General features: G+C 41.8%; 56 protein-coding genes, 1 rRNA gene and 2 riboswitches (1 of these 59 running past the window's edge). Of the genes, 14 read left to right on the top strand and 43 right to left on the bottom strand.

Going from position 1 to position 57,671, the window contains the following annotated elements; all coding sequences use genetic code 11:
* The 10 genes from rlmD to ASC42_RS10255 all read right to left on the bottom strand — a co-directional run.
* A protein-coding gene (gene rlmD, locus ASC42_RS10300) for a 23S rRNA (uracil(1939)-C(5))-methyltransferase RlmD (RefSeq protein WP_055441677.1) crosses the window boundary here: on the bottom strand, positions 1–503 show its 5' end (the start). Its footprint begins 868 nt before the window's first position; only the first 503 of its 1,371 coding nucleotides appear in the window; the start codon lies at positions 501–503; the stop codon falls past the left edge of the window.
* A 64-nt stretch (positions 504–567) separates the two neighbouring features.
* Complete coding sequence (locus ASC42_RS10295) at positions 568–1,494, bottom strand: diacylglycerol kinase (RefSeq protein ID WP_055441676.1); 927 nt, start codon at positions 1,492–1,494, stop codon at positions 568–570.
* Positions 1,495–1,594: 100 nt separating this feature from the next.
* Positions 1,595–2,383, bottom strand: a complete 789-nt coding sequence (locus tag ASC42_RS10290; protein ID WP_032100993.1) for a sulfite exporter TauE/SafE family protein — start codon at positions 2,381–2,383, stop codon at positions 1,595–1,597.
* A gap of 15 nt (positions 2,384–2,398) precedes the next feature.
* The gene (locus ASC42_RS10285; protein ID WP_055441675.1) at positions 2,399–3,031 is read right to left on the bottom strand and encodes a response regulator; all 633 of its coding nucleotides are present in this window, start codon (positions 3,029–3,031) and stop codon (positions 2,399–2,401) included.
* Complete coding sequence (locus tag ASC42_RS10280; RefSeq protein WP_055441674.1) at positions 3,012–4,031, bottom strand: PAS domain-containing sensor histidine kinase; 1,020 nt, start codon at positions 4,029–4,031, stop codon at positions 3,012–3,014. Before ASC42_RS10280 ends, ASC42_RS10285 begins: the two co-directional genes overlap by 20 nt.
* Before the next feature lie 66 nt (positions 4,032–4,097).
* The gene (locus ASC42_RS10275; protein WP_055441673.1) at positions 4,098–5,507 is read right to left on the bottom strand and encodes an MBL fold metallo-hydrolase; all 1,410 of its coding nucleotides are present in this window, start codon (positions 5,505–5,507) and stop codon (positions 4,098–4,100) included.
* A 16-nt stretch (positions 5,508–5,523) separates the two neighbouring features.
* Positions 5,524–6,048, bottom strand: a complete 525-nt coding sequence (locus tag ASC42_RS10270; protein ID WP_055441672.1) for a hypothetical protein — start codon at positions 6,046–6,048, stop codon at positions 5,524–5,526.
* A gap of 12 nt (positions 6,049–6,060) precedes the next feature.
* Positions 6,061–7,260, bottom strand: coding sequence for an FAD/NAD(P)-binding oxidoreductase (locus ASC42_RS10265; protein WP_055441671.1), 1,200 nt, complete (start codon positions 7,258–7,260; stop codon positions 6,061–6,063).
* 139 nt (positions 7,261–7,399) lie between these two features.
* The gene (locus ASC42_RS10260) at positions 7,400–7,837 is read right to left on the bottom strand and encodes an OsmC family protein (RefSeq protein ID WP_055441670.1); all 438 of its coding nucleotides are present in this window, start codon (positions 7,835–7,837) and stop codon (positions 7,400–7,402) included.
* A gap of 17 nt (positions 7,838–7,854) precedes the next feature.
* Positions 7,855–8,817 carry an arsenic resistance protein gene (locus ASC42_RS10255; RefSeq protein ID WP_055441669.1) on the bottom strand — a complete coding sequence of 321 codons (963 nt, stop codon included), beginning with the start codon at positions 8,815–8,817 and terminating at the stop codon, positions 7,855–7,857.
* Between the two features lie 200 nt (positions 8,818–9,017).
* Here ASC42_RS10255 and ASC42_RS10250 point away from each other — a divergent pair, with 200 nt between their 5' ends.
* The 4 genes from ASC42_RS10250 (at position 9,018) to ASC42_RS10235 (ending at position 12,250) form a co-directional block, all read left to right on the top strand.
* On the top strand, positions 9,018–9,689 hold the full coding sequence (locus tag ASC42_RS10250; protein ID WP_055441668.1) for a response regulator transcription factor: 672 nt from the start codon (positions 9,018–9,020) through the stop codon (positions 9,687–9,689).
* Positions 9,679–11,040, top strand: a complete 1,362-nt coding sequence (locus ASC42_RS10245) for a sensor histidine kinase (protein ID WP_055441667.1) — start codon at positions 9,679–9,681, stop codon at positions 11,038–11,040. Before ASC42_RS10250 ends, ASC42_RS10245 begins: the two co-directional genes overlap by 11 nt.
* Before the next feature lie 85 nt (positions 11,041–11,125).
* A complete protein-coding gene (locus ASC42_RS10240; protein WP_245191187.1) occupies positions 11,126–11,617 on the top strand; it encodes a hypothetical protein in 492 nt (163 codons plus the stop codon).
* A complete protein-coding gene (locus tag ASC42_RS10235; protein ID WP_055441665.1) occupies positions 11,618–12,250 on the top strand; it encodes a PspA/IM30 family protein in 633 nt (210 codons plus the stop codon).
* A gap of 40 nt (positions 12,251–12,290) precedes the next feature.
* Here ASC42_RS10235 and ASC42_RS10230 read toward each other — a convergent pair whose 3' ends face one another.
* Together ASC42_RS10230 and ASC42_RS10225 are read right to left on the bottom strand one after the other, a co-directional pair.
* Positions 12,291–12,980, bottom strand: coding sequence for a hypothetical protein (locus tag ASC42_RS10230; protein WP_245191186.1), 690 nt, complete (start codon positions 12,978–12,980; stop codon positions 12,291–12,293).
* A 66-nt stretch (positions 12,981–13,046) separates the two neighbouring features.
* Positions 13,047–14,555 (bottom strand): HD domain-containing phosphohydrolase, encoded by a 1,509-nt coding sequence (locus ASC42_RS10225; RefSeq protein WP_055441664.1) that lies wholly within the window; start codon positions 14,553–14,555, stop codon positions 13,047–13,049.
* Positions 14,556–14,754: 199 nt separating this feature from the next.
* On the opposite strand from ASC42_RS10225, the gene ASC42_RS10220 reads away from it, so the two are divergent.
* From ASC42_RS10220 to pstA, 4 genes are all read left to right on the top strand, one after another.
* A complete protein-coding gene (locus ASC42_RS10220; protein WP_055441663.1) occupies positions 14,755–16,485 on the top strand; it encodes a stalk domain-containing protein in 1,731 nt (576 codons plus the stop codon).
* Positions 16,486–16,506: 21 nt separating this feature from the next.
* Positions 16,507–17,379 (top strand): phosphate ABC transporter substrate-binding protein, encoded by an 873-nt coding sequence (locus tag ASC42_RS10215; RefSeq protein WP_055441662.1) that lies wholly within the window; start codon positions 16,507–16,509, stop codon positions 17,377–17,379.
* Positions 17,380–17,440: 61 nt separating this feature from the next.
* A complete protein-coding gene (gene pstC, locus ASC42_RS10210) occupies positions 17,441–18,361 on the top strand; it encodes a phosphate ABC transporter permease subunit PstC (RefSeq protein WP_055441661.1) in 921 nt (306 codons plus the stop codon).
* A gap of 76 nt (positions 18,362–18,437) precedes the next feature.
* Complete coding sequence (pstA, locus tag ASC42_RS10205) at positions 18,438–19,277, top strand: phosphate ABC transporter permease PstA (protein WP_425339074.1); 840 nt, start codon at positions 18,438–18,440, stop codon at positions 19,275–19,277.
* A gap of 15 nt (positions 19,278–19,292) precedes the next feature.
* On the opposite strand, the gene qoxD is transcribed toward pstA, so the two are convergent.
* From qoxD to ASC42_RS10180, 5 genes are all read right to left on the bottom strand, one after another.
* Positions 19,293–19,592, bottom strand: a complete 300-nt coding sequence (gene qoxD / locus ASC42_RS10200; RefSeq protein ID WP_032100979.1) for a cytochrome aa3 quinol oxidase subunit IV — start codon at positions 19,590–19,592, stop codon at positions 19,293–19,295.
* A complete protein-coding gene (qoxC, locus tag ASC42_RS10195; RefSeq protein WP_032100978.1) occupies positions 19,593–20,198 on the bottom strand; it encodes a cytochrome aa3 quinol oxidase subunit III in 606 nt (201 codons plus the stop codon).
* A complete protein-coding gene (gene qoxB / locus ASC42_RS10190) occupies positions 20,188–22,164 on the bottom strand; it encodes a cytochrome aa3 quinol oxidase subunit I (protein ID WP_055441659.1) in 1,977 nt (658 codons plus the stop codon). The genes qoxC and qoxB overlap by 11 nt, the downstream gene beginning before the upstream one ends.
* On the bottom strand, positions 22,154–23,128 hold the full coding sequence (gene qoxA, locus ASC42_RS10185) for a cytochrome aa3 quinol oxidase subunit II (RefSeq protein WP_055441658.1): 975 nt from the start codon (positions 23,126–23,128) through the stop codon (positions 22,154–22,156). The genes qoxB and qoxA overlap by 11 nt, the downstream gene beginning before the upstream one ends.
* Before the next feature lie 368 nt (positions 23,129–23,496).
* Positions 23,497–24,846, bottom strand: coding sequence for an aldehyde dehydrogenase (locus ASC42_RS10180; RefSeq protein WP_055441657.1), 1,350 nt, complete (start codon positions 24,844–24,846; stop codon positions 23,497–23,499).
* 140 nt (positions 24,847–24,986) lie between these two features.
* Here ASC42_RS10180 and ASC42_RS10175 point away from each other — a divergent pair, with 140 nt between their 5' ends.
* Positions 24,987–25,526 (top strand): hypothetical protein, encoded by a 540-nt coding sequence (locus tag ASC42_RS10175; RefSeq protein WP_055441656.1) that lies wholly within the window; start codon positions 24,987–24,989, stop codon positions 25,524–25,526.
* Positions 25,527–25,566: 40 nt separating this feature from the next.
* Here the strand turns inward: ASC42_RS10175 and gatB are convergent, their stop codons facing one another.
* Genes gatB through gatC form a run of 3 tightly spaced genes read right to left on the bottom strand, consistent with a single transcriptional unit; the run spans position 25,567 to position 28,772 of the window.
* Positions 25,567–26,997, bottom strand: a complete 1,431-nt coding sequence (gatB, locus tag ASC42_RS10170; RefSeq protein ID WP_055441655.1) for an Asp-tRNA(Asn)/Glu-tRNA(Gln) amidotransferase subunit GatB — start codon at positions 26,995–26,997, stop codon at positions 25,567–25,569.
* 14 nt (positions 26,998–27,011) lie between these two features.
* A complete protein-coding gene (gene gatA, locus ASC42_RS10165) occupies positions 27,012–28,469 on the bottom strand; it encodes an Asp-tRNA(Asn)/Glu-tRNA(Gln) amidotransferase subunit GatA (RefSeq protein ID WP_055441654.1) in 1,458 nt (485 codons plus the stop codon).
* A 12-nt stretch (positions 28,470–28,481) separates the two neighbouring features.
* Positions 28,482–28,772 carry an Asp-tRNA(Asn)/Glu-tRNA(Gln) amidotransferase subunit GatC gene (gene gatC, locus ASC42_RS10160; protein WP_055441653.1) on the bottom strand — a complete coding sequence of 97 codons (291 nt, stop codon included), beginning with the start codon at positions 28,770–28,772 and terminating at the stop codon, positions 28,482–28,484.
* A gap of 143 nt (positions 28,773–28,915) precedes the next feature.
* A riboswitch (purine riboswitch) is annotated at positions 28,916–29,017 on the top strand.
* A 22-nt stretch (positions 29,018–29,039) separates the two neighbouring features.
* Here gatC and ade point away from each other — a divergent pair.
* Complete coding sequence (ade, locus tag ASC42_RS10155) at positions 29,040–30,752, top strand: adenine deaminase (RefSeq protein WP_055441652.1); 1,713 nt, start codon at positions 29,040–29,042, stop codon at positions 30,750–30,752.
* Positions 30,753–30,821: 69 nt separating this feature from the next.
* Positions 30,822–31,364: a hypothetical protein gene (locus tag ASC42_RS10150; RefSeq protein WP_055441651.1), complete on the top strand. Its 543-nt coding sequence runs from the start codon at positions 30,822–30,824 to the stop codon at positions 31,362–31,364.
* A gap of 123 nt (positions 31,365–31,487) precedes the next feature.
* Here ASC42_RS10150 and ASC42_RS10145 read toward each other — a convergent pair whose 3' ends face one another.
* The 10 genes from ASC42_RS10145 to ASC42_RS10100 form a co-directional block, all read right to left on the bottom strand.
* The gene (locus ASC42_RS10145) at positions 31,488–31,805 is read right to left on the bottom strand and encodes a hypothetical protein (RefSeq protein WP_055441650.1); all 318 of its coding nucleotides are present in this window, start codon (positions 31,803–31,805) and stop codon (positions 31,488–31,490) included.
* Between the two features lie 11 nt (positions 31,806–31,816).
* Positions 31,817–32,548, bottom strand: a complete 732-nt coding sequence (locus ASC42_RS10140; RefSeq protein ID WP_055441681.1) for an HI0074 family nucleotidyltransferase substrate-binding subunit — start codon at positions 32,546–32,548, stop codon at positions 31,817–31,819.
* A 131-nt stretch (positions 32,549–32,679) separates the two neighbouring features.
* Positions 32,680–34,227, bottom strand: coding sequence for an L-glutamate gamma-semialdehyde dehydrogenase (pruA, locus tag ASC42_RS10135; RefSeq protein WP_055441649.1), 1,548 nt, complete (start codon positions 34,225–34,227; stop codon positions 32,680–32,682).
* An 85-nt stretch (positions 34,228–34,312) separates the two neighbouring features.
* Positions 34,313–35,446 carry a CamS family sex pheromone protein gene (locus ASC42_RS10130; protein ID WP_055441648.1) on the bottom strand — a complete coding sequence of 378 codons (1,134 nt, stop codon included), beginning with the start codon at positions 35,444–35,446 and terminating at the stop codon, positions 34,313–34,315.
* Between the two features lie 3 nt (positions 35,447–35,449).
* Complete coding sequence (gene ligA, locus ASC42_RS10125; protein WP_209424243.1) at positions 35,450–37,468, bottom strand: NAD-dependent DNA ligase LigA; 2,019 nt, start codon at positions 37,466–37,468, stop codon at positions 35,450–35,452.
* Between the two features lie 5 nt (positions 37,469–37,473).
* Positions 37,474–39,639 (bottom strand): DNA helicase PcrA, encoded by a 2,166-nt coding sequence (gene pcrA / locus ASC42_RS10120; protein WP_055441679.1) that lies wholly within the window; start codon positions 39,637–39,639, stop codon positions 37,474–37,476.
* 42 nt (positions 39,640–39,681) lie between these two features.
* Positions 39,682–40,377, bottom strand: coding sequence for a heptaprenylglyceryl phosphate synthase (pcrB, locus tag ASC42_RS10115; RefSeq protein WP_055441647.1), 696 nt, complete (start codon positions 40,375–40,377; stop codon positions 39,682–39,684).
* A 61-nt stretch (positions 40,378–40,438) separates the two neighbouring features.
* Positions 40,439–40,756: a YerC/YecD family TrpR-related protein gene (locus ASC42_RS10110; RefSeq protein ID WP_006323616.1), complete on the bottom strand. Its 318-nt coding sequence runs from the start codon at positions 40,754–40,756 to the stop codon at positions 40,439–40,441.
* 10 nt (positions 40,757–40,766) lie between these two features.
* Positions 40,767–41,789 (bottom strand): DUF3048 domain-containing protein, encoded by a 1,023-nt coding sequence (locus ASC42_RS10105; RefSeq protein WP_055441646.1) that lies wholly within the window; start codon positions 41,787–41,789, stop codon positions 40,767–40,769.
* 35 nt (positions 41,790–41,824) lie between these two features.
* The gene (locus ASC42_RS10100) at positions 41,825–43,567 is read right to left on the bottom strand and encodes an adenine deaminase C-terminal domain-containing protein (protein ID WP_055441645.1); all 1,743 of its coding nucleotides are present in this window, start codon (positions 43,565–43,567) and stop codon (positions 41,825–41,827) included.
* An 85-nt stretch (positions 43,568–43,652) separates the two neighbouring features.
* Here ASC42_RS10100 and ASC42_RS10095 point away from each other — a divergent pair, with 85 nt between their 5' ends.
* Together ASC42_RS10095 and ASC42_RS14405 are read left to right on the top strand one after the other, a co-directional pair.
* Complete coding sequence (locus ASC42_RS10095; RefSeq protein ID WP_055441644.1) at positions 43,653–43,916, top strand: YgaP family membrane protein; 264 nt, start codon at positions 43,653–43,655, stop codon at positions 43,914–43,916.
* A 49-nt stretch (positions 43,917–43,965) separates the two neighbouring features.
* Positions 43,966–44,070 (top strand): EYxxD motif small membrane protein, encoded by a 105-nt coding sequence (locus tag ASC42_RS14405; protein WP_342413237.1) that lies wholly within the window; start codon positions 43,966–43,968, stop codon positions 44,068–44,070.
* Here the strand turns inward: ASC42_RS14405 and purD are convergent.
* The 12 genes from purD to purE all read right to left on the bottom strand — a co-directional run bounded on the left by purD (position 44,033) and on the right by purE (position 56,675).
* Positions 44,033–45,313 (bottom strand): phosphoribosylamine--glycine ligase, encoded by a 1,281-nt coding sequence (gene purD / locus ASC42_RS10090; RefSeq protein ID WP_055441643.1) that lies wholly within the window; start codon positions 45,311–45,313, stop codon positions 44,033–44,035. The two genes, ASC42_RS14405 and purD, sit on opposite strands and share 38 nt — an antisense overlap.
* A 15-nt stretch (positions 45,314–45,328) precedes the next feature.
* A complete protein-coding gene (gene purH, locus ASC42_RS10085) occupies positions 45,329–46,864 on the bottom strand; it encodes a bifunctional phosphoribosylaminoimidazolecarboxamide formyltransferase/IMP cyclohydrolase (RefSeq protein ID WP_055441642.1) in 1,536 nt (511 codons plus the stop codon).
* Positions 46,842–47,444, bottom strand: coding sequence for a phosphoribosylglycinamide formyltransferase (gene purN, locus ASC42_RS10080; protein ID WP_055441641.1), 603 nt, complete (start codon positions 47,442–47,444; stop codon positions 46,842–46,844). The genes purH and purN overlap by 23 nt, the downstream gene beginning before the upstream one ends.
* A complete protein-coding gene (gene purM / locus ASC42_RS10075; protein WP_055441678.1) occupies positions 47,441–48,478 on the bottom strand; it encodes a phosphoribosylformylglycinamidine cyclo-ligase in 1,038 nt (345 codons plus the stop codon). Before purM ends, purN begins: the two co-directional genes overlap by 4 nt.
* Positions 48,441–49,868, bottom strand: a complete 1,428-nt coding sequence (gene purF, locus ASC42_RS10070; protein WP_055441640.1) for an amidophosphoribosyltransferase — start codon at positions 49,866–49,868, stop codon at positions 48,441–48,443. Before purF ends, purM begins: the two co-directional genes overlap by 38 nt.
* Entirely contained in the window at positions 49,844–52,066 is a 2,223-nt protein-coding gene (gene purL, locus ASC42_RS10065; RefSeq protein ID WP_055441639.1) for a phosphoribosylformylglycinamidine synthase subunit PurL, read from the bottom strand. Before purL ends, purF begins: the two co-directional genes overlap by 25 nt.
* Entirely contained in the window at positions 52,050–52,736 is a 687-nt protein-coding gene (gene purQ / locus ASC42_RS10060; protein WP_055441638.1) for a phosphoribosylformylglycinamidine synthase subunit PurQ, read from the bottom strand. Before purQ ends, purL begins: the two co-directional genes overlap by 17 nt.
* Complete coding sequence (purS, locus tag ASC42_RS10055; RefSeq protein WP_055441637.1) at positions 52,733–52,987, bottom strand: phosphoribosylformylglycinamidine synthase subunit PurS; 255 nt, start codon at positions 52,985–52,987, stop codon at positions 52,733–52,735. The genes purQ and purS overlap by 4 nt, the downstream gene beginning before the upstream one ends.
* The gene (gene purC / locus ASC42_RS10050) at positions 52,975–53,697 is read right to left on the bottom strand and encodes a phosphoribosylaminoimidazolesuccinocarboxamide synthase (protein ID WP_055441636.1); all 723 of its coding nucleotides are present in this window, start codon (positions 53,695–53,697) and stop codon (positions 52,975–52,977) included. The genes purS and purC overlap by 13 nt, the downstream gene beginning before the upstream one ends.
* A 65-nt stretch (positions 53,698–53,762) precedes the next feature.
* On the bottom strand, positions 53,763–55,058 hold the full coding sequence (gene purB / locus ASC42_RS10045; protein WP_055441635.1) for an adenylosuccinate lyase: 1,296 nt from the start codon (positions 55,056–55,058) through the stop codon (positions 53,763–53,765).
* Positions 55,055–56,203, bottom strand: coding sequence for a 5-(carboxyamino)imidazole ribonucleotide synthase (gene purK / locus ASC42_RS10040; RefSeq protein WP_055441634.1), 1,149 nt, complete (start codon positions 56,201–56,203; stop codon positions 55,055–55,057). The genes purB and purK overlap by 4 nt, the downstream gene beginning before the upstream one ends.
* On the bottom strand, positions 56,187–56,675 hold the full coding sequence (purE, locus tag ASC42_RS10035; RefSeq protein ID WP_055441633.1) for a 5-(carboxyamino)imidazole ribonucleotide mutase: 489 nt from the start codon (positions 56,673–56,675) through the stop codon (positions 56,187–56,189). The genes purK and purE overlap by 17 nt, the downstream gene beginning before the upstream one ends.
* A 106-nt stretch (positions 56,676–56,781) precedes the next feature.
* Positions 56,782–56,883, bottom strand: a riboswitch (purine riboswitch).
* Between the two features lie 150 nt (positions 56,884–57,033).
* On the opposite strand from purE, the gene ASC42_RS10025 reads away from it, so the two are divergent.
* Positions 57,034–57,423 carry an Hsp20/alpha crystallin family protein gene (locus tag ASC42_RS10025; RefSeq protein ID WP_055441631.1) on the top strand — a complete coding sequence of 130 codons (390 nt, stop codon included), beginning with the start codon at positions 57,034–57,036 and terminating at the stop codon, positions 57,421–57,423.
* Positions 57,424–57,551: 128 nt separating this feature from the next.
* Here ASC42_RS10025 and rrf read toward each other — a convergent pair.
* Positions 57,552–57,668, bottom strand: a 5S ribosomal RNA gene (gene rrf, locus ASC42_RS10020).
* Between the last annotated feature and the right edge of the window lie 3 nt (positions 57,669–57,671).

Genomic DNA, 57,671 nt, shown 5'->3' with positions numbered 1-57,671 from the left:
ATTTCTTGCTGGATCAAGCAGGCGTCCATGTCGATAATGTCATGGCTTCGTTCTTTGTAAAAGCCTGCGACAAGCCCACCTTCACGCTCACCGACGGGCACTTGCGCTTTGTTTCGATATCGCCATGGGTCATTCATACCAAGGACGGGATGAACGATCGCGTGTTCCACTTTTCCGATGCGCGCTAATACTTCTTTCACCTGCTTATGTTTCGCCTTCAATTGCCCTTCATAGCTAAGATGTTGCAGCTGACAGCCCCCACACTGCTTATAAACGGTACACGGTGCCTCTACACGGGCCGCGCTTGGTTCGTATAATTCGATCAGACGGCCGTAGCCGTAGCCTTTTTTTACTTTAATGACTTTAATTTTCGCTTTTTCTCCCGGGAGCCCATTTGGAACAAAAATTGGAAAGCCATCAATTTTTGCCACACCTGCACCGTCGTGTGTTAAGTCTTCAAATACAACATCGTAATATTCGTTTTTTGCCACTGGTGCTTCCATGTTTCTTTCTCCTTCCGCAAAATGCTGTCAAGATTGTAGCATAGTCGAACAAAAAAGAACAGGATTACTCCCCTGTTCTCATTTGTTCAGCTTTTTCTTTCGGAACAAATACGTTGATATGACGATACAAATTGACAAACTCTCCCGGAAGCATGCCACCATACTCGCCATCTAAATTGAGTTGCATATTTTCTTCTGTATATACTTTAACTCGATTTGCTTTCGTATAAATGATATGCGGATCATGAATATGCTCACCGCGTAATGCGAGCGTCGCAATTTTAATAAACTCTGCTAAGCTCGCTTCTTTTAAAATAATTAAATCAAACATGCCATCATTTAATGATGAATCAGGTGCTAGTTTTTCAAAACCACCGACCGAGTTCGTAAGCGAAACGAGAAACAGCATGACGGCCCCTTCAAACATTTTCCCATCGTACTCGATTTTTACGTGAACAGGATGGAGGGAAGGAAGCATTTCAATTCCTTTTAAATAGTAGGCAAGTTGGCCAATCATCGTCTTTAACTTGCTTGGCACTTCGTACGTTAATTCTGTCAAACGTCCGCCACCTGCGATATTAATGAAATAATGTGTTTTTCCTTCGTTTGTTACCGCCCCAATATCAATTGGCACCGCTTCTCCGTTTACGATGACATCACATGCGCCTTCGATCGAGCGCGGTACACCGATCGCTCGGGCAAAATCGTTCGTCGTACCAACTGGAATAATGCCTAGGTTTGGTCGATACGTTGCATCAGCTAGCCCGTTGACAACTTCGTTAATCGTTCCGTCTCCACCCGCAGCAATAACGAGGTCAAATTCGCGTTCGACCGCTTTTCTCGCCGCCTCTGTCGCATCTCCTGCCCCTGTTGTTGCGTGACATGACGTTTCATAGCCGGCTTGCTCCAATCGAATGAGTACATCAGGTAAATGCTTTTTAAATATTTCCCTTCCTGACGTCGGGTTATAAATAATACGTGCTCGTTTCATCCTCATCATCCTATTTCTTTATTTTTCCACTATTTAACATCATACCAAATTTTCATTTATGTTGCAATGAACAAAAGAAAGCCGACTCAAACGAGCCAGCTTACGTCAACATTTCATACCAAATTTTTATCACAGTCGCTACAATTAATACAAGTAAAATATACTCGAGCACTTTCGTATTTATTTTTTGACTTAGTTTTGCTCCAATTGGAGCGGCTAGTAAACTAGCAATAACCATCACAATCGATGGAACGAGAAGCATATGTCCGCCCATTATTTTCCCGACCGTCGCTCCAATCGATGAAATAAACGTAATCGCCACAGATGAACCGATCGCAATGCGTGTCGGCACTTTTAAAATGACGAGCATAATCGGAACAATAATAAACGCTCCTGCCGCTCCAACAATGCCAGAAGCAACTCCGACAATAAACGATAGCACGACTGCATACAAGCGATTAAATGCGAGTTGTTCTGCTGATACTTCTTCGCTTCCTTTTGGTTTCGGAAAAAACATTAATATCGCTGCGATCGACGCCAAAATGGCATATACAAAGTTAATCGTCTCATCGGCTAAAAACTTCGAACCGTATCCCCCGATAAAGCTACCGATCACGATGGCTGTTCCCATATAGCCGACAAGTCGAAACGATACGTAGCCACCTTTTTTAAATACAACAAGTGCAGCTAACGTCGAGAAAAACACTTGTACCGCACTAATGGCCGCTACTTCTTGTGCCGTAAAAGCAACAAAACCGAGAAGCGGAGGAATGTATAAAAGCATCGGATATTTAATGACTGAACCACCGATGCCGACCATCCCTGATAAAATGGATCCGATTGCACCAATAAGGAAAAGAACAAGCAAATAGGAAACTGTATATTCCATCACGAAACGCTCCCTTTACACTAAATCCGCAATATGATTTTTTAAGGCGTATTGAATGAGCTCATGTTTTTCTTTAATGCCGAGCTTTTGCATAATGTTCGTTTTATGATTTTCCACTGTTTTCGGGCTGATTTTTAACTTGTTTGCGATTTGATTGTTCGTATACCCTAAAAACGTCAGACGAACAATTTCTCTTTCACGATTTGTGAGCGGGGATTTCGGCTCTTTTTCTGCAAACATTTTTTCAAGATGTTCATCAGGAATATGTGTGCGATAAAACCGTTTCCCGCCGTATACAGCTTGCAATGCTTCGTACAAGTCGTTTGTTTGGCTATTTTTTAACAAATAGCCATGAATGTTATATCGAATCGCTTTTTGCACATATATTTCTTCATCATGCATCGTTAAAACGATGATTTTCACATCTTCTAATTCATCCATAATCGTTTTTGCAGTTGTAAATCCATCAAGCCCTGTCGGCATCGAAAGATCAAGCAAAATCACATCTGGATGGTGTTTTAATGCAAGCGTAATCGCATCGCAGCCGTTGCTTGCCTCCCCGACAACTTCTACATCCGGAAAACCTTCAAGAAGCAAACGAATGCCTTTACGGATTAAATCATGATCATCAACGATTAACACTTTCATCCTCTCCGCCCTCCTCTAACGGTACGCGTACAAAAATGGTTGTTCCTTTCGTCGGTGCTGATGTAATCGTTGTTTCCCCCCCAAGGTGAAAAACGCGTTCTTGAATATGTTTTAACCCAAGTCCCTCGCGCTTTTCTTCAACACGAAACCCAACGCCGTCATCTTCGACCGATACGAGTAATTCTCGTTCTGTTTGTTTAATTGAAACACGCACCTCTGTTGCTTTAGCATATTTCATGACGTTATGCAACGCCTCTTGAATAATGCGATATAAATTAATTTCCATCGTTGGTGATAAGCGTGTGTATACGTTCGTTTGAAATAAAAATGATGTATTTGGCATCTTAGATTGGAGCGAATGAATAAGCGACTGAATCGTTGGGATTAATCCAAGCGCATCTAAACTTTTCGGACGAAGTTGTTGCGCATATAGCTTCACATCTTCCATGACACGCCCGAGTTCTTCACGCACTTCTTTGACATATGCATGCAGCTTTTCATCTTGTACACGTTGAATAATATTATCTAAGGCAATGGAAATGCTGTAGAGCGATTGGCCGACGCCGTCATGCAATTCTTGTGCTAAGCGTTTATGCTCTTCTTCTTTTGCTTCAGTTAGTTTTTTTACCATCCACTTCGAACGACGTGCTTCCTCTTCTTTTTTCTTCGCTGTTTGATCGCGTAAAACGAGCAAATAATATTTCGCATCATCTTGCTCGAGAATGAGCGCTGTACTCATTTCCACATCAATCAAATGTCCGTGATACGTCGGCATTTCCGATAAAAAATACGGTACCTCTTCGGTTGAAATTAAATAACATCGCTCTTCCCCTTCTTTCACATCGCGCTGTTGGCAAAACGAGCAATACGGTACTTTTTCGCCAAGTTGCCAACCAGTCAGCCGCTTGGCAGCTGGATTCATTTCGACGATCGTTCGCTCATGGTCCATGACAATAATTCCATCTTGAATATACGCAAAAATTTTATCTAAAAATTGCATGTTCTCACCTCTCTTTCATTATAAGAGAGGAGTAAGATGAAAAGAAAGGACTGACAACGTCAGCCCTTATGATTGCTTCACAACAGGAAGCTTTTCTCTCGTCCACGCTAAATATCCGCCTTTTAAGTTAAGCACTTGTTTGAATCCTTTTGCTTGCAAAATGCTTGCGCCAATTGCTGAACGCGCACCTGAGCGACATTGAACAATATATGTTTTATCCTCTGGAAGCTCATTTAAACGGTCCGCAAGCGTACCAAGCATAATATGTTGTGCACCTTCAATGTATCCTTCGTCCCATTCTGCTTGATTGCGTACATCAACGAGATGATAGCGATCATCGTTTAAATATTGTTGTAGTTGATGGACATCAATTTCTTCGTAGCTTTCCACTTCACCGCTTAAGGCAACGGATGGCTCAATATATGCTACAACGCGATCTAATCCGATATAAGCAAGCGCCTTGCGAATCGCTTGTACATCTTCTTGATTAGCGATTAACACGATATCTTGATCATAGTTAATTAACCAACCCGCCCAGTTTGTAAATGACTTGTTAAACGGAATGTTGATTGCTCCAGCATAATGTGCCTTCGCAAACTCTTGAGACGGACGAACATCTAAAATAAACGCTCCGTTTGCTTTATATTCGTCAAGTTGTTCACGTGTTTGTAACGACAGTACTTCTTCTTCATTTAAATATGCAGGTCCAATTTTGTTTACTTTCTTCATCATCGCAAAATATTTTGGTGGCTCTGGTTGACCTGTAAGCAATAATTTCACAAATTCTTCTTCATCTTCAATTTTCAACGCCCAGTTGTTCAATTTTTCATATCCAACGGTTGAAACAGGAACGGCTCCAAGCGCTTTTCCGCATGCGCTTCCTGCCCCGTGCGCTGGCCATACTTGTAAGTAATCTGGGAGAGCTTTGAATTTTTTCAACGATTGGAACATTTGACGAGCGCCAACATCTGCTGTACCAGCAACTCCAGCTGCCTTTTCAAGTAAGTCCGGGCGACCGATGTCACCAACGAAAACGAAGTCACCTGTGAAAATACCCATTGGTTCTGTTGAACCGCCACCTTTATCTGTTAAAATGAACGAAATATGTTCTGGTGTATGACCTGGTGTATGAAGCACTTTAAACTCAACATTACCGACTGTAAACATGCTTCCTTCTTTCACAAGCTCGTAATCGACTTCATCTAAATATTGATATTTCCAGTTCGCATCCCCTTCATCAGATAAATAAAGTTTTGCCCCACAACGTTTTGCTAATTCTTTCGCTCCTGAAACAAAGTCCGCATGAATGTGTGTTTCTGTTGCAGCAACAATTTGCAATCCTTCTTTTTTCGCTGTGTCGATGTACCAATCAACATTGCGACCTGGATCAATAACGATCGCTTCTCCTGTACGTTGACAACCAACTAAGTAAGACATGTGCGCTAATTGCTCATCGAAAAATGAACGAAATAACATATACATCCCCTCCAAATTATTTATGTTTACTTGCTACATCAAGTAGCGTTTCTATATATTTCACCCCATCTTGAATCAATGGGTGTTTTAACAAACGGTACATGCGTAATAGTGATACATGAGATGAGTCGCGTTCACGTTGAAAGCGTTCGTTTGTTTCTTTTAAAATGTTCAATCCCTTTTCAATTGGAACAATATCTTTTGCTCCTTCTATCGCATATGCCATCGACTCACGATCGTTGATGACGCTTGTCGCGAACGAAATGAACTCTTCTGCCTTTTGCAACCATTGAACGAGCGTCGGCAACAGTTGAATGAGGGTTGCAAGTGCTTCGATGTGCTCTGTTGTCAATCGAAATGGCGCTGTTTTTTCCTCAAATTCTGTAAACAATGCTTCAAGTGATTGTTTATCGTTTATCACATGCTGAACAACTGCAATTTTTTCTTCTACCGATTCCATCGCTTCTTTTAGTTGAGGAAGCTTCTCAATAAAGTAACGGAGCGCTTCTTGTTGTTCTTCGGTTTCGAGTAACTGCACCATGTTCTCCCCCCTCTACATAAGACCTTTTAACATGCCGTTCCAGTAGACGATCGGTAATAAGTTTCGTTTCATGATATACATGCTCATCCGCTCCTTTGATTGATCAAACGGAAACGTTTCTTGCGGATTTTTATCATAATCAAACTCGGCTAAAACGAGCTTATTATAACCGGTTACGAGCGGACATGATGTGTAACCATCGTAACGTGCCTTTAACGGTTTTCCGTTCATATATGCTAGTAAATTTTCAGCGACAACCGGCGCTTGTTTTCGAATGGCTGCCCCTGTTTTTGACGTCGGTAAGTTTGTGCAATCACCTGCGCCAAATACATTTTCATATGTTTTATGCTGCAATGTATACGGATCGACGTCGACCCATCCTGCCGCGTCGGCTAATGGACTTTTCTTAATAAACGCTGGTGGTCCCATTGGCGGCGTCACATGAATCATATCGAAACTTAATGTAAAGCGTTCGTTCGTATCGAGATGTTCAAATGTCGCTTTTTTTGCTTCGCCATCAATTTCAACTAATTCAACACGATATTTTGTTTCAATATTTTTTCGTTGAATAACCTGTTCAAGTGTATCAGCATATCGCTTTACCGCAAAAATGTTTGGCAATCCTGAAGCGAAAATGATGTTTGTTTTGTCGCGTACACCAGACTGACGGAAATAATCGTCAGCTAAATACATAATTTTTTGTGGTGCACCGCCGCACTTCACTTGTGTGCTCGGTTGTGTGAAAATAGCCGTGCCACCGCGGAAATTGCGAATATTTTCCCACGTGCTCTGCACATAATCGTATGAATAATTGCTGCAAACACCGTTTTTGCCGATCGTTTCTTTCAGTCCTTTAATTTGATCCCAATAAATTTCAACACCTGCTGCGACAACTAAATAGTCGTAACGAACGGTTGAACCTTCTTTCGTTTTTAACGTATTATTTTCTGGCGAGAACGTATCGACCGCTTCTTTCAACCATTTTGCTCCGTCTGGGATAAGCGATGCTTGCTCGCGAACAGAATCTTCAACTTTAGCTGCCCCGCCACCAACAAGCGTCCAAAGCGGTTGATAATAATGTTTATCTGATGGATCAATAAGCAGTACTTGTCCATGTAATTGACGATTTTTTCTTAACAGACGTGCTGCAATGGAAATCCCTGCTGAACCTGCTCCAACAATTGCTACTTTTACATCATAGACGTTCGCCATCGTTCATCGCTCCTTTTGTATCCGCTTTCAAATCTGTTTTTCTTAACTTAATTACATTGTATATGTTGTTAACTTATATACCCATAGGGGATTTCCCTTATCTTTTTTGACATAAAAAAGAGCGGTAAACACCGCTCGACTACGCTTTATACCATTGATCATTCATTTGTACGCCTGCTGCTTTAAGCATCGTATATACAGGGCAACGTGCTTCTACTTTCTCTTTTAGTTGTTGAATACGCTCTTCACTTTCATTCGTTTTCACAGCCACTTCAATTGACACATTTTCAAAATGAGGACGAACAGATGAATCGCCCATAAATCCACGTGGATCTATTTGACCTTTTACTACAAACGTCATGTCTTGTAAATCAAAATTCATTTCTTTTGCAACAACACGTGCAGTAACATTTTCACAGGCAGCAAGCGCTCCAAGAACCATTTGAAGCGGATTAGCCCCTAAATCTTGACCACCCATTTGTTTTGCTTCATCAATAACGAACTCATGTTTCCCTGCTTTCACATGTGTTGTAACTCCTTCTACTGTTGCTTGAACGATAAATGCCATTTTATTCATGATCAACAGCTCCTTTCTTAGTTGTTTTGTTGCTTAAACCAATATTTACTTGCTATTTTTCCATAGTAAGCAATCGACTGTTGCTGAACGATAAAAGCGAGAGTAACAATGAGCGCTGCTTCCGCACCAAAAGACGTTGCAGCTAAACCAATTGCAATAGATAAATTACGTAAAACTGTTCCATTAACAAGTGCAATTCCGTCTTCACGGTTAAAAAACTGTTTCGCCACAAATGTGCTAATCACATAGTTGATAAAGTAGAAAAGTAACAATACTGCCAATGCGATGACAATAAGCTGTAAGTTCGATACAATCATTTTTGCTCGCATGCTAATGCTGACAAATACAACATACAACATACCCCAAATACTTAAAGGTGCAAAGTTTGGCTTCACTTGTTTTTGAAATTGTTCTGGTGTATATGTTTTCATTAACCATTTAAATGTAAGATGTCCAAGAATCATCGGTACAAACACAACAAGCAAAATCGTTCGGAACGTTTCCATGACGTTAATATCGACGTATTTTCCGACCATCACAAGCAAATACCATGGTGTTAGTAACGAACCGAGAATTAAACCAAATACGGTCAATTTTACTGCTGCTGTCATATTCCCTTTTTGAATAGCCGTCCACGAGATCGTCATACCACTTGTTGGAAGCAATGCCGATAACGCAAGTCCCGCAAACATAATCGGATGATTGTGCAATAATGTCTTTCCGATGAGAAAAGCAACAAATGGAATCAGAACAAAGTTAATAACAATAGAAGCAAATAATATTCTCTTTTCTTTTAGATGTGTTAATTCCTTCCATTTGAAACCAACCATCGTTGCATAAATCATGACGATTGTCGCAAATAAAATCGTGGACTTCAAAAAACTTGTATCGACAAACGTTCCAACGATAAATCCGAGCAACAGTGTTGCTGGAACACTAACAAGTAAATATTTTTGTGGGAAAAAATATAATTTTTTCATCGTATCCCCCTCTATATACCCTCATATGTATTACGATATATACTATAAGGGGTATATAAAAACTTTGCAACCTTTTTCACAAACTTGTCATATTGATATCGTTTTCACGATTTTATATTTCCCCTTTCTTGTTCATTTATGATGTTTTCACCCGTTTTTCATCAACATTTGATATGATGAAAGAAAAAAAGGTGATCAGGATGAAAGTGTTGCTTGCAGAAGACGATATACATTTAGGTGAACTCATCGTCCATTTATTGAAGAAAAAAGGAGTCGAGCATATAGACTGGGTGCAAGAAGGAGAAGATGCCTATGACTACGCCCTCGCATCATTTTACGATGTGATCATTTTAGATTGGATGTTACCAAATGGCGATGGGGTGAGCGTATGTCAACGTTTAAGAAAAAATGGTTATCACGGAGCGATTTTAATGTTAACCGCAAAAGATGCGGTTCAAGATCGCGTTGAAGGACTAGAAGCTGGAGCGGACGATTATTTGGTGAAACCGTTTGAAATCGACGAGCTCATGGCGCGACTGAAAGCGTTAGCGCGACGTTCGTTTGCGCCGATTCAAGAGGAAATCGTTCGCTGGGGAGCATTTGAAGTGAATCGTACAAGTCATACATTGATGAAAAACGGACAGCAAATTATATTAACTCCACGTGAATTTCAACTACTTGATTTATTATTGCAAAATAGAGGACGCGTTCTAACGCGCGATATCATTCTCGATCGTATTTGGGGATATGATGCTGATGTGTCGATGAAAACAATTGATGCCACCGTGAAGTTGTTGCGTAAAAAAATTGGCGATGAACAGCAACAGCTGATTAAAACGGTGCGTGGGGTGGGATATACCATTGAAAAATAGCATTCGCTCCTTTTTCCATCATTCTGATATGTTTCGTCGTACACAATGGCGATTAACTGCCACATATAGCGGTATTCTCATCGCTTTTTTAGCCATTTTTATCGCGATTGTTTCTTTTCTTATTCATACCGTTATTACAAATGACCAAGAGCGACGCATTCACACACTCGCCGAACAAGAAAGTCAAACGATTCAAAACATGCTAGAAGAACAATCGTTTATCGGGTGGCCTGCCGACCAAAATGTTATTTTCTTAAGTGAAGATCAACTATTTTTTTACGTCGTTGACACACGTGGACGATTGATGATGGGGGATGAAGTAAATAAAGGATTGCGTCCGCTCCTTCTTTCGACGCTTCAACCGTGGACGCCAGAAAAAAACGAATTAAGATATGTAGAAATAACTGTCCCTCATCATCGCCATGAGTTAAAACGATTTCGGGCGGATGAATTAAAAATACTAACTGTCGCTCGTCCTGTGATTGTTGATCAGCAGCTCGTCGGGGTTTTATATGTCGGCATGGATGTCACAAGCATGTTTCGTTTGCTGAAATGGTCTACATTCATTTTATTAGGGCTTGGAGCTTTATTTATTGTGGTGGCCGTTGCTTTTAGTTATTTCATGTCAAAACGGGCGCTCGTCCCCATTCAAGATGCTTACAATCGCCAACGTCAATTTGTGGCGGATGCTTCTCATGAATTGCGAACGCCGCTTAGCGTCATTTTTTCTTCTGTTGAGGCGTTAAAAATGGATATGTCATTAACGTCCGATGAGTTTAGCCGAAAAACAATTAAACGTCTAGAAGACGAAACGAAACGAATGACAAAACTCATTAACGATCTTCTCACCCTTGCACGCACAGACGATGCAAAACTACAAATCGAAAAAAAACCGTTTGATTTGCGGGCATGTGCAGAACATACGTTACAATCGTTACAAGAACTCGCAAACAAAAAACAGATTGCCCTTCATTTTCATGCCCCCGAACAAATTGAATTTGTTGGGGATGCTGATAAATGCACGCAACTGTTATACATTTTGCTTGATAATGCGATCAAATACACGCCCGATGGAGGAACAGTTTCTCTTTCGCTAGCCCAACATATAACGAAACAACGAAAGGTTGTTACAATTTCTGTAACTGACACAGGCATCGGCATCGCTCCTGAACATCTTCCGCGCATTTTTGATCGTTTTTATCGTGCAGACAAAGCGCGAACGCGACAAATTGGCGGACACGGACTTGGGCTTTCCATCGCAAAATGGATTGTCGAAGCACACGAGGGAAACATTCAAGTACAAAGTGAAGTGGGCAAAGGAACGACATTCACTGTCATCTTTCCTCATTAACGTGCACAAATGTGGCACGTTTTTTTCTTTTTCACCTAATTTTCTCTTTTCGCTTGTACAATTCAAACTGTAAATGACAAAGGAGGTGGAAAAATTGAAAAAGCGGACCGTTTTCTTCTTGTTAGGCGGGGTGATCGTTGTCGCCATATTGGCGCACATGGCCACCTATTTCATGCACATCGGTTGGAGCGGACGCATGCCAGAAGCACACATGATGGAAATGGGAAAACATCATCGAGCATTCGGTCACCATGGTCCACAAATGATGCGACCACACAGCATGCCGATGTTCGGATGGATGTCTTTCCTCATTCAACTCGCATTTCTGGTCATCGGATGGGTTATTTGGAAAGCGACGAAAGGTCCCGGTAAATGGATTGGCGGTGCGCTGATGGCGATTGGTCTCGTTGCGCTTTTACCAAAAGCGTTGCTTGCCGTTTTAGCGATCATTGCAGCGTACGTTTTACTGAGAGACAAAACGAAGCCGACACCTGAATTTGAACCATTTGTCTCACCAATTCAAAACCATAGCTTTTTAGATGAATGGGAAAAAACAATACAAAAGGAGGAAAAATAAATGGGCATTTTGAAACGCGTCAAGCATGTCGTCCTCGCTGATTTGCATCATATGATCGACAAATGTGAAGATCCAATTCGCATGACAAAGCAATACATTCGTGAACTAGAAGAGCAACTTGAAAAAGCACAACAAGCACTTGCACACCAATTTATGTTAGAACAAAAATATGAGCGTCTCATCGCAGATGCGAAAGAAATGATTGAAAAACGGGCTCGTCAAGCAAAACTAGCCGTTGAAAAAAATGAAGAGCCAATCGCAAAAATGGCTCTCCAAGAAAAAATCGCCTATGAAAAAAAAGTAGAACTATATACGCAACAATACAATACATTAAAAGAAAAAACAACTGCTTTAACAGAAAAAGTGAAACAATTGTACGAAACATATGAACAATTAAAAGTAAAACAAATGCAGCTCATGACGCGCTTTTATGTGGCGGAAGCGATGAAACAAATGGATGAAGCGATGACGTCTTTCCGTTATGACCATGTCGTAAAAGGCTTTGCACGCATGGAAGAAAAAGTGATGTTACTTGAAGCAGAAACAAAAGCACGATCTGTCATTCAAACGATGCCTTCTCAATCGTTTGACGCTGAAGTCGAACAACAGTTAAAACAACTAAAAGAGAAATAAAAATGAAGGGTGTCCGAAATCAAGGACACCCTCATCTTCTCTATGTCGTCCATTCATCATGAATGATGCCGACAAGTTTCCATTGACCGTTTTCTTGTTCAAAAACAAGACGCAAACTCCGCCAATCCATGCCACTATATTGTGGATCAAAGCCCGTAAAATGAAATTCAACGAAGGAGCTATTTACATATACTTGCTGAATGTTATTAATCATATTCCCTTCGCCGACAACAACATTGTTACCGATCATATGCGGATTAGCAAAATCAACATCATAGACGAAGCGGTCGAAATAGTCTTGAAACGTGAGCTGAATTGGATCACCTGAACCGTCATACACTCCCCATTGATATACTTGGGTTGAGGACCAAAGGGAAGGAAGTTGAGATGCTGAAAACTGTAAATCATGTTGGACATCAATATGACCATACGGACTGAAACGTACTCCAGCTGTGGAGTGGACGTAAGCTGCAAGCGTATTCATATCGTGGTTTTTTAGCGCATTCACGACATCTAAAGCAACAGATAAGAGAGAAGATGAATGGACTTGTTTTGCCTTGGTTTTTAATTGCTTATTTTCTTGTTGAAGCTGTTTATTTTTCTTTTGTAGTTGTTCAATGGTCGTTTGCTGTTTTGTAATTGCTTGTTCTAACTGTTTAACATTCGATTGGTCTTGTTGAACTGTACAGCCCGCAAGTAAAATGATAAACGCTACAATCAATCGTTTCACAATCTCACATCCTTTTTCTTTTAGTATATCACCTACAAACAAAAATAGATGCCATCATACAGGCATCTAACTCACTTTTTCTCGTTCTCTCTCTTGGAGAAATGCGATAAAACAATCGACCATTTGGGCATCCCATTGCGTGCCTCGACCTTCTAACAAAATCGAAATCGCTTTTTCTACGTTCATCCCTTTTCGGTATGGACGATCAGATGTCATCGCATCAAACGCATCTGCCACCGCAATAATACGTCCAAATAGCGGAATGTTCTCCCCTTTTAAGCCATCTGGATACCCTTTTCCGTCTATTCGTTCATGGTGCGACCGGATGCCTGGAAGCAAATCTTGCACTTCTTCAATCGGCTGTACTTGTCGAATAATATTTTCACCGAGTACCGGATGCTTTTTAATCCATGCAAATTCGTCATCAGTCAACTTTCCGTCTTTCAATAAGATATGATCAGGGATACCGATTTTTCCGATATCATGCAAAATAGCAGAACGATATAAACGCGTAAGTTGCTCAACTGTCATCCCCAGCCTCTTACCAATTTCTACAGCATATACGGCAACGCGCTGCGAATGACCAGCTGTATATTCATCGCGCGCATCGAGCGCGGTTGTCATAACTGAAATAAAACTATTTAATAATTGCTTATTTTTCTCATCTCGTTCAACGATCGCATCGACCATATGGTTAAAGCCATTTGTGAGCTCGGAAAATTCATCAATATAAACATTATCGCACATCAATTCGTATTCTTTTTTTTGTACGCGACTCATGTATTGAAGCAAATCTTCAATGCTTCGTTCCACATCTTCAGACAAGACGCGGGCCGCAAATAAAGAGAACAAAATGGAAATGACTAATACGACAATCGTCCACGTCCAATAACCTGAAAAAGTGTTTTTCCCTTCAGCAAACCATTTCACTTCAGTCGCTAACACAAATAATAAAACCGGGAAAATACCGATAAATAACACACTTAACCCAATTTTTACTTTCATCGGCACATATACGACGTTTGTCGCTCGGATCGCTTCATGAAATCCGTGCATTCTTCCCATTTGCATCATGTCATGAATAAGCGGACGCATCGTGCGCAACGTTAAAAAAAACTCAATCATCGCATGAAGCATCGCAATAAGCAATGCACCAAATAAAGCATAAACAACATACATATACGGAATGTGCAGCACATCGATAAAAATAAGTGAAAGGGTCATCCCAACAGCTGGAATCGAAAGTCCTAAAAAATGTGGGAGCGCAATCCGCTTGACTGTAAGTAGCGGAAATCTTTTTGCTTGAACCAACGCCCAATAAAACTGTTCTTCTGTTACTTTCGTTTCAGAAAAAACGAGACGAATTGGGTAAATATCTTTTTGAAAGGCACGATATTCGATAAACAACATAATACAAAAAGAAAAAAACTGAATAAGCAACAACATGAGTAAGTCTACTTGCCGAATGTTTAGCGCCATTACCATTAACGTGCTACCAACGCCGACAACGGCTAAAATCGAACCAATCGTATAATTGATAAACAACTTTTTTAATGTTTCATCATATATACGCATACCCATCCCTCCTCCCTATTCTTTTTCATTATAACAAGAATGTGATAAATTACGAGACATACATTCCTTTACAATTCATTAATAAAAATTTCTAAAAAATCAAACATTGTATTTACAAAGTCTACAAAAATATTAAACAAGGTTAACATTGCCCTTCTATAATAGGCGTTGTTGATATACAAACCTAGGAGGGAAAAAAATGTCCGTGAAGAAAGTGCTCGCACATACGCTGATCGCATCAGCTGTCCTCGCTTCTCCGCTTATTCCCGCGACCGAATGGAAAGCAGAAGCAAAGGCTGTCCAAAAACAAACTATCCAAAAAACAAACTGGAGTGTAAACGGGACGGTAGTTTCTATTTCTGCGACGACCGTTTCTGGTGGGAACTGGATTGTAGCTGCTCCTGAAATCGCCAAATTACTCGGGGCTACATATTCCCACGACAAAAAAACAAAAATGTACAAGCTAACGAAAAAAGGAACGGTTGTTCAAGTAAAAGCAAATGACAAAGTTGCCGTCATTAATGGTAAAAAAGTAACGATGAACGTAGCACCTAAAACGGTAAACAACGTCTTATACGTTCCAGCTGTGACGATCGTTCAAGCGTTCGAAGGACAGTTACAAACAAATGCTAGCCCTATTCTTCTTTCGACAAACGGAAATGTACAAACAAAAAAAGTAACCGTTGCAGTTGATGGACAACCGACTCAGTTAAATGCTATAGCGATGGGACAAAAAACACTTTATTCTCTCTCTGATATCGCAAAAGCGTTCGGGGTCGCAATGAATGTCGATGGAAAAACAAAATCTATCACATTAAGCGGAAAAAGTAAAAAAGCTACTCTTCTTCTTCATCAACAAGGTTCATCCCTAGTCAAAGTAAATGGAAACTTCTACGCTGACTTGCACGGTGTCGTAACAAAATTAGGTGGCGAAATCGAGCATGGAAGTCCGTTATTTATCGCGACAAACGGATTTTTAAAAGGAACAAACTTTAATCCTCAATGGTTAAGCAACGAATACATGATCGTCACAAACGAAAACGATGAACCTGTGTCAAAAATTGTACATGTTCCATCTCGCAAAGTCATCGCAACAATCGCAAGTGGAGATCTTGCGTTATCACCAGATAAGAAGAAAGGTGCATATGTAGACGATAACGGTCAATTATTCATTGTCGACCTAGCAACAAAGAAAACGATGCCTGTCGGTACAGATGATGATATAAAAGTAGAACTGACATGGTCACCAGATGGTTCGCTCATTTACTTCTTTAAAGGAAGTAGTAGTGATATTATCGCTTCTATGAATGTTCAAACTGGTGCGATGACAGAAATCGTTAACGATAAAGTGAAATACAAATCTGACCTTCGTCTATCGGCTGACGGAAAAAAAATTATATACACAGCCGCAAAAGAAGCAAAGGCAAACTATACCGATGATTCGAAAACAGAAATTGATACAATCGATACAACGGGCACAGAACCACAATTATATGTTGTTGATTTAACAACAGCGGATAAAAAACCAACAGCTGTAACAACAGATACAAATAATAAAACATTCTCGTCCTTTGCTGGCGATACGATTGTTTATTTAAGTGCTAATCCAGACGATGAAAACACGCTTCCTGTATTAAAAGCCATTGTTGCTGGCACAGAACAAAACATGGCAACAAACATGAACATTACTTACGTTGCAACAAAAGGAAATATCGTATTTGTGTTAGTAGAAGAGAAAAACGGATCTTATTCTATTTATCGTGCTACAGCACCACAAACACAATGGACACGCATTTTTAATACAAAAACAACAATAACATCTATTTCTCCTTCTCCATTCAGTAATGACATCGCTGTAACTATTCCAACAGATGAAGGAGAAAAAATTGCTGTTATCATAAACAATCGATTAATTGATATCACAAAATAAATTTTGTAAGAGGTGAAAATCATGAATTTAAAATCATTTATTAAAAAGTTCTCTCTTATTGCATTATCTTCTAGTTTATTATTCGGCTCTTCGCTTACAGTAACAGAAAAAACAGAAGCTGCTCAACAAAAGGGGAAAATTGTCGTCGCTGGCTCATCGGCATTACTTCCACTAACCCAACAAGCAGCAAAAGAATTTAAAAAGGCAAATCCAAAAGTAGCAATCTCTGTATCCGGTACATCATCTATCGTTGGACCACAATCTGTTTCAAAAGGTTCAGCAACAATCGGTGCTTGTGACTGGGATGCAACGAAACCTGTACCTGGCTTTAGTGCATTTCAAGGTTTAAACGCCTACCCGATTGCGGTTATTCCATTTGCAACGATCGTTCATAAAGACAACCCTGTAACAAATTTAACAACGAAACAATTACAAGATATTTTCGCAGGAAAAATTAAAAACTGGAAAGAAGTTGGCGGAAAAGATGAACCAATTATTGTCGTCAACCGCGCACACGGTTCAGGGACGCGTGTAAACTATCAAATGAAAGCATTAAAAGGCTCTTCATTTATGACACAAGGTGAAAACTATAAAGAAGTATCTTCAAACGGAAACATGATTAAAGCGGTGGAAACTACACCAAATGCCATTGGATACACAGACCTTGCGTACATTAAAGGAAACATTAAAGCGGTAGCCTACAACGGTGTAGATGCAACAGTAACAAACGTCATGAACGGAAAATATCCAGTTTGGGGCTATGGCTACTTGCTAACAAAAGGTCCTGCTACTGGAGCAAATAAAGCATTTATCGACTTTATCCAAAGCAAAAAGTTCCAACAAGGTTCGTTGAAAAAATTAAAATTCATCCCAATTACAGCAATGAAAAAATAACATATTTGCAGCCTCCTTATGAGGAGGCTGTTCTTTATATGATAAACGAGGAGGAAACAATATGGCGTTACCTGCGGAACATGTTCGCATCCAACATGAGCAAACGAAAACAAAACAATGGCGCATCAAGTATATGAAAAATAACGCCTTTCGCTACGCTTGTTTAGTAAGTGCGCTCTCTTTAGGTGTTGCTCTTTTTTCGATCGTCATTTTTATTAGCCAAACGGGGTTTCTCGTATTTAAAGACGTCTCGTGGAAAGAGTTCTTTTTTTCCGCTACGTGGGAGCCGTTTGAAGAAAAATATGGGGCAGCTGTTTTTATTGCTGGGACGTTATATTTAACATTTTTAACGTTGATCATGTGCACGCCAATTGCTTTAGCTATTGCTATTTTTATTGCTGAAATGGCGCCAAATTGGCTAAAAAATATTATGCGTCCAATGTTAGATTTGCTAGTCGGCATTCCTTCCATTGTATATGGATTTTTAGGTTTAACAATCTTAATTCCATTCATTCGTGAGACAACGGGCACACTTGTTGGCGATGGTTTCTTCGCTGCTGCTCTCGTGTTAACGATGATGGTTTTACCGACTGTTGCTCGTATTAGCGATGACGCCATTTGCGCAGTGCCACAACATTTGCGCGAAGCAGGCTATGCACTTGGAAGCACAAAACTTCAAGTGATTACACGTATCGTTCTTCCTGCCGCTCGCCCAGGCATTTTAACGGCAATTATTTTAGGTATGACACGGGCAATCGGTGAAACGATGGCTGTTGTGATGGTCATTGGAAATACTGCACAGTTCGGTTGGGATCTACTCACGCCGACATCAGTGTTAACGAGCAACATCGTGATGCAAATTACAAACGTTCAATTTGATTCAACATGGAACTATGCATTATATATGATGGCGTTTTTATTGTTGTTTATTTCTCTTGTATTAATTATTATTATTCGTCAACTTCGTCCAAAGGGAGAGTAACATAATGAGAGAGTCATTGTTTCATAGTCATCGTAAAGCAATCGCAAGCGCCATTTACACAAATCGCTTGTTTCATATGTTCGTTGGCATGATTACAGTATCAACATTTATTTTAATTATCGGATTGCTATACACAATCTTAGTGAAAGGACTGCCGAAACTATCGCTTGATTTTTTATTCACATTACCGAACGAACTAGAAGCTGGTGGCGGTGTCGGACCATTTTTATTCAATTCTTTTTACGTTCTTATTTTATCTCTCATCCTTTCATTACCTATTGGCATTGGAGCCGGCATTTTTCTCGCAGAATATGCGCCGAACAATCGTTTTACAGAGTTTGTGCGCACGTCTGTTGAAAGTTTAGCATCTGTTCCTTCAATCGTTTTCGGTTTGTTTGGTTATGTATTGTTTGTCGAATATGTCGGTATTGGCTTGACGATCATTGGTGCTGCAGTTACGCTTGCTTTATTAAATTTACCCGTACTAGCCCGCGTCACAGAAGAAGCTATCCAAGCCGTGCCGCAAGACATTCGAGAAGCATCTCTCGCTCTTGGGGCGACAAAGTCGCAAACAATATTAAAAGTTGTCCTTCCTGCTGCGCTAAACGGAATTTTAACGGGTATTAGCCTCGTTGCATGTCGTGCATTTGGTGAATCTGCCATCATTATTTTAGCAGGAGGAACATCGACATCTGGCTTTATGTGGGATTTCAACTTGTTATCGCAAGGTGGTACACTTCCTGTTCACTTATGGTACGTACAATCCGAAGCACTCGTACCAGATGCAACAGAAATCGCTGAAAAATCTGCAGCTATTCTTGTTCTCATCGTATTAATCATTAGCTTTACTGTTCGCTTCCCACTTTGGATTCAAACACTAATTACAAAAATAAAAGCAACCCCTCGCAAAAGTTAAGCGAGGGGTTTTATGTTAATGCGCGGCATGTCCGGATGTTAATACCCAAATCGACCCTGCGACAATGACGATCGCGACAAACACCGCATAAGCCATATTAATGACGTTTGTTTTTCCGTCTTCTCCTTCTGTCACGTGCATAAACATAAATAGTTGCAATCCAGCTTGAATGATGGCCAGTGAACCGATAATCCACATAACAATTGTATACGATACGTTCATTTTCAACGCCACAAATACTGCAACGAATGTTAAAATGAGCGAAAATAAAAATCCAACAACGTGGCTAACGGGATATTTGCTTTTATGCTCCATTTACCCCACCATCCCTTTTAAATACACAAATGTGAAAATGAAAATCCAGACGACATCAAGGAAATGCCAGTATAAACTAATGATAAACATTTTTCTTGCAGTAACTGGCGTCAAACCGCGTTGAAGAAGCTGAATAATAAGCATCACTGCCCAAATGATCCCGAACGTCACGTGCGCACCGTGCGTACCAAGCAACACGAAAAAGCTTGATAAAAACGCGCTCGTTTGCATCGTTGCCCCTTCATGCACGTAATGAATAAACTCACGAATTTCCATAAACAAAAAGCCCGCCCCTAACAAAAGGGTAATGACAAACCAAACGAGCAGTTGCTTCATATTACGTTGTCGCATAAAAAAGACTGCCAAACCACATGTAAAGCTACTTGTCAACAACAACAACGTTTCAATGAGCACATCATTCAGCTTAAAGATGTCGCTTGGCGTTGGACCACCGGCATAGCGGTGACCTAACACGCCATAGACGGCAAACAACGTCGCAAATAGCACAATTTCTGCTCCAAGAAAAATCCAAAACCCTAAAATATTTAATCGGTTTTGCTCAGTTTGATATTCAAGTGGAAGCGAATGATTGACGTTAGCCGACATGGTTTTCCGTCCCCCCTTCTACATTTCTCCACGTCCGTTCGGTTTGTTTAATTTCATCGACGCTTACGTAATAGCCGTCATTGTAATCAAACGAACGGATAATAAGCCCAACGACAATTCCAATTGCCGCAACAGCTGCCGCGATATGTGCTTCAAAGACGAGGAAGAAACCCGTAATTCCAAACACAACCGCCATATAAAACGGCAATCCGGAGTTGCTTGGCATATGAATTTTCTTGATGTCGCTTTCTTTTAATGTGAGCGTTTCCCCACGTTTTTTCATATGCCAAAACGCATCTAATTGTTTCACTTCTGGCACGACCGCAAAGTTATAAAACTGTACTGGCGATGCCGTCATCCATTCAAGCGTACGTGCATCCCATGGATCGTGGGACACATTGCGCTTCGCATAACGGAAGCTCCAATAAATGTTATAACAAAATACCGCAAAACCGATCGCTAAAATAATCGAGCCGATCGCAGATACAAGGAAAAGTGGCGCAAAGCCGGATTCTGCTGAATACGTATAAGCGCGACGAACGGCTCCTTTTAAACCGAGGAAAAACATCGGCATAAACGTCACGTTAAATCCGATTGTAAATAGCCAAAAATGATATTTTCCAAGCTTTTCATTTAACATAAAGCCAAACATTTTTGGCCACCAATAATACAATCCTGCAAATACCGCAAACACAACACCTGGAATTAATACGTAATGGAAGTGAGCTACTAAAAATAACGTGTTATGGTATTGAAAGTCTGCTGCTGCCATCGCCAACATGACGCCGGTCACTCCACCAATGACAAAGTTTGGCACGAAGGCAAGCGCCCATAACATCGCTGTTGTAAATTGAATGCGTCCTTTTCGCATCGTAAACAGCCAGTTAAAAATTTTCACTCCGGTCGGAACCGCAATTAACATCGTTGTAATCGAGAAAAATGAGTTTACCGCAGGACCTGCATCCATCGTGTAAAAATGGTGCACCCATACGATCATACTTAAAAATGCAATACCAACAATAGAAATGACCATCGATGTATATCCGAACAACGTCTTCCGTGAAAACGTTGCAATGACTTCAGAGAAAATTCCAAACGCCGGCAAAATAACAATATATACTTCCGGATGGCCCCAAAGCCAGAACAAGTTTGCCCAAAGCATATCGCTTCCGCCTGAAGAAAGCGTAAAGAAATGTGTTCCGTACAAGCGATCAAACGTCATTAACGCTAACGCAACGGTGAAAATCGGAAATGCAGCAACGATGATAATGGACGTAATCAACGTCGTCCACGTAAACATCGGCATTTTCATTAATGTCATGCCTGGGGCACGCATTTTTAAAATTGTGACGATAAAGTTAATCCCCGTCATTAACGTACCGAGCCCTGCAATTTGCAACGCAATCGCATAGTAGTTGTTTCCGATTCCTGGACTAAACTCTTTTCCAGCTAGCGGGAAATACGATGTCCACCCTGCATCTGGTGAGCCACCAACAACGAACGAAATGTTAAATAACATCGCTCCGCTAAAAAATAACCAAAAACTAAGTGCGTTCAACTGCGGAAACGCGACATCGCGCGCTCCAATTTGCAAAGGGACAACAACGTTCATTAAACCGATCAAAAATGGCATCGCCATAAACAAAATCATAATCACGCCATGCGTTGTAAAAATTTCGTTGTAATGCTGCGCATCTAAAAAGCTCATTTCTGGTCGAGCCGTTTGCGCCTTCATTAACAAGCCGTCCATTCCACCGCGGAAAAACATCAGTACACCAGATAAAATGTACATAATCCCGATCTTTTTATGGTCGACGGTCGTTAGCCATTCGCGCCATAGCCAACCCCATTTTTTAAAGTACGTTAATCCAACAACAATCGCAACAACCGTTAGTACGATCGCAATTTGTGAACCGACAAGAAGCGGGTCTCCTCCGACAAATATTTCATTCCACTTAATGCCCATGATGTTCACCCCCACTATCACTCTCTAAAGCTTGCTGTTCTTCATTACAATTCGATGATGAGCTAGATTTATAATTATCTTCACGAGGAAAAATTTTCCCTTGATATCCATGACCGCGATACAGTTCAGGATTTGTGTACGTCTTCGAATGCGGATCTGCATGGTTTACCCATTGTAAATGTGTACCTATAAACGTTAACCTTCCTAAATGTGTCGGCAACAACAGTTCTTCATATTGTTCTTTCGTTAATTTTGGTGCCTTTTGTTTTACTTCTTGTACCCATTTTTCAAACTCTTTTGGCGTTTGCGCTAACACTTCAAACTGCATATGCGCATACCCACGTCCATTAAAGTTCGTATTTCTTCCTTCATACGATCCTGGACGATCCGCGACGACATACAATTCTGTTTCCATTTTGTTCATCGTATATTTTTGCCCAGCTAACGCCGGTACCCAAAACGACTGCATTGTCGATGCGGAAGTCATTTTAAATAATACAAGTCGGTTTGCTGGAATATTGACATAGTTTACTGTTTCAATATTTTGTTCAGGGTAGCTAAAAATCCATTTCCAATCTGCCGACGTGACATGAATGACAAGCGGCTCTTGATCTTCGTACCCTTTCGGTGGCTTTTCTAAATCGTATAACGTTCTAACTGTCGGAATCGTTAACGCAATAACGATTAAAATAGGAATAACTGTCCATACAATTTCAAGCACCGTACTTCCGTGTTCCTCAGGTGGCTCCTCTCCTTGTCGCTCAGGTCGATCGCGATATTTCCATACGATATAAGCGAACAACGCAAATACAACGACAACGACAAGAAGCATCCACCAAATCGACCAGTTAATCAGCTCTGTAATGCTTCGAGCAGCTGGTCCTTGTGGCTGGAAAACGACCATCTCACAGCCGCCAAGAAGCGGAAGCAATCCAGCTACCAATAAGGAAAACAAACGCTTCATCTTTCTTCACCTCAACAAAAATTGTAATTCATTGGGCACCTCGATCAACGAATGGAATTAATGAACTTTGTAGTATTAACACTATTGAAATGATTTTAACATGTATTGTAAAAATAATTGTGACGAAAAAAAGAAGGAAGAAACTGCATTGAGGGGGGCCAAAAAGAAAAATCGTTGACAAAAAGAAAAAAACTTTTCTCGACATCAAAAAATGAGCGAGAAAAGTGCTGTTTTTTGTATAATACATGGAAATAAAAAAAGAAATAGGATGTCCGTTTGAAAACTTGTCACATTTTCGTTAAATTTTTTTCGAAATTTGTTCAAAATTATTGTCCGAAAGCAAAAAGTACCCCGTTGGGAACATTTTTTCATTTCAATAACTTCCGCACCCATTTTAAAGCATTCGGAAAATTTGGATAACGCAAAGGAATATCGAATTTCGTTGTTTGTTTGAGCACACTTTTGTAGTGAGTAAATGCATCAAAGCTTGCTTTCCCATGGTATGTACCGATGCCGCTTTGTCCAACACCACCGAAAGGCAAATGAGGATTGGCAACGTGTACAACCGTATCATTTATACAACCACCGCCGAAACGAGCTTGCTGTAATACTTGTTGTTGCACATCGCGATCTTCTGAAAACAAATAAAGCGCAAGCGGCTTTTCGTAGTCGTTGATCATTTGAATCGCTTCATCAACCGTCCCAAACGTAAGAATCGGCAATATCGGCCCAAAAATTTCTTCTTGCATAATGTTATCGTCCCACGTCACATCGTCTAGCAACGTCGGCTCAATCCAACGTTGCTCAATGTCATACGTTCCACCATGTACAACGATACCATTTGTTAAAAAACGAACGAGCCGTTCAGCATGACGAACAGTAACAATACGACTATATGTATCTTTGTGACCATATAACTGCTCTATATACTGCTTCATTCGCTCAATCAACAAAGATTTAACAGAAGCATGGACGAACACATAATCTGGAGCAATGCACGTTTGCCCGGCGTTTAAAAATTTTCCCCATACGATTCGCTTGGCAGCTAAATCAATATGCGCGGAAGCATCGACGATCGCAGGACTTTTTCCGCCGAGTTCTAATGTGACAGGCGTCAAATGCTTTGCAGCAGCTGCCATGACGATTTTTCCGACCGATACACTTCCTGTGAAAAAAATATGATCAAAGCGCAAATCTAACAGCTGTTGGCTAACGTCTACCCCTCCTTCCACAACAGCAACATACTCCTCTGGAAACACTTCTGAAATGATTGTTTTCAGCAACGTCGACATTTCTGGCGTATATTCAGACGGTTTCACTACCGCACAATTTCCTGCCGCAATCGCCCCGATAAGTGGACTCATCGCAAGCTGAAACGGATAATTCCATGGCGAGATAATTAAAGTGACCCCATATGGCTCTGGATATATGTAACTTTTTGACCCAAAGTGCGTCAACGGCGTCGGCACACGTTGTGGCTTCATCCAATCGCTCAGTCGCTTCGTGATAAAGCGAATCTCTTCATAAACGATGCCGATTTCTGTTGTATACGCTTCAAACGATGATTTATGCAACTCTTTTTTTAACGTATCGGTAATTGTCTGTTCATATTTTTGTATCGCTTCTTTTAGTCGTGTTAATTGTTTTAAACGAAAATCAAGAGAAAGCGTTTCTCCTGTATGGAAATAGCGTTTTTGTTTCTTGAGCAACTCGTTCATTTATTTCACCCACCTCATTGTTCATCTACTATTTATTTTATTTGTTTAGGCATTGATTCTCTATCATAAAAACAGAAAAACGTTCGCTAGTCATCCGCTGTCGATTCGTGTAAAATGGAAACGAAAAGGAGGTGAAAGGAATGGTAGAACAGCTGCTATACGAAATTCTCCATGAAGTAAAAGCAACACGAGAAAAAGTCGAATCGCTGGAAAAACGAGTGGATGTGCTAGAAAAAGAAGTGTCTTCCTTACGCCAACAAGTTCAAGCACTTGACGAGAAAGTTCAAACGCTCGATGGGAAAGTTCAAGCACTTGACGGAAAAGTTCAGGCGCTCGATGAAAAAGTGCAGGCGCTTGATGAAAAAGTGCAGGCGCTTGATGAAAAAGTGCAGGCGCTTGATGAAAAAGTGCAGGCGCTTGATGAAAAAGTGCAACTACTCGACGAACGAACACTCGAAACGAAAGCGATTTGTGAAGCGGTTCGTCACGGTCAAGAGGTGCTCGCCGCAAAATACGATGCACTCGATGTCCACAACATGCAAGGAGCCATCACCCGCTTAACCAACATACTCGAAGAAAAAGTACTTCCTGCCCTCACCGACCACCAATCGAGCATCCAAGTATTAAACAATCGTGTATTTAAAGTCGAAAGCACTTTACAAAAGCTTGTACACCTATAAAAATAAAGCGGCATTGTCCGATGGCAATGCCGCTTTGTTTTTATCGTTTATTAATTTCTTCAAGCAATAGCTTATTGACAAGCGGCGGGTTGGCTTGTCCTTTTGTTGCTTTCATAATTTGACCGACTAAGAATCCGATCGCACGGTCTTTTCCGTTTTTAAAGTCTTCGATTGATTGTGGATTCGCATCGAGCACTTCTAACACAATGTTGCGCAACGTTGCTTCGTCAGAAATTTGCACAAGCCCTTGTTGTTTAACGATTTGCTCTGGATCGCCACCTTTTTCCACAAGCTCTTTAAAAATTTTCTTCGCAATTTTTGACGAAATCGTGCCGTTTTGAATAAGTTTAATCATGCCTGCAAGACTTTCTGGCGTTAACGCAATGTCATGTAATTCTTTTTGTTCTGCGTTTAAGTAGCCCGATACTTCGACCATCAGCCAGTTGGAAGCAAGTTTCGGATCTGCACCGTTCGCAACCGTTGCCTCAAAAAAGTCCGCCATTTCTTTTGTGAGCGTTAATACTTTTGCGTCATATGCTGGCAAGCCAAGCTCTTCGACATACCGTTTTTGGCGCGCATCCGGAAGCTCTGGAATAGACGCGCGAACGCGTTCTTTCCACTCATCATCAATATAAAGCATCACTAAATCTGGTTCTGGGAAGTAGCGATAGTCTTCCGAACCTTCTTTTGTGCGCATTAAAATCGTTGTTTTTGTCGCTTCATCAAAACGGCGTGTTTCTTGCTGGATGACGCCACCAGACAATAAAATTTTCTCTTGGCGCTTCGCTTCGTATTCTAATCCTTGGCGAACGAAGTTAAATGAGTTTAAGTTTTTCAATTCTGTTTTCGTTCCAAATTTGTCTGAGCCAATTGGACGAAGGGAAATGTTCGCATCACAACGAAGCGATCCTTCTTCCATTTTACAATCCGATACACCTGTATATTGAATGATCGACTTTAATTTTTCTAAATACGCATACGCCTCTTCTGGCGAGCGAATATCTGGCTCAGAGACAATTTCAATGAGCGGTGTCCCTTGACGGTTGAAATCGACTAACGAATAGCCGTCACCTGTATGTGTCAGTTTCCCTGCATCTTCTTCTAAATGAATGCGCGTAATGCCGATTTTTTTCTTTTTACCGCTTACTTCAATTTCAATCCAACCGTTTTGTCCAATTGGTTGATCGTACTGTGAAATTTGGTACGCTTTCGGGTTGTCCGGATAAAAATAGTTTTTTCGGTCAAATTTCGTTTCTGTGGCGATTTCGCAGTTTAACGCCATCGCCGCTTTCATCGCATATTCGACCGCTTGTTTATTTAACACCGGAAGAACGCCCGGGTACCCTAAATCAATGACGCTCGTTTGTGTGTTTGGGGGCGCTCCGAATGCGTTTGGACTGCTTGAGAAAATTTTCGATTTCGTTTTCAGCTCGACGTGCACTTCAAGTCCGATGACGATTTCAAAATTCATTACGTATTCCCCCCTTACAACGTTGGTTTTTGTTTATGATAGTCTGTTGCTTGTTCGAACGCATGAGCAACGCGGTAAATCGTGCTTTCATCGAAATGTTTGCCGATAATTTGAAGTCCTACAGGCAAGCCATTGACAAATCCGCACGGAATCGAAATACCTGGAACACCGGCAAGGTTCACTGGGATCGTTAAAATGTCGTTTGCGTACATCGTTAATGGGTCGCTCGTTTTTTCACCAATTTTAAACGCTGGCGTTGGCGTTGTTGGCCCGATAATGACGTCGTATTTCTCAAAGACGTTTTCAAAGTCTTGTTTAATGAGCGTCCGTACTTTTTGCGCTTTTTTGTAGTACGCATCATAGTAGCCTGAACTTAATGCAAACGTTCCAAGCATAATGCGGCGTTTCACTTCATTACCGAATCCTTCGCTACGCGTTTGCTTGTACATCTCCATTAAATTTTTCGCATTATCTGTCCGATAGCCGTAACGCACACCGTCAAAACGAGCAAGGTTTGCCGATGCTTCGGAAGACGCTAATAAGTAGTATGTTGCTAGCGCATATTTTGAATGAGGGAGTGATACTTCTTCCCACGTTGCACCGAGGCTTTCTAACACTTTTAGCGCTTGAAGAACAGATTGGCGAACTTCTTCTGATACACCTTCGCCTAAATATTCTTTCGGCACCGCAATTTTTAAACCTTGAATGTCACCTGTTAAGGCAGAAACGTAATCTGGTACATCGACATTTGCTGATGTCGAATCCATCGGATCTAAACCAGAAATGACTTGTAGTAAATATGCGTTATCTTCCACTGTGCGTGTAATTGGACCGATTTGGTCAAGCGAAGACGCAAACGCAACAAGCCCATAGCGCGAGACACGACCATACGTCGGTTTTAACCCAACAACCCCGCAAAACGCAGCTGGTTGGCGAATCGAACCACCTGTATCCGATCCGAGCGCAAACGGTACTTCACCTGCTGCCACTGCCGCTGCTGAACCGCCGCTAGAACCGCCTGGTACACGCTCTAAATCCCACGGATTGCGCGTGAGTTGAAAGCCCGAGTTCTCCGTCGACGACCCCATCGCAAACTCGTCCATATTTAATTTTCCGATCGTCACTGCGTCAGCTTCGTTTAAACGCTCTACAACCGTTGCATCGTAAATCGGGTCGAAGTTGTACAAAATTTTGCTGGCACACGTTGTGCGCAGCCCTTTTGTCACAATGTTATCTTTAATGCCGATTGGCATGCCAAAAAGCAAACCAAATTCCTTTTCCGTAGTTAATTTTTCATCTAACTGTTTTGCTTTCGCGCGCGCTTGTTCTTCGTTTAACGTTAAAAATGCTTGTACTTTTTCTTCTACGTCATGAATGCGTTTAAACGATTCATCCACTAAATCCGAAACAGAAATTTCTTTTTTATGTAATAAACTGTGTAACTCAGATATGCGATAGTCAAACAATGACATATTCTTCCCTCCTTACTCTAAAATCGCTGGGACACGAAATTGTCCATCTTGATGATCTGGTGCATTTTTGAATACGTCTTCTAGCGGAAGTCCAGCTGTCGGTACATCTTCTCGCATCACATTTTTCATATTTAATACGTGCGATGTTGGCGGAACGTTTTCTGTATCTAGCTCATTTAACTGCTCCGCAAACGTAATAATGGCGTCTAATTGTTTCGCAAACATTGTTGCTTCTTCCTCTGTAATCGCTAAACGTGCTAAATGCGCGACGTGTTTTACTTGTTCGATTGAAATTCGTGACATATGTTTCACCTCCGATATTGTCGACCTTCCACAATACTATGATGATACCAAACTTTCGCGCAGTGAAGCAACATTTGCCATTCATTTTACTTACAGAAAAAATCATTCATTGACGAAAAAACGATGAACGTTGTAGAATGAAAAAAATTTTTAAAAAAACAACTCGTATAATTTCGGAAATATGGTCCGAAAGTTTCTACCAAACGACCGTAAATCGTTTGACTACGGGGATTTCTCCTCGTATCGAGTTGGAGAGGAGGAACATCTATGAAACAACTTGCTGTAGCTTCAAAACAACAATTAGCCGATGTTGTCGTAAAAAACGGAAAAATTATCAACGTCTTTACACATGAAATTGTCCAAGCGGACGTTGCCATTGCCGATGGCAAAATTGTTGGTATCGGAGAGTATGACGGGCAAACCGTCATTGACGCAAAAGGAAAATACGTATGTCCTGGGCTCATTGACGGCCACGTTCATATCGAATCGTCGATGGTCACTCCAAGCGAGTTTGCTCGCGTCGTCGTTCCACACGGCGTCACTACCGTCATTACTGATCCGCACGAAATTGCGAATGTCGCTGGAACAAAAGGCATTGAATTTATGCTAAACGATTCCGACCACATTCCGCTTGATGTATATGTCATGTTGCCATCATGCGTGCCTGCCACCGCTTTTGAACATGCTGGTGCGACATTACAAGCGGAACATTTAGCACCGTTTTTTTCTCATCCGCGCGTGCTTGGACTTGCGGAAGTGATGGACTATCCGTCTCTGCTACAAGGAAAACAACAAATGCTCGCAAAACTTTCCGCAGCCCATGCCGCAGGCAAACTGATTGACGGGCATTTAGCTGGACTGGATGAAACAGCTGTGAACGTATACCGAAGCGCCAATGTCCATACTGACCATGAATGTGTCACAGTCCATGAGGCGCTCGCTCGCGTTCAACGCGGCATGTACGTTTTAATTCGCGAAGGGTCGGTTGCAAAGGATTTGCATAAACTGCTTCCAGCTGTCAATACGTATAACGCGCGCCGCTTTTTATTTTGCACAGATGATAAACATATTGATGAGCTTGTCACGGAAGGAAGTATCGATCATCATATTCGTCTAGCGATTCAAGCAGGCATGAATCCACTGACAGCTATTCAAATGGCGACATTAAATGCGGCAGAATGTTATCGCCTATATACGAAAGGCGCGATCGCTCCTGGGTATGATGCCGACTTTTTGTTTGTGGATGATTTACATTCATTTTCGATTACTCATGTCTTTAAAAATGGGGCAATCGTTGCTGAAAACGGACGTGCTACCTTTTCCGTAGCAAAAACAACTTCGGTTGACAAAACGATTATACAGTCCGTCCATGCAAAAAAATTAACAAAAGAAGATATACAAATTCCATTTACGCGTGGAAATTGTGCTAATGTCATCCGAATTATTCCAAATCATTTGCATACAAAACGTCTCATCACAGAAGTAAACCTCCAAAATGGTGTCTTTCAACCGTCAATCGAGCGGGATTTGCTGAAGCTTGTTGTTGTTGAGCGGCATCGTGGTCTCGGCGTCGGTGCTGGCATCGTCAACGGCTTTCAACTGAAAAAAGGAGCGATTGCTTCATCAATTGCCCATGACTCGCATAACATCATCGCTATCGGAACGAACGATGACGACATCATCACTGCAATTGAGCATATCCAACACATAAACGGTGGACTTGTCGTTGTCGAAAATAGACGCGTTTTAGCGGACTTGCCGCTTGAAATCGGTGGGCTCATGACAACAAAAAGTTATGAAGAAGTATTAGAGCGACTACAAATGACTCATGACGCTTTAACAACCATTGGAGCATCAGGCGAATTTAACCCATTTATTACACTCGCCTTTTTAGCATTGCCGGTCATTCCAGAGCTAAAATTAACAGACCAAGGTTTATTTGACGTTTCATCGTTTCAATTTATTGATGTAGAAGTATAGAGGGATTTTTTATCCCTCTTTTTGTCGAATGATGTTATAATATGGTTATATGCAAAGGAGGTGAGAAGAATGAGTGAGCAATTGTTAGAGAAAATTTTACTCGTCGTCACAGACATCCAAAAAGAGTTGCAGGACATTCGTGAAGAGCAAAAAGCCATTCGTGAGGAACAAAAAGCCATTCGCGAAGAACAACGAGCTATTCGTGAAGAACAACGAGCTATTCGTGAAGAGCAGAAAACATTCCGCGAAGAAATAAACTCGTTGCGGGAGGAAATGAATGCATTCCGCAAAGAGCAACAGCTCATTCGCGAAGAGCAACAAGCATTAAAAAATGGACAAAAAGAGCTTTACGATCTTATGAACGCTCTTCTCCATCGTCAAGACGAAACGGACGCAAAGCTTGAAGCTTTAACGATGGACGTCCATCATATGCGCGGTGAAATGACAGCAATGAAGCAAGAAATCCACGCACTAAACGAAAAAATTGACTCCCACTACGAACAATTCAACGAACGTCTTAACAACCTCCAACTTGACGTTGATTTCACCGTTCATAAAACAACGATGACGGAACGAGAGCTTTTCAAAATGAGAAATCGGTTGTTTTCATAGAGAGGGCATTGCCCTCTCTATGAAATTCGATTCATATACTTCTTTCATTTATCATTCTCTCTATCAAACATCACATCACTTGCAAAAATGAATTAAATAATCCCCAACACACCTACATTGCCTCTAATGTAATCGAGCACATAGTCTTCTCCCTACATAATATCCCAGTGCTCCCATATAAATCGGGGCTGCAAAACCAAAAGAAGGATAAAAAGGAAGCGACGTAATCGTTGCGATCCCTAAAACAACAGCCCAATCCCATTTAAATCCCCATTTTTCATCGATAAAAGAAATGAGCGCCTCTGTTACCGCACATATAAACGGAACAGCTAGTACTGCAATTGGAAAAATGGCAATAAAGAAAGAAAAACTGCTAAATAATGAGAGCGAAAGGGCAAACATGACAAACGCCAACAAGGCCTCTACTAAAAATTTTTTCACTTATTCTCCCCCTATTCTTCCAATTCACGAACTCGTTTTTTCATCTCTACTAATAGCTGATCAAATAAATGAACATAGCGCTGGCGAACATGTTCATAAATTTCCATCGCTATTTGTTCATCGTATGTATGTGATGTCCTATTTCGATCTTCTAACATTTGAATCCACGCTTCTCCATCTTGAATAAGTCCTTCTTTAAATGCTTGTTTAATCGTTTTTCGCGGACTTGTCATTTCGTTGTTCCCGTTATATTCTAAGTAACTTTTCATCCATTTCCATGCTAGTTCGTACGTAAATTCAAATCGTTGAATTGTCGCGTCAAGAACTAGGTCGTCTTTTTCCACATCACGCGTAATGCTTTGATGTAGTTTATTTAATGCTTTTTCAAAGTCAAATAGTTTATCCATGATTTTATTCATCGTCACAACGGCCTCCCCTCGTTCATTCGTTAAAAAAATTGTCTTTCCTTCAAGATCAATATACGATTTGAGTTTTTCATTGCCGATCTTTTCATAATCAATAGCATCCACAGTATAAATGATATTTGCTTCTGCTAAATCGTCTTGAATGCGGTACAGCTGGTCGTTATGACTTCTAAACTTAATCGCAATATCGATGTCCGACGTTTCTTTATAATCGCCTCTTGCCCTTGATCCGAACAAAATCACTCTTTCAATGATGTTAGCATAATTTTGAAACACACAAATGAGGTTATAAAATGTTTGCTTTTTTAAGCCGTACATGTTTGTACTCAATCGCCCATCACCACCCACTTCTATATCATATGAAGGATGTTTTTCTTCATTATACCTTATCACTCTTATCTTACATATTTGAAACCCCTCTTAGCATTTTCGCCAAGAGGGGTTTTCCATTAAAACATTTCTGACACCGTTTTTGCTTGCATATGAAGAAGTAAGTAGTCTGGTCCACCTGCTTTCGAGTCTGTTCCAGACATATTGAACCCACCGAACGGATGGTAACCGACGATCGCACCTGTGCAGCCGCGGTTAAAGTAAAGGTTACCGACATGGAACTCCTCGCGCGCTTTTTCTAGGTTAAAGCGGTTATTTGAAATGACGGCGCCTGTTAAGCCGTATTCTGTGTTATTGGCGATTTCAAGCGCATGGTCGAAGTCTTTTGCTTTCGTGAACGCCACAACAGGCCCGAAAATTTCTTCTTGCATAATGCGCGCTTTTGGATCAACATCGGCAAACACCGTTGGCTGAATGAAGAAGCCTTTCGAGTCGTCTCCTTCGCCGCCTGTCATGAGCTTGCCTTCTTGTTTACCAATTTCGATATATTCCATAATTTTGTTGTACGCTGATTGGTCGATGACCGGTCCCATAAATGTGCTTTGTTCTTCTGGGTTGCCGACTTTTAATTGCTTCGTTAACTCGACGACGCGGTTTAATACTTGGTCATACACTTCCTCAAGCGCGACGACGCGCGAGCATGCCGAGCACTTTTGACCAGAAAAGCCAAAAGCAGAGGCAACGATGGATTGAGCAGCTAATTCTAAATCTGCTTCTTTGTCTACAACGATTGTGTCTTTTCCGCCCATTTCCGCAATAACACGCTTGAGCCAAATTTGTCCTGGATGCACTTTAGCCGCACGCTCATAAATGCGAATACCGACATCGCGAGAACCTGTGAAGCTAATGAAACGTGTGCGCGGATGGTCGACTAAATAATCGCCTACTTCTGCACCGCTTCCTGGAATGTAGTTTAATACACCTGCTGGAAGCCCTGCTTCTTCTAACACTTCAACGAACTTATACGCCACCACTGGCGTTGCACTCGCTGGTTTTAACAATACTGTATTTCCTGTCACAAGTGCGGCAACGGTTGTTCCTGCCATAATCGCAAACGGGAAGTTCCACGGCGAAATAACAACGCCGACACCAAGTGGAATGTAGAAGAAACGGTTTGTTTCTCCCGGACGGCTTTCGACAGGGATGCCGTCTTTCAATTTCAACATTTGGCGAGCATAATATTCCATAAAGTCAATTGCTTCGGCAGTATCCGCATCCGCCTCTTTCCATGGTTTTCCTGCTTCTTTCACAAGCAATGCTGAAAATTCATGTTTGCGGCGACGCACAATCGCTGCAGCGCGGAATAAAATATTTGCGCGCATTTCTGGCTTCGTTTTGCTCCACCATGTAAATGCTGCGTCTGCTGCTTGCATCGCTTTTTCCGCTAAGTCTTTATTTGCTTTCGCCACGCGACCAATAATTTCTGTTTGATTTGCAGGGTTGATCGAAACAATTTTATCTTCTGTCATGATTCGCTCGCCGCCAATGACAAGCGGATAATCTTGACCAAGATAAGCTTGTACCGTTTTTAATCCTTCTTCAAACGCTTTTTTGTTTGCTTCGACTGCAAAATCAGTAAATGGTTCATGTTTGTAAGGTTGTACCATCATGTAAGCCCCCTTTGTTGAAATTACAAAAGCGTTTTCATACACACAATTTCATTCTAACGGATGAACGATACATATTCAAATGTTATGGCTGATATATATGAACAAACGGTTCACTTTTATCCGGGTTTTTTATAATAATACTTTCTGGTCCACGCACCGAAGAAATGTAAACAGAAATCGGCATATAATCAGGCATTTTTTCCATAAGCAGACCTGTGACGTATTGCGTAAATCCGATGACTTCTGCTTTTCCATAAAACTGCATTACAATGTCAATCGTCAATTGTTGTAGTTGGTCATCGCGATAAAATGCTCTACCAATGACTCCGGTGTAATTCGGGAAAAACTCTTCAATGTCTGACTTTAAGTTTAAAAACTTCACTAAATCATCGCGGTGATTTTTTTCCGCTTCATCCGATGGGAATACATAATATTCTTCATTGATTTTTTCCCAATCCTGAATCGTATTGCTCCCCTTATCTACGTAGCCAGCAGCAAAAAAGTGCCCTGGGACGATAGACGATTTTGGTTGCTGCTCAAATAAACCAATAACAATCGGCACTTCCTTTAATCCATCAATTTTACGTATCCGGGAAACAATTTCTTCTGCGGCTTTTTTGCCTTCTTTCTCCATATCGCTCTTCGAAATTTTTACTTCTCGTGGATACCCTTCTTCCGTCTCATAGTAATGAACAGAATTCATCGCAAGTCCAATGACAACTCCACCTAATTGCACTTTATCGTTTCCTGTTTTAACTAAATAGTTGTGTTCTAAAATATGCGAAATGTAGAGTGGGTGTTTTTTGTTTTTCTCTTCATTCGTCCCTTCGTTTCCAAGCGAAGGATTCAGTCCTTCCCCATCCCCTTGTTTTCGTTTGAGCCACGACTCAATCGTTTTTCGGTCTAAATATTGCCCTTGCTGAAACAAATATTGTGACGGAGAAAACTTTTCTTGTGCAATGCGCATTAAACCGAGCTCAAATTCATCCATATCTAATCTCGTGTTTACATTTTCAACGACAAGTCCGCGTGCCTCCCCAGGTTGAAACGGTAAAATCGTACGATAATACGAGTTAGAAATATTGTACTTTGGAATAATCGCCTTTTGTTTTTTATTTTCCGTTTCTTGCACCACTTGTTCTTCCTGATTAAATTTTGGAGCGCATGCTGACAAAGTAAGAAGCGTACAAGTGAGCAATATGATTAACTTTTTCATCGTTCACACCTGCTTTGATTGTTGTATTTCTTGAAGAAAACGCGCTTCATCCCAAATCGTAATGCCGAGTTGTCTTGCTTTTTCTAATTTTGATCCCGCTTCTTCACCGACTACGACAACATCTGTTTTTTTGCTGACGCTTCCTGTTACTTTTCCACCTAACGCTTCAATTTTTTCTTTTGCTTCACTGCGCGACATCGATTGTAACGTGCCTGTTAAAACAAACGTCTTCCCAGCAAATGTTGCACTTGCATCCGCTGTCCGTTTTGCACCTTTATATGTCATATTGACGCCATGCGCTCGCAAACGGTCAAGCAACTGCTTCACTTCTTCTTTTGAAAAATACGTAACGATTGAATCGGCCATTTTTTCACCGATTTCATGAATGGCTGTTAGCTCTTCTTTTGTCGCTTGTTGAAGACGTTCCATCGTTTCAAAATGTTCTGCTAACGTTTTTGCAGCTTTCGCGCCCACGTGGCGAATACCGAGCCCAAACAATAAACGTTCAAGCGAATTTTGTTTCGACGCTTCAATCGCTTGCAGTAAGTTTGTTGCTGATTTCTCACCCATTCGTTCTAGTGAGACAAGCTGGTCTTTCGTTAACGTGTACAAATCTGCTACACTTTGAACAAGACCTTGTTCAAATAGTTGAGCAATTACTTTTTCGCCTAATCCATCAATATTCATCGCTTGACGTGAAACGAAATGAATGATCCCTTCTCGAATTTGTGCCGGACATTGTGGATTAACGCAACGGAGGGCTACTTCATCATCTACTCGAACAAGTTCGCTCGCACACGCTGGACAATGCGTTGGCATATCGAACGGCTTTTCTTTTCCTGTCCGTCGCTCTGGCAATGAACGAACAACCTCTGGAATAATATCGCCTGCTTTTTTAATCACGACGTAATCACCGAGACGAATATCTTTTTCACGAATATAGTCTTCATTGTGAAGCGAAGCACGTTGCACGATCGTTCCTGCGACGCGTACTGGTTGCAAAATAGCTGTCGGTGTCACCACACCTGTCCGACCAACGCTTAATTCAATATCAACGAGTTGTGTCACAACTTCTTCGGCCGGAAATTTATACGCAATCGCCCAGCGCGGACTTTTTGCTGTTGCTCCGAGTTGCTTTTGCTGCGCAAATGCATCTACTTTAATGACGATCCCATCAATATCATATGGCAATGACGCTCGCCGTTCATGCCACTGCTCGATGTAAGCAAGCACGTCATCAATCGTTTTACATACTTGCCATGTTGGGTTAGTTTTAAATCCGAGCCCATCTAAATAACGAAGCGATTCACTATGAGAGACAAGTCCGATCTCTTCGCTATTAACAACACTATATATAAATACATCTAGTTGGCGAGCAGCGACGATTTTTGGGTCAAGCTGGCGAAGCGAGCCAGCAGCCGCATTGCGCGGATTAGCAAACAATTCTTCCCCATTCATTTTTCGCCGTTCATTTAGCTTTTCAAACGATTTTCGTGGCATATATGCTTCTCCGCGCACTTCAATTGTAACTTTTTTCCTCAATCGAAGTGGCAATGAACGAATCGTTTTTAAGTTTTCCGTAATATCCTCGCCCGTCGTTCCATCGCCGCGCGTCGCCCCTTGTACAAAATAACCATCTTCATAATGAAGCGATACCGCTAAACCGTCAATTTTTAGTTCACATACGTAACGTACATCGCCCACTTCTTGACGAACACGGCGGTCAAAATCGCGCAAATCTCCTTCATTGAAAGCATTACTTAAACTAAGCATCGGCACGCGGTGGGTAACTTTTTTAAACGCTTCTAACGGGGCACCACCAACACGCTGTGATGGGGAGTCTGGCGTTTTATATTGCGGATATTGCTCCTCTAACTCCATTAATCTTCTCATCAATTCATCATATTCGGCATCAGAAATAGACGGTTGATCTAACACGTAATATGCGTAATTATGCTTTTCAATTTGTTCGCGCAATTCAGCCATTTGCTTTTTAACGTCGTGTTGTGCCACCTTTTCCACCCTTTCTACACCTTCATAATCGGAGCAAATTTCGCCAATAGTCGCTTAATCCCAATTGGACTTGAAAAAGCAACATCTAGCTCTTGATCGCCATCGCTTTCTTTTACGCGCACAATTGTTCCAATCCCCCATACTTTGTGGCTTACTTTATCGCCTACACGCCATCCTCCATGCGAAACAGTAGATGGACGTTGAGAGGACGGGTGTTTTTTGACACGTTTATGCGCATATTCAATTAACTCTTCAGGAATTTCATCAATAAATCGCGATGGGGCGTTGACGTGCGTTTGTCCAAATAACGTACGCATATGTGCGCGCGTTAAAAAGAGTTCTTCCTCCGCGCGAGTAATACCGACATACGCTAGACGGCGTTCTTCTTCCATTTCATCTTCATCATTTAATGAACGGTTATGTGGGAAGATTCCTTCTTCAAGTCCGACTAAAAAGACAACTGGAAACTCTAATCCTTTGGCTGAATGAAGCGTCATTAAAACGACTGCATTATTTGTCTGTCCTTCGCTATCATTATCAAGCTGATCAATATCTGCCACAAGCGCCAAGTCCGTCAAAAAGGCAACGAGAGACTTATCTTCATTCACTTGTTCAAAATGTTGAGTCACTGATAAAAACTCATCAATGTTTTCAAGACGGCTATGTGCCTCTAACGTTTTTTCTTCGCGAAGCATATCGCGGTAACCTGAACGATCGAGTACATCTTCAACAAGTTCGGTTACAGATAAATAATGTTGCATTTGACTCCAATGATGGATTTGTTCGCGAAATTGTACGAGCGGTGCAGCGATGCGCGCACTAATTCCGATTTCTTCAATAAAAGCAAGCGCATCAAACATTGATATTCCACGGCTAGAAGCGTATGCTGCAATTTTATCAATTGTCGATGCCCCGATACCGCGCTTTGGGACGTTAATAATGCGAGTTAAACTAATGTCATCATTCGGATTCGCAATTAAACGTAAATACGCTAAAATGTCTTTAATTTCTTTTCGATCATAGAATTTTAAACCACCGACGATTTTATATGGAATGTTCGCCTTCAATAACATTTCTTCAAGCACACGTGATTGCGCATTCGTTCTATATAAAACAGCAAAATCTTTATACGCTCGTTTTCCTGCATCAACATATTCTTTAATTTTTCCAACGACAAATTGCGCTTCATCTATTTCCGTCATCGCTTCATAATACACGAGCGCATGTCCTTCGCTATTTTCTGTCCAAAGCTTTTTCGGTTTTCTTTGCGTGTTATGCTCAATGACCGCATTCGCTGCTTGTAAAATCCGTTTCGTTGAACGGTAATTTTGTTCAAGCAAAATGACTTTAGCATTCGGATAGTCTTTTTCAAACGATAAAATGTTGCTAATATCGGCACCGCGCCAACGGTAAATCGATTGGTCAGAATCACCGACGACACATAAGTTTTGAAAACGTTTTGCAAGCATGTTCACGAGCAAATATTGTGACCGGTTCGTATCTTGATATTCATCAACATGAATGTATTGAAACTTTCGTTGATAATACTCCAACACTTCTGGAACACGTTGAAATAGTTGGATCGTCGTCATAATTAAATCATCGAAATCAAGGGCGTGATTGCGCAACAATCGTTTTTGATACTCTTTATACACTTCTGCTACAAGCTGTTCGTATGGATTGGCTGCTTGTTCGGCATATTTTTCTGGCGTCATCAATTCATTTTTTGCGCTACTGATCGTACCTAAAAGTGCACGTGGATCATACTTTTTCGGGTCAATATTGCGATCTTTTAAAATATGTTTTAACACGGATAATTGATCGGTCGGATCTAAAATAGAAAAGTTCGCATGAATGCCAATGCGATCAATGTCGCGACGTAAAATGCGGACACACATCGAGTGAAACGTCGAAATCCATATATCTTCCGCTTGCTTCCCTACGATACGCTCGACGCGTTCTTTCATTTCACGTGCGGCTTTGTTTGTAAAGGTAATCGCTAAAATGTTCCACGGGGCAACGTCCTTTTCCGCCATTAAATAAGCGATGCGATGCGTTAACACGCGCGTTTTTCCACTTCCTGCTCCCGCCATAATTAACAGCGGACCCTCTGTCGTTTTCACCGCCTCTTTTTGTTTTTCATTTAATCCTTCCAACAGTATATGTGCCGACATACTCATTTTCCCACCACCAAAACATATGTTCTCTTTTTTATTCTCCATTTATGTTGATTTTCCTTTTACCGCTTCAACTGTTTGTAATGCCATTTGTAAATTTGTATAAATGGCGTTTCCAACAACAACCGTATCTGCCCATACCGCCATTTCTTTCGCTTGCTCTGGTGTATGAATGCCACCACCATAAAATAAACGTGTGCGACTTAGCGTTCGCTTCACTTTTTCTACAAGCTCCACATCCCCGTACCGCCCACTATATTCCATATAAAAAATTGGGAATTGATATATATGTTCTGCCATTCGAGCATACGCAATCACATCTTCATCTGTTACATTTGTTCGCGCACTTGTTAACGATGCCGCCTTACATTCCTCGTTTAAAATACAGTATCCTTCAACAAACAGTTCTTCCCAATTGATTAAATCACCAAACTGCTTCACCGCTTCGTGATGCAAATCAATTAACCAAGTTAGATCTCGACTATTAAGTACCATCGGGATAAGGTAATAGTCAAACCCGGGTGTAATCGCCTCAATATTTGACACTTCTAGCGCACACGGGACAGAAAACCGACGAACGCGCGCAAGCAAATCGATGACGTTTTCAAGCGTCACACCGTCGGTTCCGCCAACAATAACCGCATCCGTACCTGATTCACATACTTGTTCTAACTGCTCATCTGTTATATCTTTATTCGGATCTAATTTAAACACATGTCGCCACGTTGTTATCTCATTCATTTTTTTCACCTCATCTCATTATAACAAAAATCATAGCAAAAAATCGTAAAAAGAAGCTGACTCATTGTGAGCCAGCCTCTTCCTGTTGTTCATTATAAATGCGATCAAGTGCCATCGCATACGCATCATTTCCATAGTTTAAGCAACGCTTGACGCGCGAAATCGTCGCTGTGCTTGCCCCTGTTTCTGTTTCAATTTTATGATACGTATATCCTTCGCGCAACATACGAGCTACTTCCAAACGTTGTGCAAGCGCTTGTATTTCATTGACCGTACATAAATCATCGAAAAAACGATAACATTCTTCTAAATCTTTCAATGACAAAATGGCACGAAATAATTGGTCAAGCTCTCTGCCTCGCAATTTATTAATTTGCATATACGTCCCCCTATTCATATTGTACTTGTTCGAGATTTGGAACGACTTGAATCCATGTTTTCCCTTGGATAAATCCGAGCGGAACACCGCTTTTGTAAGGGAGAAGGCGCCCCTCAACATTTTTCCACTCTACTTCCTGTACTGTTCCTTTTTGGAATAAGTATCCTTTTCCACCTGATGTAAAGTCGATTTCTCTTCGACCATAGTCATCAATAATTCGATGTATCGCTTCAATCACAAACACATTTTCTACCGCAATCGGTGTATTCGTCTCCCGATCTACCGTCAGCTCATCGCCGCTCGAACGAACGTATTTCGTTCCGTCATATGCATAATGAACGTGGGCATACGATCGTTTAGAGTACACCACATCAATATTCGTTGCTTTTACAGCATTCGTCAAGTCGTTTGTAAAAAAAGGTAGCGGTTTGACTTCTTCTTCGAAAGCATAGCCGTTTTTTTCGGCACCTTTTTTAATATGTTCAAAGGAAATATACGAGTTGTGTGGTGCCTTTCGTGTATGATCGCGCCAAAATAGTGTTCCATCATAAAATAAACCATTTACGTAATCTGTAGCACCAGACTTTAATAACGTTTGCGCTTCCGGACTCCATCCGTGACATACGTATAACGCATGAAAACCGTTGCTTAGGTGAACAAAATAATCTCTTGCGCTTCGAACAGGCCCGATGGTATCAGGTTGTTCGCTTTGGTAAATCGCTAACAGCCGTGTAATATCTCCTTCTGCAAGCACTTCATACACGATGTCTGCTTTGTGTAACCCCGATTGTGGCCGTGCAGCAGGATAGTTATTGATCATCACTGCCACCGCGCGTTGCATCGTTTTTTCATTTGTTGGCATGCCTGTTAACGGAAACATCCAAGCTATGTCTTTTGTTTTTGGTTCATTTTTTTGTTCAACGGTTGTTGGTGGGGATTCCTTTTCTTTTATGTTTGACTCTATACGTTGACATCCGATGCTCAATAAAAACACCGTCATGATCATCAACAGAAAAAATAGTCGTTGCAACATGAACCCAACCTTTCATCTTCCATCCCTTTTATATTTTAACGCATTATTGTTGGAAAGAGTACTGTTTTATGCATCACATCGTAAATTCCTTTCGGTGTAATGCGAACATAAGGTAAATGTGTTGACGATAAAAAAAGCAGTGTGTAAATTGGATCAACAAACGTATAACCGCGTTCCCGTAACAATTCTCCAAGTTTTTTTTCTTCTTCCATCAGCTCTCTCATTGGTTTCGCTGACATTAATCCACCTAGCGGAAGAGGAATTTCATGAATGACTTCCCCTTGCTCACATAAAACGATACCGCCTCCGATTTGTTTCATCCGTTTAAAGGCAAGCAATAGATCACGCTTACTTTTCCCGATCAAAATAATGTCTCCCGTATTCGAATACGAGCTAACAAGTGCTTGCACATGTGTAGCAAATCCTTTTAATACGGTGTTTACACGCCATTTTCCATTACGATCAATAAGCATTAAAAAGCTTTCGTCGTGATCGACAGATAACTCATCCGATGATGTATCAATCGAAATCGAATATGGCTTAATAATGACCGAGTTTTCCATATACATGCCTAATGGCATCGAAAACTGCAAATCATCCATCTGTAAATCCCAAGACAAAGAAAGCGGTGCAAGACCATGTACGTCCCATTCCATCGTTGAGAAAGCATGAACAGGAACGCCATCACGTTTTACCCATTGTCCGCTTGCTAAAACAGAGATCGGTGTCGGATTGGAAGCATGTTCAAGAATATTAATGTGTGCAATACGCCCTGGTGTAATGCTTCCGTGCAAATGATCGATATTATAATAACGAGCGACGTTCCATGTGGCCATGCTATATGCATCAATATCGCTTACTCCTTCTTGTAATGCAATGCGAATCATTTCGTCGATCATTCCATTTTCATAAAACGCAGGTGTTGAGCCATCTGTCGTAAACATGCAATGATCGTAATGATGAATGCCGCATTGTCTCATTTCTTTAAGCAACGTCGGCAAATCAGGGCGAATGGACGAATGACGCAATGATACGGTATATCCTTGCATTAAACGCTTATACACATCACTTCCAGTCATCGCTTCATGGTCAGCATCCGCGCCAAACAGTTTCATTTTCGTTAACGTGCGATCTGAAGCTCCCGGAAAATGACCTTCCACTTTTTTACCGAGCTTTTTCGCTTCTTGCATCCAATGAAGAATGAAATCATCCCCTTCTAACAGTTTTGGCCATCCTGTTAGTTCTCCGACCTGCAAAACCGCATCATTTTCAAGCCAACCTTTCATGTTTTTATATGAAAAAAGGTGTTCTTCTCCGTCCATTTCTGTTTGTGGATCAAGTCGGCACCACCAATACATCGTGACAGGTTGTTTTTCCATAGCTACCAAAAAAGAAAACGCTTTCTTTTTTATCAACTGTAAAAAAAGAAATAAATTGTCGTTAATGAGTGTCGTTGTTCCAAATTGAGCTGCATATTCCGCTAACGTCTGGGGATTATATAACTGAAACGGATGAGCATGAGGCTCCATATAGCCAGCAACAAGCACTTGATTCGAGCAGTCCACTACTTCGCATGAATCGAGTTGCTTCGGTTTATTCGGACCGACGTATACAATTCGATCATCGCAAATCCATATGTTCCCTTTCACCCATTGACGTATGTATGGGTGTAAATATGTGGCGTTCAGCAGCACTTTCGTTGGCGCTTGTTTTCCATCAACAATCGCAACGTGCCTACGAATTTGTTCGCTTTTCCATCGATACCGTTTTTCCATCATGATCGCTTTCCTCCTAAATCGTACCATCGTCTATTCACATTTTAACGGATGAAAGCGAAATTCACAAACAAAAAGGAGGAATAACATGAAACAAAACATCGGTATTATTAACGCGATGATTCGCATTACATGCGGGTTTACTATGCTTGCTTGGGCAACAGCCAATCTTTCCCGTAAACCGTGGCGCGAATCGTATATATGGCTCATTATGCTCGCTGCGATGAAAATTGCAGAAGGTATTGTTCGCTTTTGTCCTGTGATGGCGTTGTTTGAACGATATCAATGCCATTGTGAAAAAGATCGTGAACAAGAGAAAGCGATTCCTATTGAACCGGTCAACCCTTCGTAACAATAACCCCCTTGTATTCGTACAAGGGGGTAAAAAGGAGAGAGCACATATGATTGCAGAATATATAACAGATACGTTCTTCGTTCTCATTCTTCTCATTGGCAGTCTCGTTGCCCTTAGTTTTGTATACGTTCGCAAGCGGCGTGCGCGATAGCTTTATGGCCGATATCGTGACGATAAAACAGTTGATCGCATGAAATATGCTGAATTTGTTCATACACAAGACGTTGTGCTTCTTCTAATGTCTTTCCATTAGCAACAACGAGGAGCACTCGTCCTCCATCCGTTACCCACTCACCGTTTACAAACTTTGTGCCGGCGTGGAAAATTTGTGCTTTTTTTATACGTTCTAGCCCGCGAATAACACTGCCTTTTTCATATTGTTCAGGGTACCCTTTCGCCGCTAAAACAACCCCAATCGTTGTTTCGTCACTCCAATGTAACGTAATCGGTTGATCTTCTAATAACGAAACAATCACTTCAACAAGATCGTTTTGTAGCCGTGGTAAAATGACTTGTGCTTCAGGATCGCCAAATCGCGCATTAAATTCAATCACTTTTGGTCCTTCTTCTGTAGCAATTAATCCTGCATATAAAAATCCTGTAAATGAACATCCTTCTTGCTTCAAAGCCATTGCTGTCGGCTTCACAATTGTTTCAACCGCTTCATAAACCGTTTGCTCACTAATTTGCGGAACAGGCGAATACGCGCCCATTCCTCCCGTATTTGGACCTTGATCGCCATCAAATGCTCGCTTATGATCTTGGGCGATAACCATCGGATACACGTGCTCCCCGTGCACAAACGCCATCAACGAAAATTCTTCACCTTGTAAATATTGTTCAATGACAACTTGTGCACCTGCTTCATCAAACTTTTTCGCAACCATCATGTCATGTAACGCGCCAAGCGCCTCTTCCACTGTCATGGCCACCGTGACACCTTTTCCAGCCGCAAGTCCATCCGCTTTAATAACAATCGGTGCACCTTGCTCTCGTACATAACATACAGCGTCATCATAATTTGTAAATGTCGCATAGTTCGCTGTCGGAATGTTATATTTTCTCATAATTTCTTTCGCAAACGCCTTGCTTCCTTCAATGAATGCCGCTTGTTGTTTCGGACCAAAAATACGCAATCCTTCACTTGCAAAACGATCGACAATACCTGCTAACAGTGGAGCTTCCGGACCAACGATTGTTAAATCGATCGCTTCTTTTTTCGCCCACTGAGCTAGCGCTTCAACATCCGTTTCCGAAATCGGAACGCGCGTAGCAATCGAAGCCATTCCGTCGTTTCCCGGCGCGACATATACGCGAGTAACAAGCGAGCTTTGGGCTACTTTCCATACAAGCGCATGTTCTCGACCACCGCGCCCGATAATGAGCACTTTCATCGTCCGTCGCCTCCTTTAATGTTTAAAATGGCGTACTCCTGTAAATACCATCGCAATGCCGTACTCATTTGCTTTTTGAATCGAATCTTCATCGCGAATCGAACCACCCGGTTGAATAATAGCTGTGACTCCCGCTTGGGCAGCCACTTCAACTGTGTCACTCATCGGGAAAAAGGCGTCAGAGGCTAATACTGCACCTTTGGCATTCCCGCCTGCTTGCTCAATGGCAATTTTCGCTGCTCCCACACGATTCATTTGACCAGCGCCAACACCAATTGTCATCCCATCTTTCGCTAACACAATCGCATTTGATTTCACATGCTTCACAACACGCCAAGCGAACGTTAAATTCGCCCATTCTTCTTCTGTCGGCTGTCTTTCAGTCACAACTTGAATGTTCGCATCATTAATCGTGTATATATCTTCATCTTGAACAAGTAATCCACCGCGCACCGATACGAAAAATGGTTCTTGTTTCCGTTCTGATTGAAAATCAACAGTTAATAGACGAATATTTTTCTTTTTCGTTAAAATCGCAAGTGCTTGTTCTGTGAACGACGGAGCGATAACAATTTCTAAAAAAATGTCATGTAATTTCGCAGCTGTCTGTTCGTCAACCTCGCGATTAAGCGCCACGATGCCGCCAAAAATGGACGTTGGGTCGGCTTCATAAGCTTTTTGAAACGCTTCTGCAATCGTTTCACCGACACCCACTCCGCACGGATTCATATGCTTCACTGCTACCGCTGCTGGCTCAGTAAATTCCGCAACAATTTGCAACGCTGCATTGGCATCATTAATGTTGTTATATGACAGTTCTTTTCCGTGTAGCTGCTTCGCTGCCGCAATAGAAAACGGTGAGCTGAGCGGTCTTTCGTAAAATGCTGCCGTTTGATGTGGATTTTCCCCGTATCGCAACGATTGTTTTTTCACAAAAGTCATCGTCATCGTTTCTGGATATGTTTCTCCGACGACATTTGTCAAATATTGCGCAATCATTGCATCGTACGCTGCGGTATGACGGAACACTTTAGCCGCTAACGCTCGTCTCGTTTCTAACAATACTTCGCCATATTGTTTTAACTGTTCAATGACTACATCATAATCAGCAGGATCGACAACAGCTGTGACGTAAGCATGATTTTTCGCTGCCGCTCTAAGCATTGTCGGACCGCCAATATCAATCTGTTCAATGGCTTCCATCAACGTCACGTTCGGCTTTGCGATCGTTTCTTGAAATGGATATAAATTCACCACAACAAAATCGATCGGCGTGATGTTATGCGCTTGCAGTTGCTGTTGATGTGTTTCGTCATCTCGAACAGCTAACAGACCGCCGTGAATGTTTGGGTGCAATGTTTTGACCCGTCCATCTAAAATTTCTGGGAAGTTTGTGACATCAGAAATGCTTGTCACAGGAATTCCGTGTTCTGCTAATACACGCTTCGTCCCACCTGTCGAAATAATTTCCACTCCAAGCTCAGCTAGTTGCTTGGCGAATGTAACAATTCCTTTTTTATTTGAAACGCTAATAATCGCTCGCTTTTTCATCCTTCGTACTTCCTTTCCCCATCAGCAATTGTTGAATGACTTGTGGATACAACGTATGTTCAATCTCATGAATGCGACGCTCAACACTTTCTAACGGCTCTCCGTCATCAATATATAGTGCCCGTTGCGCAATAATTGGTCCGGTATCCATTCCTTCATCAACGTAATGCACGGTGACCCCCGTCACTTTCACGCCATAACGGTATGCTTGACCAATTGCATCTTTACCCGGAAACGCCGGCAAAAGAGAAGGGTGGATGTTTATAATTTTGTTCGGATATGCCTGTAAAAGCGTCGAACCGATGAGCCGCATATAGCCCGCAAGAACGATCCAGTCAATTTCTTTTTGTTGTAGTTGTTGTAAAATCTCACGTTCAAACTGTTGTTTTGTTTCGTACTGTTTAGGGTTAAAAACAAATACCGGCACGTATTCACGAATGGCTCGTTCAATCACTTTGGCATGCGGTCGATCACATACGAGAAGCGCTACTTCTGCTTGAATATCTCCTTTTTTTACCGCATCGATAATCGCTTGAAAATTCGTTCCGCTTCCCGACGCAAAAATAGCTATTCGCTTCATTCGATTTTTCCCCCAGCAAACGATACACCTGCTCCCTCTTTGATCCGACCGATGATATATACTTTCTCTCCGCACGATTCAAGCAACTGCACAACGTCTGGCACAACATCGCTATCGATAGCTAGCACAAAACCGATTCCCATATTAAAAATATTGAACATTTCCATTCGTTGTAGTTGTCCATGTTGTTGTAAAAAGTTAAAAATCGGCGGAATCGGCCATGAACCGTAGTCTATTTCGGCTTGTAATCCCTTTGGCAACATACGTGGAATGTTTTCGATAAAACCGCCCCCCGTAATATGTGCCATTCCTTTCACACGAAATTGTTTTAATGCCTCAAGTACCGATCGGACGTAAATGCGTGTAGGCGTTAACAACTCCTCGCCAAGCGAGCGAGAAAACGGTTCATATATATGATTTAACTGTAAATGAGCATCTTTTATAATTTTTCTAACAAGCGAATATCCATTACTATGCAAACCACTTGAAGCTAAACCGATTAGCACATCGCCAGGGACAATCGCCTCACCTGTCACAAGCTTTTCTTTTTCTACCACACCAACTGCAAAACCAGCTACATCATATTCATCTTCACCGTACATGCCTGGCATTTCTGCTGTTTCCCCTCCAATGAGCGCACAGCCTGCTTCGATGCAACCATCAGAAATTCCTTTTACAATATGCTCGATTTTTTCAGGTACTGCTTTTCCGCAGGCGATGTAGTCAAGGAAAAAAAGCGGCTCTGCCCCTTGTACGACAATATCATTCACACACATCGCTACACAGTCGATTCCGATCGTATCGTGCCGATCTAAAGCGAACGCAAGCATCAATTTCGTACCTACTCCGTCCGTTCCTGATACAAGCACAGGTTGTTTGTACCCGAGCGAAGATAGATCAAACATCCCGCCAAAACCGCCTAAACTTCCTAATGCACCCATTCGGGCTGTTTTTGCGACATGTTTTTTCATCCGCTCTACAGCTTCATAACCAGCTTCAATATTCACACCAGCTTGCTTGTACGCATGTGCCAACGTGCTCCCCTCCTATCTTCGTCGGATATTGTCCTGTAAAACAAGCTAAACATTGCCCACAGTTTGTGGAATCGTTCGGTCTTCCAATCGCTTGCAAAAGCCCTTCTTGGCTTAAAAATGCAAGGGAGTCCGCTTCAATGAGTTGTCGAATTTGTTCGATGGTATGATTAGCTGCAATCAGCTCTTCTTTCGTTGATGTATCAATACCATAAAAACATGGATGCGTAATTGGTGGGGAGCTAATGCGCACATGCACTTCCGTTGCTCCTGCCTCACGAAGCATGCGTACAATACGCTTGCTCGTCGTTCCACGCACAATAGAGTCATCAACCATGACGACTCGTTTCCCTGCTACAACCCCTTGAACAGGCGACAATTTCATTTTTACCCCTTGTTCCCGAAGTGATTGCGACGGTTGAATAAACGTCCGTCCAACATACCGATTTTTAATTAACCCTAACTCGTATGGAATACCTGTTGCTTCCGCATAACCAATGGCTACCGAAATACTTGAATCCGGTACGCCAGTGACGACATCTGCTTCAACAGGTGCTTCAAATGCTAATCGCTTCCCAAGATTTTTTCTCGCGGTATGAATGTTAATGCCATCCACATTACTATCCGGACGAGCGAAATAAATATATTCCATACTGCAAATGGAGCGAGCGACTTTAGGGGCGAAACGTTCAGAACGAACACCTTGCTTATTGATCATAATGAGCTCCCCCGGTTCCACTTCTCGCTCGTATGTGGCACCAATGACATCAAACGCACACGTTTCCGACGCCACAACGTACGCCTCGCCTAAACGTCCAAGCGATAAAGGACGAAAGCCATGTGGATCAAGAGCGATATACATTTCTGTTTCCGTTAAAATTAAAAAGGCAAAAGCGCCACGTAAATGCGTCAACGCTTCTTTAATCCTCTCTTTTAAAATTGGTTCGTCGCTACGCTTAATTAAATGAGCGAGCACTTCTGTATCAGACGTCGTTTGAAAAATACTTCCTTGTTGCTCTAAACGAAAGCGCAACTCATCAGCATTGACTAAATTTCCGTTATGCGCGAGCGCCAAACTACCACCTTGAGAACGGAACAAAAGCGGTTGAACATTCGTATATCCGCCCCCACCAGCAGTAGAGTAACGGACGTGGCCGATCGCAGCCATGCCCGTTAATTGTTCTAGTTCACCGCGACTAAATACTTCTGTGACTAAACCAAGTCCTTTATGAAATTGTAACGTTCCGTTGCCTCCAACAACAATTCCTGCTCCTTCTTGTCCACGATGTTGTAAACTGTGCAATCCGTAATACGTCAACGTTGCTGCTTCCTCATGTCCCCAAATGCCAAAAATCCCGCACTCTTCATTTAATCCTTTGATTTCAGCAAGCATGGAATAGCTCCTTTCCATACATTTCGCATTGTTTCTACTGGAACATGGAGAATGCATGTATCCCCATTTGTCACATGAAGCGTTCCATCGTTTGTCACTTCTCCGATACATACTGCTTGAACAAGCTGTTCAAACGCTTGTTGATGTTCCCTTTTCACAGAGACGACAAAGCGTGATTGCGTTTCGCTAAATAGCTCCGAAACGACATCGCCTTGAATGGTCACATGCGCCCCTAAACCTTGTGCGCTCATTAGACATTCCGCAAGTGCAACCGCTAAGCCTCCTTCTGATACATCGTGTGCTGATGCCACAACCCCAGCTCGAATCGCAGCGAGAAGCTGTTGTTGTCGTTTCGCCTCCACATGTAAATCAATCGTTGGAGCCTTTCCAAAAATGCGACCTGTTAGCCATTTTTGTAACTCACTTCCGCCAAATTCTTGCTTTGCTTCCCCAATGACATAAATGAAGTCACCAGGTTGTTTAAACGATTGTGTTGTCACATGGCTCATATGTTCAACGATGCCAACCATGCCGACAATCGGTGTCGGATAAATGGCTTCGCCGTTCGTTTCATTATAAAGGGATACATTTCCGCTAATAACAGGCGTTTCTAGCACACGACACGCTTCGCTCATTCCTTCTACCGCTTTTTCAAGTTGCCAAAAAATTTCCGGTTTCTCTGGACTGCCAAAGTTTAAACAATCGGTAACAGCAAGTGGCTGGGCACCGGAACAAACGATGTTGCGTGCTGCTTCTGCGATCGCAATTTTCCCACCGACTTCTGGATCTAAATATACGTAACGGGAATTACAATCGGTTGTCATCGCTAGCGCTTTATTTGTGCCACGAATGCGTAAAACAGCTGCATCAGATCCTGGAGCAACAACCGTATTTGTTCGCACCATATAATCGTATTGCTCATACACCCATTCTTTACTTGCGATCGTTGGCTGACTTAATAGTGCAAGTAGTGTTTCTTCGTAATTGTCAACTGTCGGTGTGTATTGTATCGTTTGAAACTCGCGATAATACGCTGGTTCTTGCGAAGGTTTATGATAAACAGGCGCATCTTTGGCAAGCGCATCAACCGGGATTTCAGCAACGACTTCTCCGCGATGATACAACCGCAACATATGATCATCTGTTACACGACCAATCGCTTTCGCCTCAAGTCCGTATTTTGCAAATACATCTGCAATTTCTTGTTCACGACCTTTTTGAACGACAAGAAGCATACGTTCTTGCGATTCAGACAGCATCATTTCATACGGTGTCATTCCCGTTTCACGCTGTGGCACGAGATCTAAATTCAGTTCGATCCCAGAACCTGCTTTGCTCGCCATTTCTGCTGACGAACTTGTTAAGCCAGCAGCTCCCATATCTTGCATCCCAACAAGCGCATCGGAATGAATGACTTCTAAACAAGCTTCAAGGAGCAATTTTTCCATAAATGGATCTCCGACTTGCACAGCTGGACGTTTTTGTTCAGATTGTTCCGTTAATTCCTCCGATGCAAATGTCGCTCCGTGAATTCCGTCACGCCCCGTTTTTGCCCCGACATACATAACCGTATTTCCAACGCCTGATGCGATTCCTTTTTGAATATCTTCATGGCGAATAAGCCCAACGCACATCGCATTTACAAGCGGATTTCCTTCGTATGCCGCATCAAATTGCACTTCACCGCCAACGGTCGGAATGCCGACGCAATTTCCGTATCCAGCAATGCCTGCGACAACGCGCTCAAATAAATATTTCACACGCGGTAACGTTAATTCGCCAAAACGAAGCGAGTTTAATAATGCAATTGGTCGCGCACCCATTGAGAATACATCGCGAATAATTCCCCCAACACCCGTGGCAGCCCCTTGATACGGTTCAATCGCAGACGGGTGGTTATGGCTTTCAATTTTAAACGCTACCGCTAATCCATCCCCGATATCTACAATGCCTGCACCTTCTCCTGGCCCTTGGAGCACATGCTTTCCTTCTGTCGGAAACTTTTTTAATACAGGTTTCGAATTTTTATAGCTGCAATGTTCCGACCACATGACAGAGAAAATGCCCGTTTCTGTATAATTTGGCGAGCGCCCAAGAATACGTTCCACCATCGCAAATTCTTCGTCTGTTAATCCCATTTCACGATATAATTTTTGCTCTTTAATTATTGCTGGACTTGGCTCAAGTAGTAACGACATGCGCGTCCCTCCAATATGTCACAATTGATTGAAATAGTTTTAATCCGTCAGCTCCTCCAAGCAATTCATGAACAGCTCGTTCAGGGTGTGGCATCATCCCGAGCACGTTTCCTTTTTCATTCACGATGCCTGCAATGTTATGCAAACTACCGTTTGGATTTTCTCCCTCGTATCGAAAAACGATTTGGTTATTGGCAATGAGCTGTTGTAACGTTTGTTCATCACAATAATAGTTTCCTTCGCCGTGCGCAATCGGAATCGTAATGATTTCTCCACGTTCGTATTGAGACGTAAACATCGTTTCATTATTTTCAACACGAAGCTTTACCGGGCGGCAAATAAACGTTAACGTATTGTTGCGTCGCATCGCCCCTGGAAGAAGCCCTGCTTCGAGTAAAATTTGAAATCCGTTACATACACCTAAAATCGGCTTTCCGTCATCGGCTGCTTTTTTGATCGCTTTCATCACGTTAGAAAAACGGGCAATCGCTCCAGAGCGTAAATAATCACCATATGAAAAACCGCCCGGTAACAGAATCGCATCAAACTCATCTAAACAATGTGCGTCATGCCAAACGTATTCCACTTCTTCTCCTAATTCATCCGAAATGGCATGATACATGTCGATATCACAGTTTGAACCTGGAAATACAACGACCGCAAATTTCACTGAACGACGACCTCCTCAATCTCATAGCGATAATCTTCAATGACTGTGTTCGCTAACAATTTTTCACACATTTCCTTCACGATTGCATCAATATCGCGGTCGCTTTTTTCCACGATCAACTCCATAAACTTTCCAATCCGTACATCTTGTACTTCACGATAGTTTAAGCTATGCAATGCCCCTTTCACAGCATTGCCTTGTGGGTCTAATACGTTTTCACGCAATGTGACATACACTTTTACTTTGTACATGATAATCCTCCTAATCTTTGTAACAGTTTCGTATATGTTTCTGTTAAGTCGCCTAAATCGCGGCGAAATACATCTTTATCAAATTTCTCTTTCGTGTGTACATCCCATAATCGACACGTATCTGGGGAAATTTCATCCGCTAACAGCACCGCTCCCGTTTCATCTCTTCCAAACTCTAATTTGAAGTCGACAAGCTGTAAGTCACATGAACGAAATAAGGAAATGAAAATGTCGTTCACGCGTAGCGCCATTTGTTTCATATGCAAAAGCTCATCGCAAGAGGCGAGCTGCAACACGGCAATATGATCTTCTGTTAATAGAGGATCGCCTAAGTCATCGTTTTTGTAGTAAAACTCTACAATCGGTTTCTCGAGTGCAGTTCCTTCCTCAAGCCCGATTCGTTTTGCTAGACTACCGGCGACAATATTGCGGACAACAACTTCGAGGGGAATGATCGTCACTTGACGCACAAGCTGTTCGTTGTCAGATATTTTACGAATAAAGTGATTGTTCACACCCGCTTCATGCAGCAAAGAAAATAGTAAACTTGTAATCTCATTATTTAGTCTTCCTTTTCCAGCAATCGTTGCTTTTTTTTCACCGTTAAATGCAGTTGCTTCATCTTTATATTCAATCCATAGTACGCGCTCTTCATTTGTCGCATATACTTTCTTCGCCTTTCCTTCATATAGAAGGTGTTGCTTTTGCATGTTCTCTCCCCCATTTATCCAGAATATTAGGAATTTTTATTATGTAGGCAAGGCATTGGCCTTACCTACTGCAAACCAAGTCGACAAAAAATCGTATCAACATGTTTTAAATGATAGTTATAATCAAAGCAATCAGCGATTTGCTCTTTTGTTAAACGGCTTGTAATCATTTCGTCCGCTTCAATTAACGAGCGAAACGGCACTTGTTTTTCCCACGCTTCCATCGCTTTCGGCTGTACGAGATCATACGCCTCCTCTCGCGTCATGCCTGTGTCAATAAGCGCAAGTAATACACGTTGCGAATAAATAAGTCCGAGCGTACGATCCATATTTTTCTTCATGTTTTCTGGGAATACAGTCAAGTTTTTCACGATATTTGTAAAGCGGTTGAGCATGTAGTCTAATGCGATCGTTGCATCCGGTAAAATAATGCGCTCCGCTGACGAATGCGAAATGTCGCGCTCATGCCAAAGCGGGACATTTTCATATGCTGTTAACATATAGCCGCGAATGACGCGCGCCATTCCTGTCATATTTTCCGAACCAATCGGGTTGCGTTTATGTGGCATCGCTGATGAACCTTTTTGTCCTTTAGCGAAAAATTCTTCCACTTCACGCGTTTCACTTTTTTGCAGTCCTCGAATCTCAACCGCAAATTTTTCAATCGATGTCGCAATTAAAGCGAGCGTCGCCATATAGTGTGCATGGCGATCACGCTGTAACGTTTGGGTTGAAATAGGCGCAGGCTGCAAACCGAGTTTTTCGCATACGTACTGTTCGACAAACGGGTCAATGTTTGCATACGTACCGACAGCACCAGAAATTTTACCAACGCGCACCGTTTCGGCCGCTTGCTTAAATCGTTCTAAATTGCGCTCCATTTCGGCATACCAGAGCGCCAATTTTAATCCAAATGTCGTCGGCTCGGCATGCACACCGTGCGTTCGCCCCATCATGACCGTATATTTATGTTCGATCGCCTTCTCCTTTAATACCAAAATAAAGTTTTCTAAGTCGCGCAATAAAATTTCATTTGCTTGTTTTAATAAGTACGATAATGCTGTATCAACAACATCGGTAGACGTAAGTCCATAATGTACCCATTTTCGTTCTTCTCCTAACGTTTCTGATACCGCACGAGTAAAGGCAACGACATCATGACGCGTCTCTTCTTCAATTTCTTTAATACGCGCAATATCGAATGAAGCATTTTGACGAATTTTTACAACATCTTCTTTCGGGATCACGCCTAACTCAGCCCAAGCTTCACAAGCTAAAATTTCGACTTCCAGCCAAGCACGAAAACGGTTTTCTTCCGTCCAAATCGCACCCATTTCTGGCCTTGTATAACGTTCAATCATACGTTCATCCTCCGATCTGTCCAAATCGCTAAGTCGTCTATTTTTCGTTGCATCGCATCGACATCTTCAACTAACCACGTGATATGTCCCATTTTCCGCTTCGGCTTTGCCTCTTTTTTTCCGTAAAAATGAACATGAGCATCACGAAATTGAGTGATATTTCGGATGACTGCATCGACATGTTCACCTAAAATATTGACCATCATTGTAGGTTTTAATAAATCGGTACTGCCAAGCGGCCAATCACAAATGGCACGAATATGTTGCTGAAATTGTGATGTGATACAACCGTTTATTGTATAATGACCTGAGTTGTGTGGTCTAGGGGCAAGCTCATTAATATACAATTGTCCGTCTTCTGTCAAAAACATTTCAATCGCTAACGTACCTACTAGTTGAAACGCTTCGGCTAACTGTTTCGCATATGTTTTTGCCTGTTCCATGATTGGTTGACTGACTCGAGCTGGGGCAATTGTTTCATGCAAAATGTTCTCGCGATGAATGTTTTCTACGACAGGAAACAGCGCCATTTCACCAGAGACACTACGCACAACGATGATGGATAGCTCTTTTACAAACGGTACCCATGCTTCCAATACACACTCACCATAAGCTAAAAGCGAACGCGCCACATGTATATCATCTAAACAACGAATGACGACTTGCCCTTTTCCATCATATCCCCCACGGCACGTTTTTAACACCGCTGGAATATCAATCTCTCGAATCGCTCGTTCTAATTCCTCTTCTTTTAGCACAAGACGATGAGGAGCAACAGGCAAACCTGCAGACTGAATAGCCCGTTTTTCTTTCCAACGATGTTGCGTAATAGCAAGCAGCTCGCTTCCTTGAGGCATATACGCCTTCTCTACTAATCGATTCAACGCATCCACATCAATATTTTCAAATTCATATGTTATGACATCACTCACTTCGGCCAACTGACGTAACGCTTCCTCATCGCTATACGAAGCAACAATTTCAATATCCGCCACTTGCGCACATGGAGATTGAGGAGTCGGATCGAGTACCGCTACAAAAAATCCCATCTCTTTTGCAGCGATCGCCATCATTCTTCCTAGCTGACCCCCGCCAATGATGCCAATCGTTTGCCCCGGAACAATCGTTTTATTCAAGTTGATCACTACTTTCCATCACTTGTTTTCGAATTGCCTCGCGCCGTGCACGTAACGCTTCCATATACGTTGGTTCATACGTTCCGATTATCGATGCAGCAAGCAGCGCGGCATTCATAGCCCCTGCTTTTCCGATCGCTACGGTCGCAACTGGCACCCCGCCTGGCATTTGAACAATAGATAACAACGAATCTAAGCCGTTCAACGTCTTAGACATAATTGGAACACCGATGACAGGTAATGTTGTTTTGGCTGCTACCATTCCAGGCAAATGAGCGGCTCCACCAGCTCCAGCGATAATGACTTTAATGCCACGCTCTTCAGCTGTTTCAGCATACGTAAACATAAAGTCCGGTGTACGGTGAGCTGAAACAACTTTTTTTTCAAACGGAATATGCAATTCTTCTAATATATCACATGCATGACGCATCGTTTCCCAATCTGATTGACTTCCCATAATGACAGCTACAAGTGGCTGCATCCGTACTCACCTCTTTTTATAATCAGAAAAAAATCCAGAACAACGCCCCTCGACCATAAGGGAAAGCATCGTTCTGGACATATTTCGCCCCTAGGGAGAAAAAAGCCAATAAGATCCTTTCCCTCATAGTCCAATAATTTACGGTTATTGGGTAGAGACTTTTGGGCCATATTCCCAAAATTATATGAGGGTTTAGTCATGTATTCACTTACTTTCATCTTACCAGTCATTTTTCAATCATGTCAACATAAAATCGAACATTTTATTAATTAAAATAATTAATGTTCGGTTTTTGATTAAAATCACCATTTTACCTTTTCATCGTATAATGAAAAGAAAAAGAAAGAGGGGGGAAACAATGGACTGGACGAAACAATGGGAAGCGTTTTTTTCTAACCCATTTTGGGGATCATCAAATGCTTTTTCTTCCCATTTTCCAGGAGTCAACATATACCGTCGTGAAAATGAGCTACTCATCGTTGCAGCTATCCCAGGTTTAGAACATGTACATGATGCAGAAGTATATGTTCACTATAATACGTTGGAAATAAAAGCAAATGTTCAATTACACTTCGAAGGATTTGAATTAATTGAGGAAGGAATAACACAAGGTCCATTTGAGCGAGTGATACAGCTTCCTTTTCCTGTAGGTGAGAAAGTAGAAGCTGTGTACGAGAATGGGTTGCTTTTTATTCAGTTACATCGCCTTATTCCGGATCATATAAAGAGAAAAGTAGAAATTAAATAAAAAATGAGCTAACCGATATTGGTTAGCTCTTCACTATGGGGGAGAGGATTGTAAAAGCGTTAAACGCAAATACATGGACAAAAAAAGTTAGAGAACAAAATCGATATGCTCTCTAACTTGCTATGTCCGCCCGGCAACGTCCTACTCTCGCAGGCGGTGTCCCGCCAACTACCATCGGCGCTGGAGAGCTTAACTTCCGTGTTCGGGATGGGAACGGGTGTGACCTCTCCGCCATCGTCACCGAGCAA

It is taken from the genome of Anoxybacillus suryakundensis, from assembly GCF_001418025.1.
Taxonomy (GTDB): Bacteria; Bacillota; Bacilli; order Bacillales; family Anoxybacillaceae; genus Anoxybacillus; species Anoxybacillus tengchongensis.
This window is presented reverse-complemented; position numbering and strand designations above follow the sequence as displayed.

What these genes read in the sequence shown, in the direction of transcription:
- ASC42_RS10295 (WP_055441676.1), bottom strand. Translation starts at nt 1,494, where the DNA reads ATGAAACGAGCACGTATTATTTATAACCCGACGTCAGGAAGGGAAATA.
- ASC42_RS10290 (WP_032100993.1), bottom strand. Translation starts at nt 2,383, where the DNA reads ATGGAATATACAGTTTCCTATTTGCTTGTTCTTTTCCTTATTGGTGCA.
- ASC42_RS10285 (WP_055441675.1), bottom strand. Translation starts at nt 3,031, where the DNA reads ATGAAAGTGTTAATCGTTGATGATCATGATTTAATCCGTAAAGGCATT.
- ASC42_RS10280 (WP_055441674.1), bottom strand. Translation starts at nt 4,031, where the DNA reads ATGCAATTTTTAGATAAAATTTTTGCGTATATTCAAGATGGAATTATT.
- ASC42_RS10275 (WP_055441673.1), bottom strand. Translation starts at nt 5,507, where the DNA reads ATGTTATTTCGTTCATTTTTCGATGAGCAATTAGCGCACATGTCTTAC.
- ASC42_RS10270 (WP_055441672.1), bottom strand. Translation starts at nt 6,048, where the DNA reads ATGGTGCAGTTACTCGAAACCGAAGAACAACAAGAAGCGCTCCGTTAC.
- ASC42_RS10265 (WP_055441671.1), bottom strand. Translation starts at nt 7,260, where the DNA reads ATGGCGAACGTCTATGATGTAAAAGTAGCAATTGTTGGAGCAGGTTCA.
- ASC42_RS10260 (WP_055441670.1), bottom strand. Translation starts at nt 7,837, where the DNA reads ATGAATAAAATGGCATTTATCGTTCAAGCAACAGTAGAAGGAGTTACA.
- ASC42_RS10255 (WP_055441669.1), bottom strand. Translation starts at nt 8,817, where the DNA reads ATGAAAAAATTATATTTTTTCCCACAAAAATATTTACTTGTTAGTGTT.
- ASC42_RS10250 (WP_055441668.1), top strand. Translation starts at nt 9,018, where the DNA reads ATGAAAGTGTTGCTTGCAGAAGACGATATACATTTAGGTGAACTCATC.
- ASC42_RS10235 (WP_055441665.1), top strand. Translation starts at nt 11,618, where the DNA reads ATGGGCATTTTGAAACGCGTCAAGCATGTCGTCCTCGCTGATTTGCAT.
- ASC42_RS10225 (WP_055441664.1), bottom strand. Translation starts at nt 14,555, where the DNA reads ATGCGTATATATGATGAAACATTAAAAAAGTTGTTTATCAATTATACG.
- ASC42_RS10220 (WP_055441663.1), top strand. Translation starts at nt 14,755, where the DNA reads ATGTCCGTGAAGAAAGTGCTCGCACATACGCTGATCGCATCAGCTGTC.
- ASC42_RS10215 (WP_055441662.1), top strand. Translation starts at nt 16,507, where the DNA reads ATGAATTTAAAATCATTTATTAAAAAGTTCTCTCTTATTGCATTATCT.
- pstC (WP_055441661.1), top strand. Translation starts at nt 17,441, where the DNA reads ATGGCGTTACCTGCGGAACATGTTCGCATCCAACATGAGCAAACGAAA.
- pstA (WP_425339074.1), top strand. Translation starts at nt 18,438, where the DNA reads ATGTTCGTTGGCATGATTACAGTATCAACATTTATTTTAATTATCGGA.
- qoxD (WP_032100979.1), bottom strand. Translation starts at nt 19,592, where the DNA reads ATGGAGCATAAAAGCAAATATCCCGTTAGCCACGTTGTTGGATTTTTA.
- qoxC (WP_032100978.1), bottom strand. Translation starts at nt 20,198, where the DNA reads ATGTCGGCTAACGTCAATCATTCGCTTCCACTTGAATATCAAACTGAG.
- qoxB (WP_055441659.1), bottom strand. Translation starts at nt 22,164, where the DNA reads ATGGGCATTAAGTGGAATGAAATATTTGTCGGAGGAGACCCGCTTCTT.
- qoxA (WP_055441658.1), bottom strand. Translation starts at nt 23,128, where the DNA reads ATGAAGCGTTTGTTTTCCTTATTGGTAGCTGGATTGCTTCCGCTTCTT.
- ASC42_RS10180 (WP_055441657.1), bottom strand. Translation starts at nt 24,846, where the DNA reads ATGAACGAGTTGCTCAAGAAACAAAAACGCTATTTCCATACAGGAGAA.
- ASC42_RS10175 (WP_055441656.1), top strand. Translation starts at nt 24,987, where the DNA reads ATGGTAGAACAGCTGCTATACGAAATTCTCCATGAAGTAAAAGCAACA.
- gatB (WP_055441655.1), bottom strand. Translation starts at nt 26,997, where the DNA reads ATGAATTTTGAAATCGTCATCGGACTTGAAGTGCACGTCGAGCTGAAA.
- gatA (WP_055441654.1), bottom strand. Translation starts at nt 28,469, where the DNA reads ATGTCATTGTTTGACTATCGCATATCTGAGTTACACAGTTTATTACAT.
- gatC (WP_055441653.1), bottom strand. Translation starts at nt 28,772, where the DNA reads ATGTCACGAATTTCAATCGAACAAGTAAAACACGTCGCGCATTTAGCA.
- ade (WP_055441652.1), top strand. Translation starts at nt 29,040, where the DNA reads ATGAAACAACTTGCTGTAGCTTCAAAACAACAATTAGCCGATGTTGTC.
- ASC42_RS10150 (WP_055441651.1), top strand. Translation starts at nt 30,822, where the DNA reads ATGAGTGAGCAATTGTTAGAGAAAATTTTACTCGTCGTCACAGACATC.
- ASC42_RS10140 (WP_055441681.1), bottom strand. Translation starts at nt 32,548, where the DNA reads ATGTACGGCTTAAAAAAGCAAACATTTTATAACCTCATTTGTGTGTTT.
- pruA (WP_055441649.1), bottom strand. Translation starts at nt 34,227, where the DNA reads ATGGTACAACCTTACAAACATGAACCATTTACTGATTTTGCAGTCGAA.
- ASC42_RS10130 (WP_055441648.1), bottom strand. Translation starts at nt 35,446, where the DNA reads ATGAAAAAGTTAATCATATTGCTCACTTGTACGCTTCTTACTTTGTCA.
- pcrA (WP_055441679.1), bottom strand. Translation starts at nt 39,639, where the DNA reads ATGAGTATGTCGGCACATATACTGTTGGAAGGATTAAATGAAAAACAA.
- pcrB (WP_055441647.1), bottom strand. Translation starts at nt 40,377, where the DNA reads ATGAATGAGATAACAACGTGGCGACATGTGTTTAAATTAGATCCGAAT.
- ASC42_RS10110 (WP_006323616.1), bottom strand. Translation starts at nt 40,756, where the DNA reads ATGCAAATTAATAAATTGCGAGGCAGAGAGCTTGACCAATTATTTCGT.
- ASC42_RS10105 (WP_055441646.1), bottom strand. Translation starts at nt 41,789, where the DNA reads ATGTTGCAACGACTATTTTTTCTGTTGATGATCATGACGGTGTTTTTA.
- ASC42_RS10100 (WP_055441645.1), bottom strand. Translation starts at nt 43,567, where the DNA reads ATGATGGAAAAACGGTATCGATGGAAAAGCGAACAAATTCGTAGGCAC.
- ASC42_RS10095 (WP_055441644.1), top strand. Translation starts at nt 43,653, where the DNA reads ATGAAACAAAACATCGGTATTATTAACGCGATGATTCGCATTACATGC.
- ASC42_RS14405 (WP_342413237.1), top strand. Translation starts at nt 43,966, where the DNA reads ATGATTGCAGAATATATAACAGATACGTTCTTCGTTCTCATTCTTCTC.
- purD (WP_055441643.1), bottom strand. Translation starts at nt 45,313, where the DNA reads ATGAAAGTGCTCATTATCGGGCGCGGTGGTCGAGAACATGCGCTTGTA.
- purH (WP_055441642.1), bottom strand. Translation starts at nt 46,864, where the DNA reads ATGAAAAAGCGAGCGATTATTAGCGTTTCAAATAAAAAAGGAATTGTT.
- purN (WP_055441641.1), bottom strand. Translation starts at nt 47,444, where the DNA reads ATGAAGCGAATAGCTATTTTTGCGTCGGGAAGCGGAACGAATTTTCAA.
- purF (WP_055441640.1), bottom strand. Translation starts at nt 49,868, where the DNA reads ATGCTTGCTGAAATCAAAGGATTAAATGAAGAGTGCGGGATTTTTGGC.
- purL (WP_055441639.1), bottom strand. Translation starts at nt 52,066, where the DNA reads ATGTCGTTACTACTTGAGCCAAGTCCAGCAATAATTAAAGAGCAAAAA.
- purS (WP_055441637.1), bottom strand. Translation starts at nt 52,987, where the DNA reads ATGTACAAAGTAAAAGTGTATGTCACATTGCGTGAAAACGTATTAGAC.
- purC (WP_055441636.1), bottom strand. Translation starts at nt 53,697, where the DNA reads ATGCAAAAGCAACACCTTCTATATGAAGGAAAGGCGAAGAAAGTATAT.
- purB (WP_055441635.1), bottom strand. Translation starts at nt 55,058, where the DNA reads ATGATTGAACGTTATACAAGGCCAGAAATGGGTGCGATTTGGACGGAA.
- purE (WP_055441633.1), bottom strand. Translation starts at nt 56,675, where the DNA reads ATGCAGCCACTTGTAGCTGTCATTATGGGAAGTCAATCAGATTGGGAA.
- ASC42_RS10025 (WP_055441631.1), top strand. Translation starts at nt 57,034, where the DNA reads ATGGACTGGACGAAACAATGGGAAGCGTTTTTTTCTAACCCATTTTGG.